The following is a 57,671-nucleotide window of genomic DNA, read 5'->3' on the forward strand; positions in this document are numbered from 1 at the left end:
CCATTCTTTGAGAAAGGCGTGGGCTTATGGCTACATTAACAAAAAACAATTTCACCATTTTGAAATTATTTAATAATCGCTCCACCCATCTCAAAAATACATTACGTCCCTACTTTATCCAAGTTATTGCCGAACTAACAATGCAAGGTTTTTCTATTAAACAGGCGTTACAATTTTTAAAAATTCTCTTACCTAAGCAAGCAGCTATTATACAAGTCGTGCTAGATGATTTACAGAAAGGAGCCACCATTGAACACGGATTAGCCAAAATTGGTTTTTCTCAACAGAACTGTGCCCAAATTTTTTTCTCACAAAAACAAGGACGTTTTAACCAAGCCCTATTTGATATTGCTAAACAACTCAAAACTCTTCAAGATTACCAGTCACGTCTTACTAAATTAATGATTTATCCGATGATACTGATACTATTTCTTTTCTGTTTATTATTTGGAATGCGTGAATTTATGCTACCACAGATTATCTCTTTTATTGAACCAAAGCTTTTTCAAACAAACTTGATGGTAAGAAACCTAATTTTATTTTTCACTTTCTTGCCACAAATTATTTTGGGGATTTTAGCTTTCTGCATCTTCTTATACTTAGTGAGTGATTTTTACTTACTTCGCCTTGAAACAATTGAAAGGTATCGTTTATTAATTAAAATTCCATTTTTAAAAAAGAATATTCGCCACTATTGTTCCTATCGTTTTGCTAAAGAAATTGCTTACTTTCTCGAGGGCGGCTTCTCTATCCAACAAACACTAGACATCCTTATAAAATATCCTCTAGACCCTTTTCTTGAGGCCGTTGCTAAAGAACTTCAAACTAGCTACCTACAAGGGATTCCATTGGAAACAGCTCTTAAGGATCTTGACTTATTTAATACGAGTTTGGTGGTGGTTATCTATCAAGGAGAAATCACCAGCCAAACAGCTCATAAATGTAAAATTTATGCACAAAAAATATTCGACGATTTACTCGAAGATCTGAGTAAAAAAATTCATTTAATACAACCCATTCTATTCATTTTAATCGCTAGCTTAATTATGGCTATGTATTTAATTTTAATGTTACCCATGCTAACCATGGAAATCTAAGGAGGAAAAGATGAACAAGTTTATCACACGACTATCCAGAATCTGTCAGCATAAAAATATCAAAAAAGGATTCACTTTATTAGAAATGACAATTGTGTTGATTGTTGTTGCTATCTTAATGGCTATTATTATCCCTAACGTCGCCGGCCAAAAAGAAAGAATCGATCAACAAGCTACGGAAAATATAACCGAAATTATTTCAACCCAAGCTCACGCCTATTATTTAGTGGAAGGAAACTCAGCAACCGCTAGTTTAGAGACCTTAGTTGCTGAAGGATACCTTACTGAAAGACAAGCCGAAGAAGCTCTTGAGAGAATCGACCCCTCTACGCTTTCAGTGATTTTATCTGATTCATGATGGTTCGCAAACAGCAGCAGGCATTCACACTCATAGAGCTGTTAATAGTACTCACTATTATCAGTTTCATCATGATCATTGCTACCTATCTTCCACCAAACCATCTAGCAGAAAGCTATGAACTAAAAACATTTCAAGATCAACTAAAATCACAATTATATCAAGCTCAAGATCGGTCCATCATCTATCAAGAACCCATTTATGTTCAGTTCCAATTAGGCCAACCTATTAAGTTTGTCTCTGCCAGGTCTAACAAAATTTATCGGTCTCTTGCACCTCCAAAGAATTGGGAAGTAACAAATAACTTTAGTTTCTATTATTATCCTAACGGAAGAACACAGGCTTTCAAAACCATTATTTTCACTCATGTTTCTGGACAACAAATGCTATTAGTTTTCCAATTAGGGAGTGGTCAATTTGAATTCAAGGTATAAACAAGGCTTTACCCTTATTGAATGCCTTATTAGTCTAATCATCCTTACATGGATGCTGTCCTTTTACTTACCAGCCTACTACTTGCAACAACAAAAAATAAAAGTCCACCAAGTAGAAACTCAGGAATGGCATCTTTTCTATCAACTCGCTAAAATCCATCTATCAAAATCACCCAATAAAAAAGAGGCCTTAATTCAAAGAATCGAAAGTTATCAGCTCACTCATCCAGTAACGATGACGGACTTTGCTTGTAACGAAAAAGTTTGCTACATCAACTTTTCAAATGGTGATCATTATGAAATCGAATTACTTGAAGCGATTTAAATCCACTCAAGCTGCATTTACTCTAATAGAGTGCTTGCTAGCACTCACGATCCTTTCATTAATCATGCACGGTTTAATGACCAGCATACAACATTATCAAAAAATAGATCAGGAAATAAGAGATGATCAATATTTAGAATGGCAGCATTTTGTGCTAAGTATAGAAAGCGAATTATCTCAATATAAGATAGAATCTCTTTCAAATCAACAGATTGATATTTCTGATAGCCTTGAAAGACACTATTCAATTATTCTCAAAAATCAAAAGATCTATAAAACACCTGGTCATCATCCTTATTTATATCATGTTAAAGATTGGTATGTAACAGCTAATCCACCTTTTATTGATATCACTTTAGAATTTACAAATGGTCAGATTTTTTCTGCCACTTTAGGAGGAAATTTTGAACATTAGGCAAAAAATAAAAAATCAAATACGAAACAAAGGCTTTATCTTTCCGATGATCATTGTTTTTATGTTTCTTAGCCATTTGATTATGATGGGATTGCTTCACTTAAATACTTTAAATCTACAACGTCTAGAACAATTGAATCAGTATTACCAGTCCGAAATACAAACCGATATGAGCTTTGCCAATCTAGCTGACACATTAAAAATCGATCCTAAATCATTCATTGATCAATTAAAGCAAGATATTCAGGCATATAAAGATATAAACCTTAAAGATTATCACAATCATTTTAAATCTTTTTTAGAACAAGAAAATTCAAATTTGCAATCTGGAATAATGATATCCACTGATAATTCTAAGCTTTATCTTGTTTATGAATGTCAGGTTTTCATCAGGCTGCCAAATGGGCAAAGTTTAGAGTCATTTGAAAACAAAGATATTGAAATCAACGGCATTCTACTTGCCAATGGAAACATACAAAGAAATAACCTTGAAAGGAGTGATAGTTTTTTAAAAAATGCAAGTACCTTGTTAGCAGAAGAGGGTTATGAGTTACTTGATCATGCCCATGGTTCACGTCAATACTCATGGCATCCCGAACTAGTATTTCAAAATTTTACTTTTAATACGGGGCAGACAAATATAGAAAGCGAAGGTGAGCACTATAAAATTTGTACAACAACAAATGATTTCGCTCGCAAGAAAGAAATTCAAAAGCCCATCATTTATTATTTACTCTATTGGCAAACTAAAATTTATCAAGACGTCAGTGGTACATCCATATTAACAACCCCAGCAGTTTATTTTATAGATAAACTGCTGGGGTTTTATATTATGTGTTTTTAATAATTATTTTTTAAAGCTCGATCAATATCTCTTTTTGCCTGTTCTTCTTTTAAAGCATGACGCTTATCATAATGATGCTTCCCACGTCCTAATCCAATTAAAACCTTCGCTCTACCTCTTACAAGGTAGACTTTTAACGGAATCAAAGTCATCCCTTTCTGCTTAACTGATTGCTGTAAGTTCCATATCTCTTTTCGATGTAACAATAACTTTCGATCTCGTAAAGGATCATGATTAAATAAATTTCCATGATCATAGGGACTGATATGCACGTTTTTTAACCAAGCTTCTTGATGATATATCGAAATAAACCCATCTTGAATATTTACTTTTCCTGCTCGAATGGATTTAATTTCTGTGCCTTTCAAAACCAGTCCTGCCTCATAAGTCTCAAGAATTTCATAATCATGTCGAGCTTTTCGATTTTGAGCGAGAGGCTTATCTTTTTTTTGACTTTTTTGTTTTGCCATATTAACTCCTTGCTAACAGCCAGGAGCATTCACTAACGCATACCTTTACCACGATTTTGTTTACCTGACTGTCTATTTCTATTTTTTTTATTTTTTCGTTTAGAAATTGTAAACTTCCCTTTCGCTGCATCACGCATTCTTGGAGCTCGACCCTTTTCTTTTCTACCACGATTATTTGTTTTTTCACTATTTTTTGTTTGCACTTTAATAGCATTTAAATCTACGTCTTCAATAGGTTCCGCATCTAAAATAGCAAAATCAATTTCTCTCTCGGCAATATCCACACCTAATAATTGAACTTTAACCTTTTGCCCTATACGATAGACTTTTCGTGTTCGTTCACCAATTAGCATCATATGTTGGGGATTATATTGGTAATAGTCATCCGTTAAGCTTTGCAAGCTTACTAAACCTTCTACAGTATTAGGTAACGCAACAAAAATACCAAAAGAAGTAACAGAAGCAATCGTACCTTCAAAAATTTCTCCAATTTTATCTTCCATATACTCTGCTTTTTTTAATGCATCTGTCTCACGTTCAGCTTCTACTGCTCGCCGCTCCATTTGAGATGAATGATTAGCAATAGCAGGTAGCTTTTCTTCCCAACGTGAACGTTCCTTCTGGCTTAAACTTTTCTCTAAATAGTTAGATATTAAACGATGAACCATTAGATCTGGATAACGACGAATTGGCGAAGTAAAATGCGTATAGTCTTCAGCTGCTAACCCAAAATGCCCTGCTGGATTTTCAGAATATTTTGCTTGCTGCATTGAGCGTAACATCATAGTAGATACTACCTGTTCATATGGCTCACCCTTCACCGATTTTAAAGCTTCTTGAAGCTGTTTAGGATCTATTTCGGCAGTTTGACCACGTAAAACAATACCAAAACTGGTGATAAATTCAGCAAATCGATCCATTTTAGCCTCATCGGGCTGTTCGTGAATTCGATAGATAAAAGGGAAATCTCTTTGTAAATAAGTCTCTGCTACTGTTTCATTTGCAGCGAGCATAAAGGACTCAATGAGACGTTCACCTGTAAAGCGCTCACGAAGTACAATATCAGTAGGATGCCCACTTTCATCGACTAAAACCTGAGCTTCTGGTGCATCAAAATCAAGAGCACCTCGACCTTTTCTCATCTGATATAAAACTTCATGAAGTTCAGCCATCTCATCAAGCATAGGTGTAATTTCTTGATATTTCTCTCTTAATTCTTCATTTCCTTCTAAAATAGCATTAACATCTGAATAAGTCATCCGATAAGAAGAATGGATAACACTTTTAAAAATCTCATGTTTCACCACTTGTCCCTTACCATCGATTACCATTTCACAAGAGAGCGTCAGACGATCTTCATGAGGGTGCAAAGAACAAATTCCATTTGACAATCGTTGGGGCAACATTGGAACCACTCGATCGGTTAAATAGACTGAGGTGCCTCTCTCGTACGCTTCTTGATCAATGGCCGATCCTTCTTTTACATAATGAGACACATCTGCAATATGAACTCCTAGATGATATTCTCGATCCGAAACCTTTGTCAATGAAATAGCATCATCTAAATCTTTCGCATCTGCACCATCAATCGTAATAATAAGTTCATTTCGCAGATCTACCCGGCCCTTCATATCATCTGGATTGATCGTCTGACCAATATTTTCAGCCTCTGCTATTACCTGTTCAGGAAATTCGTGGGGGATCCCAAATTGAAATAAAATAGCTAAAATATCAACACCAGGTGCATCTTTATGGCCAATCTCTTTTGCCACTATCCCAACCATTTCATTAGGTGACTTATTCGTGGGGTACTCTGAAATCTTTACGATACATATCGTATGGTCTGCAGGATGAATACCATCAGGTCTGATAAAGATTTTTACCAAATCAGAAAATTCTCCCTGAGGTTTTACATATCCTAGATAACCGCTCGTTTCCCGCTCGTTCTGATTATAAGCATAAAATTCCCCAACTAACTGATTCGCTTTTCTTTCCTGAATAGCAACAACTTGAGCTTCCGACCCTTTGCCTGTGTTTGCATCTACTTGCTTAATAATTCTAGCGATGACTGTATCTCCATCCAATGCTCCTCCATTTTTACCTCGAGGCACAAATAGATCGCTTTCTCCCTCTTGATGAGATATAAAACCATATCCTTTATCATTCGCTCGATAAATACCCGTTATTTCCAAACTTTCAGTAAGGGCTTTAAATTGACCTTCAGATGTCAGCTGAATTTCGCCTACTCTTTCTAGAAAAGCAAGCGCTTTTACTAATCGTTTATAATTTTTACTCCCCTTATAATTAAATCGGTGAGCAATCTGATCGACCTTAAAAGATTGATCTTTATTTTCTTGCAAAAAATGCAGCACTTCTCTTTCTAACTTTGACAAACTCAAGCTACACAGCTCCTTTCTCTTTCCTAATAAGGATGGCATACCTGTTGAACAAAATCTAAAACAGATTGATCAAACTCATCTCGGTCACGATTGGTTGGAATAGTATGAGTATTATCAGGAAAGTAGTGGAAATCAATCCGGGCATTTACTAAGTGATTTTGAAGCAGGTAAGCATCTTCTGGATTAATTAGTTCATCCTCTCCTGATTGAGCAATATAGAAAGGAGTTTTAATATTGACCAGCCGTTCTTCAATACTCTTCTTAATCGTCTCTAATTCTTCCATTTGTTTCCAATGGCCTTTTAAAATATCTGAATACTCTGCTTGAAATTGCTCACTCTCTTTACGTAATTTAGCTAACAGTCCACCCAAGTTCATAAATGAGTCAGAAATATCTGTTAATTGCTCAGTGACGATAGGAGAATTAAAGACTCCTCCTCCAGACCCACTAAAGTCCGGTTCAGCCATAATGTCAGTCGCCATGACACCTCCCATGGATAAACCAAATAATAATAAATGATCAAAATCTTGTTCAACCATCCAGTGATAAGCAGCATGCGCTTCTTCTTGCCAAATTTTCGGTGAATATTTCAACACATTCTTTATATCATTCGTATCATGACCACTAAATAGCGGGACGAGTATCGTATACCCTTGACGGTTTAGTTTTCTTGCTAACAAGTTAACATCGCGAGTTGTTCCAGTATATGCATGAAAAAGAATAATCCCAATATTCATTTCCTTCCCAGGCAAATATAATGCATTGTCAAACGGTGGTCTTGACATCAAATCACTCCTCTAAATCTATATACTCTATTGTAGCCTATTCAACAAACGAAAGAAAACATAACAATCAACATTCATAACAAAAAGAACACCTAACAGCACTAATGATCCAAGTCATCATGGTATGCCGTTAGGTGGTTTCCTATATATTTATAATAAATTATTTAGCTGACAAATAGGCTAGAGCAATTGTTAATACAAAAAACAAGATCCCTAAAACGGTCGTTGCTCGTATCAAGAATGCTTCAAAACCACGTGCTTTTTGCTTCACTGTCCCATCATCTCCACCACCGGTTAAAGTAGATGCTGCATTACTTTTCGACGGTTGCATAACAACAAATAAAATAATCATAATGGATACAATTACTAAAGCAACTAACAAGGCATTATACACGTTAAGTCCTCCCCTTACTTTGACTATCTCATTGATTATATCATAATAAATAGAGATATGCGATCCTATTTCCAACTTCGGAAACTTACTATTTAAATACGATTTCTTTTCATAACCGTTTCTTACTTTCATTTACAGCTCTGTAAAAACTTTTATATTCGTTAACCCATAAAGGTGCAACCCCACCCATTTGAAAAGAATACAAGCGGGCGAAACGTCCAACTAACTCTGCTGAACTTGTTTTCTTTGTCGCCTTAAATTAGACGCTTGACGAATCTCTTCTTTGGTACGTGGTCGTCCTTTTTCCCGCTTTTTACGTTCATATTGAGATCGTAACTGACCACAGGCTGCTTCTATATCCGTTCCATGTTCTTTTCTCACTACACAATTCACTTTGTTTTTCATTAGAATATCAAAAAACTTAGCAATATTCTCGGCACTAGATCGTTCAAAGGAGTTTTCTAGCACTGGATTATAGGGGATTAAATTAACATAAGATAATTTTAACATCGGCTTTAATAAAGCTACCAGTTCTTTTGCATGTTGAGGGGTGTCATTCACACCATCAATCATAATGTATTCAAAAGTAACCCGACGGTTAGTTATTTCAATATACTCATAAATAGCTGCAAATAATTCTTCAATAGGATACTCACGATTAATCTTCATAATAGAAGACCGTGTTTCATTATTCGGGGCATGTAAAGAGACTGCAAGGTTAACTTGAATACCTTCCCGTGCAAACTGACGGATTTTAGGCGCTAAGCCTGAAGTTGAAACGGTAATATGTCTCGCTCCAATTGCCAAACCTTTATCTGAATTTACTATTCTCAAGAAATTCATGACATTCTCATAGTTATCAAAAGGTTCTCCTATGCCCATCACAACAATGTGACTAACTTTAGTACCAGGCTCATGTTGGTCTAAGTATCGTTGAATAAACATGATCTGTGCCACAATTTCTCCCGTTTCAAGATCTCTTACTTTAGGGATAAGCCCAGAAGCACAGAATTTACATCCAATATTACAGCCAATCTGCGTAGTGACACAAACTGAAACTCCGTAATGATGGTACATAAGCACGGTCTCAATCATTGCATGGTCATGTAATTCAAATAAAAATTTTGTTGTTTTATCTTGGGCTCTCTGGACGATTTCTGTCTTTAAAGGAGAAAAAACGAAATTTTCAGATAGGGGTTGAAGAATTTTTTTGGGAATATTCGTCATTTCTTCAAAAGATCCTACATGCTGCCGATAAAGCCACTGCCAGATTTGGTCTGCTCGATAGTTTTTTTCTCCTTGAGCAATCATCCAATCTTTCAAATCTTCTTGGGTTAAACTATAGATTGATTTCAAACAAGTCTTCCTTTCTCTCGACCTTGATACTCAATCAGTTTAGCACAAGAAAATTTACTTGTCTGTAATAGATTTTAGTCCATCCCTCTCTAGACACCCTCAGTCTATTGAGATACTCTTCATAGAACTTTCAATACGGCATCCTTCATCCTTTATTCATAAGAATAAACAACTTCTCCTTGATAGATAGTGTGTATAATACGGCTCGTCAATTTCCAACCAATAAAAGGCGTATTTTTTGATTTTGAAAGAAGGTCTGAGGCCTGTATTTTAGATTCCGCCTTAAGATCAATGATAACTAAATCTGCTATTGATCCTATTTCAATTTGACTACTTTCTAAATTAAAAATTCGTGCCGGGAGAATAGTTAGCCAATTAATTAATTGCTCTAAAGTAAAGATTCCTTTTAGAACAAAATGAGTATACAGGAGCGGAAACGCTAATTCCGATCCAATAATTCCAAAAGGTGCCTGTAACATCGTTTGATTTTTTTCTTGCTCCGTGTGGGGAGCATGGTCTGTTGCGATACAGTCAATCGTTCCATCTAATAAGCCCTCAATTAAGGCTTGGCGATCTTTTTCTCCTCTAAGAGGGGGATTCATCTTCCAATTACCATTATCCGAAGGAATATCTTCATCACAAAGTATTAAATGGTGAGGACATACTTCGCACGTTACGTTCACACCTTTTGCCTTAGCCGCTCTAACTACTTCTACACTTTCTTTGGTTGAAACATGACAAACATGGTAATGACAACCTGCCTCATTTGCAAGCGCACAATCACGAGCAATTTGACTGGATTCAGTTACAGATGCAATACCAGGCAAATGGAGTTCCTTTGCTCGTCGTCCTGCATGCATCACTCCACCGTGAAGCAAAGAATTATCCTCAGTATGAGCCACTAAAGGCCGATTTACTTGACGAGCTTCATTCATCGCTTCAAACATTAAGCCCGCAGATTGCACTCCTAAACCATCATTAGTAAAAGCAATAGCTCCTGCTCCTACCATCTCTTCAAAATCTACTAAATCTGTCTCGGAAACCAAACCTTTAGAAATAGGTGAATATTGATGCACTTTAATACATGCCTCATCTTGGTTTAATTCTGACATTGTCTGCATACGCTCTACTGTATCAGGAACAGGATTTAAATTAGGCATGGCACAGACTTGTGTAAAACCACCTTTTGCTGCTGCCAAGCTCCCAGTTTCGATCGTTTCTTTTGCCTCACCTCCCGGTTGTCTAAAATGAACGTGTAAGTCAATAAATCCTGGACTAAGTAATCCCCTCTGACCGTCTATCACCTGAATATCGGCCCCTGCTAGAAACGAACTAAGCGATTCCCCCATCAAGATGATGCGTTCTTTCTCTATTAGCAGTTCAATAGGTTGAAAGGAGCCGGCCCGATTGAGATAGTTAACATTTTTGATTAATAACATTTTTTCACCTACTTCCCATTCATAACAGCTTCTAAAATCGACATCCGCATAAAGACTCCATTTTTCATTTGTTCAGCGATAATCGAGTGTGGTGACATGACCAATTCATCTGCAATCTCAACTCCCCGATTCACGGGAGCAGGATGCATTATAATAGCGTGTTCTTGTAAACGATCGGCTCTCTCAATATTTAATCCATATAAACGATGATAGGTTTCAGCATCAAAGGAATCTACTTGATCATGGCGTTCCAATTGAACACGTAATAACATTAATACATCCACCTGACTCATCAATTCATCTATCGGCAAATATTCGCCATAGCGATCAAAATCTTCCTCATACCATTCACGAGGTCCAGAAAAATATAATTTCGCTCCTAAACGGGCTAAGATTTCGGCATTAGAGTGAGCAACACGAGAATGAATTAAATCTCCAACAATCGCTACTTTTAAACCTATGAATCGATGAAAGCATTCATACATTGACATTAGATCTAGCATAGACTGAGTAGGATGCTGAGCAGCTCCATCCCCTCCATTTATAATCGAGAGGGTAAGGTGTGGCGAAGTGATCAACTCTTCGTAATAATTCTCTTCACAGGTTCGAACTACTACCGTATCCACCCCCAACGCTTCAAGAGTAATCAATGTATCCAAGAGTGTCTCCCCCTTAGATACCGAAGATGATTTAGCATCAAAAGAAAGCACAGGCATTCCTAATTTCTTCTCAGCCATTTCAAAACTTAAATGAGTACGAGTCGAATTCTCAAGAAAAACATTTGACACAAAGTGTCCGGGATATTGCGGTAATAGAGACCGATCCATCTTCTTAAATTCAATAGCTCGATGGATTAATTTCATAACCATTCCTGAATTAAGTTTCTTAGTAGAGACGAAGTGTTTAAAAATTAAATTATGGTTACTCATTTCTTCTACTCCTCAATATATTTTAATTGACCACGAAATGAATGAATAGTATCGTAACCCTTCTCTGCCATAATTTGAGATAATTCTTGTCCCACCCACTCAAAAATTTCGGGACCTTCATAGGCTAAAGCGGTTCCTATTTGCACCATTGAAGCTCCACATAATATATGTTCAAAAGCATCTTGACCGGTCACAATACCACCTGTTCCTATAATCGCAATAGAAGAATTCAGACGTTGATAGAAGGCATGGACATTTGCTAAAGCTGTTGCTTTAATGGCACTTCCTCCAATCCCTCCAAATCCTTGTTTAGGCTTTAAAACAACCGTTTCATCCTTAATCCACAGACCATTCCCAATTGAATTTATTGTATTAACAAATGCTAAAGGATAATCATTCAGAATCATCGCAACTTTGTCAAAATGAACCAGATCAAAATAAGGAGGTAATTTAACCCCTAGAGGCTTTGTAAAAAAAGAATATACTCGGTCTAAGATCTCGCGCATTAATTCAAAATCATAAGCTGTTTGTGGTTTGCCTACCACATTCGGACATGATAAATTCAGTTCGGTTAAGCCCTTAAAGTTGGATTTTTCCACCTTCAATAGAACTTCAAAAATTTCTTCCTTTGATAAACCTGATACAGATAAAAAGACATTCTTTCGTTCCAATAATTCTAAATAATCTAGATAGTAATCGATTCCTTGATTGGGTAATCCCATCGAATTTATCGAAGCGTCCAGATGCGAAACAAAACGAGGTTCAGGATTCCCTTTCCTTTCTTGAGACGTAGCAGTTTTGGTTACAAAACTACCTGCTTTTGAATTGAGTAACCCATCCAATTCTTCTCTAAATTGACAATGAACTCCAGCTGCATTCATTAAACATGTTTCAAATTTATAATCAGCAATTTCAGTTGATAAATTCATCGATATAGCCTCCTTCTATTAACCAGAATATCTACGACACAAAAAAACAGGTCAGCAACCGTCGTTACTGACCCATTTATATATAAAAGAAAGCAAGCCAAAATACAGACTTGTCCATTCATATCTTTCATGCATCTCGTACACGGTTAAAGACATCTAAAATTTAATTCATTCTAGCTTGACTCTGTGACCTTGTCAAGTAAAATTTTATCGAAAATAATTTCCTCCCTTTTAAAAGTCATCAGGTAGGAGTATAATTATCAGTTAAATTGATAAACAAAGGTGATTTAATGAAATATATTATAAATATGGAGGATGCTTACCAGCTGGATAACCCGCTCTTTATTGACGTTAGGACCCCTCAAGAATATCTTGCTGGGAAAATACTCGATGCGATTAACCTCCCTGTCCTTGATGACCTTTCTCATCAAGAAGTCGGCGAATTATACAAACAAACTGGGCCTCAGGCCGCTAAAAAAAGAGGCATTCTTTATATGAGCCAAAATTTACCAGAATATTTCGATAAAGTTCAAGAACTCTGTCAAAGTCATAGTCTTATCTTTTACTGCAAGTCTGGTGGTTATCGTTCTTCATCAATCTTTGGCTTATTAAGGGGATTGGGAGAATCCGTCTACCAGCTAGAAGGGGGTTATAAAGCATATCGACAATGGCTACTTCAAAAATTTAATGTTCTTCCGCAACAATTTAATTTCATCTCTCTCGATGGGATGACCGGTACGGGTAAAACAGAAATCCTACACTATTTAGAAAAATTAGGTGCTCAAGTACTCGACTTAGAAGGCTTAGCGAATCATCGAGGATCACATTTTGGTCAAATTGGACTTGGAGACCAGCCTAGCCAAAAAGATTACGAAGCACGGCTTATTCATAAGTTACTATCTTTTCAACAACCTTTAATATTTGTCGAAGGAGAAAGTGCTTCTATTGGAAAAGTGCACACTCCAAAGAAGCTGTATGATGCCTACAAATCTTCTCCTCACCAAGTCTATATTGATTCACCCCTTCATTTACGAATAAAAAGAATTAAGGAAGACTATATCAATGAAGACAGCTCCCAAAAAACATTAGAAATTTTAACGACTATCCATAATATGAACAAAATCAGTCAGGAAAGACGAGATACCTATATTGAACTCATGCATCATCACAATTACGAAGTGGTGATTAAAGATTTAATTCTCACCTATTATGACCAACATTACACTCTTAAAAATAAAGAATTTGAACACACACTTAACAATTTAGATTCTTTGGATACAGCTCGCCGCCTCATTCGTCTCTATCTTCAATAAAGTCAAAGCAATCCATCCCGATGATTATCCTGCTACTTAGGATCCCATTGATATATAGTACAATTCGTGAACCATTTAAGCTATAATAGTACTATCAAGAATAAGGAGTGGTCGAATGAAGAAGTTGTTTGTTGGTTTACTGTCTCTGACCTTATTTGCATATAGTCCCATTACTAGCCTTCCCTTATCCGCCCAAGAGGAAGATTCAAATCAAGAATTATCCGCTGAAGAAACCCATGACCTCAAAGAAAGTAGTATTTCTGCAGAAGATTTATTAGTCGAAATCGAAGCAGCCAACGCTGATACTCAATCGGTTCAAACCTTCACAGAACTCGATATACGACTTCAAAACCCAGAAGAAACATCTTATTCCTTTGTTTACGCAGATTTTTATATTTTTTATGATAAGGCGAAAAAAGTAACAGAAGGGTACATCTATACAGAATCAGATAACAATGGTCAAACAGAGAATACCGAAGCGCTCTTACTAGAAGGAGATTCAGCTTCTTATTCTCGAACAAAAACTAATAGTGATTGGGAAGACTTCTCTGAAGGAGATTTTGCTGTAAATCCTGATTTTCACCAATTACTAGCGAGTGTTGTCAGTATCGAGGATGAATTAACTGTTTATGAAAATGAAGATTCTTATGTACTAATGAATAGCGATTCAGACATCGATTTATTTAGTCCCTTTCAATCTCATTATAGTCTATCATTCTCCGGAGTAGATGCTAGTCAATATGAACAAACCATTTTTATAGAATTTAATAAAGACGATCTCCGATTTAAACATATTGATTTAGACTTTAATTTCGAAGAAGAGGATAGCCATATTAACCTATCAGTTAACTCAACCTTCGACTTATGGAATAAGATTAATGAGGATTTTGTTGATCAAGTTTACAATGGAGAAATTGAAATTCCATACTAAGGAGATTAAATCCCCCCCTCTTCGAAGCTGTGACATAAGTTATTTGTTTTTGAAAGAATGATCAATCATCCGAACATTTGCCTCGCAAGAGACCGCCCTACAAAAGAGTTAGCCAGTTCTTTAACTGGCTAACTCTTTTTTCAGTATTCATTCGCAAAGATTGAATACTGAAGGAAATAATTATCTTATGTTAAAGCCTCTTTTTTGAATAAAAGAATAGATATTAGTTTTCTTAATTTGTAGTGTCTTATAGGACCTACTATAATAAGAATTAGGAGGCGATTGTATGGGCAAAAGATTACTTCTAGCAGGTGGAGGACATGGTCATGTTTATGTTCTAAAACGCCTTATAAACGAAAAAATGAAAGATATTGAAATCACTCTAGTATCAGACAGTCAAACACACATATACTCAGGTATGATCGCTGGCTATTTAGAAGATATCTATGATGAAACAAAAGTAACTCATCACCTTAAAACCTTATGTCACAAAGCAGGTGTTACTTTTATCGAAGATCATATCACCAAAGTTGATCATCATAAAAAAATAGTAACTGGAAGACATGGTGACTATCCTTATGACTTCTTAGGCATGGACTTAGGTTCAGCGGGACGTCAAAATCCAAACTTTTCTAGCCACCTCATTCATTATGTCAAGCCGGCCAAACAAATCATTAAATTAAAAGAAAAAGTATCAAAACACCATTATCCTACTATCGCTATTGTAGGAGGCGGGGCAAGCGGTATGGAAATCGCGTTCGCACTCCGTCAAACAAGCCCCTCTTCTAAGATACTTTTATTTAATCGCGAAGAAAAAGCCATTACTAATTTTAATATTCATTCACAAACCACTGCTCTTCAACAACTGGGAAAAAGGAAGATTCAATATTACGCCAAAACTTCTATTGACAAAATTGAGGAAGATACACTCTATACTGATAAGGGAAGTTTTACCGCAAATTTAATTATTTGCGCATTGGGTGTGACTGGTGTAGAAGTTGAATTCAAAGGATTTCGCACTGATCAAAACAACTTTATTCAAGCCAACTCTCAACTTTTTATCGCAGATCAAGCTTTAGCTTTAGGTGATATGATTTATATTGACAAATTTCCTTTTATAACTAAGGCTGGTGTTTACGCAGTCCATGCTTCCCCGATCTACTACCATAATTTAATGAATTTAGTTCAATCTCACAACCACTTCCGCCATTTTGATCCTCCAAAAGATTACCTTGCAATTCTTAATACCGGAGGACGAACAGCTATACTCAATCATCGTAATATTTCTCACTATGGACGTATTCCTTTTGAAATAAAAAACTTTATTGATCAAAACTTTATGCAAAGAAAATTCAAATGGCGTAAAGAAACTATCATCTAAAAAAGCCGTCCAGATAAATCTGGACGGCTTTTTTACTAACTATTTAATTATTCAGCTGATTCTGAAGAGTCTTCTTCAGTTTCTTCCTCTGATTCTTCACCAGAATCTGAGTCTTCCTCAGAACTCATACCTTCTTTAACATCTGCCATTAATGCATATTCGACATTATTTAACTTATCATCTTCAACAACACCTACAATTCCCACAACTTCTTCATCAGGAATATCTTCATTACCAATAACTTGCCATGTGTATTCTACTTTTGGAGCTTTTCCATCATAAACATCCGGGAAAACTTCAATCATTTCAGGCTCTCCCACTAATGTTTCTAATTGCTCCACTGCATCATCTGCTTGATAGATATCTAATAATTCATCTTCTAAGATACCCATTTTTTGGAACATTTTAGGAGTTCTATTCTCGCGAGTCATTCTGGAAAGGACCGCTCCATTACCATTTTCGTTATCATATGTTTGTAATTCAATGAAAACTACTTTCTCATCTTCAACTGCCACATAATACATGAACTCTCCGTTTGAAGCTTCTTTTTCAGTATTAGGCTCTCCCGCTACTTCAACAATTTTATCACGATCAAGATGTTCAGAGTCTTCTTCAATAGCATCCATAATATTTTCATATACTTCTTCTATTTCATCAACAGTTAAAACTTTATTCAAATCATATTCTTTTGAAGGCTTGATATACTCTACTAATTCTGCATCAGAATATGGCTGATCATTTTCTTCACGTTTTGATTTTTCACCATCATCGGCACTATCTTCTTCTGAATCAGAAGATTCAGCTTCTTCTTCTGAGCTCTCTTCAGCATCATCACTTTCTTCTGATTCTACTACTTCTTCTTCTGAGTCCACTTCTTCTGTATCATTCGTTACTTGGGCATTCACACTATTGTCCGCCACTAAACCTAATAATAAAAGATTAGAACTAAGCGCAAGGACAAGTAATTTTTTTAAGGACTTTTTCATTTTTTCCCCTCCATTAACTATTTATAATCGTATCATACCAAGTATATTCACCATAATAAAGTAATATCATCAGGATTTTATAAAAACAAAATATTATGATACCTTAAAAATAAAAAGCTTTTAAATCAGCATCCAAATCATGTGTCTATTTAAAAAAAATCATAAAAAAATGGTGACTTAACTATCAATCACCCAGCACTTAAACATCTTATCTTCACTGTTTCCTATTGTTAACGACTATTCGTTTTGTGAACAGTCGAACAAAAAATGGCATAAAATTTCATTATATTTTAAATATTTATAATTTTTTCTACCTTTATAATGTGTCACAATATCCTCCTATAATCTAATTAAAAAACCCTAACTTCAAAAAGCTAGGGCTCAAAAATTATAAATTAATATTCTGTCCACCTGTAATTCCGTATATTTGGCCCGTCACGTAACTAGCCTCTTTGGATGCTAAAAACACATAAACTGGTGCTAACTCAACGGGTTGACCTGCCCTTCCTAGCAAACTCTTTTGTCCAAATTCAGTGACGCCACCAGGTAATTGACCCCCATCTAATTGAAGTGGAGTCCAAATTGGTCCGGGCGCAACACCGTTTACTCGTATACCCTTTTCAGCAAAATAGGTTGACAAACTAACAGTTAAACTAGATACCGCACTATTAGTTGCTGCATAATCCATTAATGTATCACTTGGATCAAAAGATTGTACCGAGGTTGTGGTAATGATACTGGCTCCCGTTGGCAAGCGTTTTTCTGCCGTTTTGACCATTTCAAACATACTAATAACATTCACATTAAAAGTATCCTTTACTTGCTGCATCGATAAACTTTCTAGATCCTTTTGAGCAAATTGCTGAGCAGCATTCAAAACTAATAAGTCAATTTGACCCAATGCTTCATAGGCTTCATCAAAAACCTGACTCGCTACTCCTTCTTTACGGAAATCTCCGGGGATAATCTTTGCTTTTTGTCCAGCTTCTTCAATTAACTGTTTCACTTCTTCTGCGTCTGCTTCTTCACCAGGAAGGTAATGGATCGCAACATTGGCTCCTTCACGGGCATAGGCGATTGCAACTGCCCGACCAATCCCCGAATCTCCTCCGGTGATTAAAGCATTTCGCCCTTCTAGACGCCCCTTCCCCTTATAAGAAGTCTCTCCGCAATCTGGACGAGGAGTCATATCTTTTTGAATAGCTGGCGATTGACTTTCCTGTTCAGGAAATTTTTCCTGATAATACATGTCTCTTGGGTCAAGTAATTTTTCATTTGACATACAATCACTCCTTATTCTTTCCTAGTAAAATCTTTTATAATTTAAACTTAACACACTATAAAATTATTGTATATTGATAACTATTTTATGATAAAGAGAATTGCTTTTAGCAGTACTAATAAGACATACGATCTTTCTTATATTTTAAAACAAATTGAATCATCCCCTGAATGTTATCAGCCTGTAGAAGCACTAAGTCTCCACCCTTAGCCATTTCCAAGCATGTTTTAGCTGCTTGAAGTTCATCTTCAATGATTTCCACTTGATCTTCTTTTAAACCAGCTTGTAAACATCCTTTTTTAATAAGTTGGGCTGTTTCCCCTGGCTTCCTCTTTCGATTATCAGGGTCACTAATGATAACATGATCATAATAGGGTGCATAAGCAGCCCCAAGTTCAATTAAATCTTGTTCACGGCGATTTCCCGCCCCAAATCCATGACGAATCGTCCGACCTGAAGTTAAATTTTTAAGAAAGGGACCTGTTTCACGAATCGCATCGGGGTTGTGCCCATAATCAATCATCACTTTAAAATCTTCAACATCAATAACATTCATTCGACCATGAGACTGAGGAATCGAAGGACTAAAACTTCTAAGCCCTGAACAAATCTGTTCTTCACTAACACCTAATGCTAAACACGCAGCTACAGCAGCTAAGACATTTTTTACATTAAAAATTGCCGATCCGTTATAAGTGATCGGGAGTTCCGTATAATCCAGCAACTCTTGCGTCCCATGTGTCCGTTGAATAAGAATTTGATTTCGCTTAACGGTTATATTCATATTACCTTTTTTAAGATTTTCATTTAATTCTGGATGATTAGAGTCCATCGAAAATAGAATAACATGCCCCTTAGTCTTCTCTACTTGAGTCATGACAACAGGATCGTCTGCATTAAAAATAGCATAGCCAGCTTTTTTGACAGAAGAGGTGACTGACCCTTTCAATCTAGCAAGATCTTCAACAGTCTCTATTCCTCCTATCCCTAAATGGTCATTTGAAATATTTAATAGTATACCTACATCACACCAATCAAAAGCCAAACCTCTTCTTAGTATGCCCCCTCTAGCTACTTCAAGTACCGCATGATCTACCGAGGGATCCGATAAAACACTTTGAGCTCCAGCCGGCCCACTATAATCTCCTTTTAAAATTGGCACACCATCGATTGACACCTCATCTGTTGATGTCAATCCAACTACATTCCCTACTTGCTTTAAAACTTGAGCAATTAAACGAGCTGTTGTGGTCTTACCATTAGTCCCTGTCACAGCGCAAATTGGAATTCTAGATTCTTTGCCTATTGGGAAGAGCATATCCATTACGGCCTTGCCAACATTTCTTGCTTTACCATAAGATGGAGATAAATGCATTCGAAAACCCGGACCAGCATTCACTTCAACCACTGCTCCCTCACCTTTTATCAGTGGCTTTTCAAGAGAAGGTGCGATAACATCAATTCCCATCACGTTTAATCCAACAATTCTCGCAATTCTCTCTGCCAGCGTCTGATTATGGAGATGAACATCATCCGTTACATCGATAGCCGTCCCACCAGAACTCATATTAGCAGTAGATTTCAGAATAATTTCAACTCCTGCATCGGGAATTGATTGAAGACTGTAGCCTTGCTTGCGCAATAATCGCTCTGTTTCTCGATTAATATTGATAAGTGTCATTACATCTTCATGCCCTTCTCCACGGCGAGGATCTAAATTTAATTGATCAACTAACTCTTTAATAGTAGATTCTCCATCTCCTACAACTTGAGCCGGCTTTCTTAAGGCACAAGCGGTGAACTGGCCATTGATTACTAATAAGCGATAATCATTTCCCCTTATATACTTTTCAACAATAACACTTTTACTCACTTCATTTGCTAACTTAAAAGCTTGAACAAGATCCAATTGAGTCTGTATATTTGTCGTAACACCTCTTCCATGATTACCGTCTAATGGTTTTACAACTAAAGGATAACCAATGCGATTTGCTAATTTGATTGCTGAGTCGACAATTGATACCGTCTCGCCTTCAGCCACCGGAATGCCATGTTGATTCAAAATTTCTTTTGTTCGACCTTTATTAGCTGCTATTTCGACACCTAAAGCAGAAGTATCATCTATTAAGGTTGCTTCAATACGGCGTTGATTTTTACCATATCCAAATTGAACATAATTATATTGATTAAGTCTTGTCACAGGTATCTTTCTTTTAATCGCCTCATCTACAATCGATTGAGTGGATGGCCCAAACTTAGATTCTTTTTCAAGGGTTCTTAATTCATGTAAAATCTTTTCAATATCAGACAATTCATTGCGATAAAGTTTTTCAACGATTTGAACCGCCAATTCACCCGCTCGTAATCCCACCTCTTCATTAAGATAGCGATAAACCAGCTGATAAATGCCTTTTTCTTTCATGGTATATGTTTTTCCAAAAGTTACTTTATGCCCCAATAAACATTGCAATTCAATTGCAATATGCTCTACCACATGTCCTGGCCATGTTCCTCTTTCCACCCTTTGGTAAAAGCCACCTACCACTCTCGGGGAACAAGTATGCTCATACAAAGTCGGCATCATTTTATGTAGGGTTTCCTTACAATTAGGAAGAGTATCTGTTGGACGTTCTTCTAGTTCACCTATATCTAATCTCATAAAAACTACAGGTCGTTGATGATAATAATTTGGACCTCGAAGTGCCCGAAGCTCTAAAATTTCCATAAAAAAATCCCTTCTAAATAAAGTAAATATCTCATAATAAAAACAATAAAAAAGAAGCCAGTTTTAATCTCATTCACTATTAAATAGCAACGATTAAATTATACCTCCTAAAGCTTATCTAAGCAATTGAAAGCGCTTGATTTTTTCTCGTTTTGCTTCGTCATATTAATATATGTTGTCGTAAAAATGATGTAAACATTATTAAAAATAATAATATTATAAAAATAGAAAAATTCTTTCCCATTCCTAATTGAATTATCATCTATATCTACCTGTTCCACATAGTAGCAGTAGACTCAAACACCATCTAAGCTCTATTCATAAAAGACCAATTATTTGAACTCACTAGACAATTCTTATACCCTATTAAATAGAGGAGATTATTATTTGATTAAAATTAGGTTAAGGAGGAGACCAATGAAAACTTATAAACTATTTATTGATGGTAAATGGGTCGACAGTGTAGGCACAGAAATTTGTTCCGTTATCAATCCAACTAATGAAGAAATAGTCGCAGAGATTCCAATGGCAATTAATAAAGATGTTGATAAAGCCGTAGAGGCAGCCAAAAATGCTTTTCCTCACTGGAACGCTTTAAATCCGGACGAACGAATTCCTTACCTCCAGAAGGTAGCAGATGGTATTCGAGAACGAAAAGAGGAAATTCTACAATCGATTATTGTTGAATTGGGAGCTGCTCGTTCTTTTGCTGAATACAATCAAGTAGAACGCTCGGCAGATGAGATCGAGGCCAGTATCCAATCTTTATCAAAAATTAATTTTGAAACAGAAATCGAAAACGCCCGAATCATCAAGGAAGGAATTGGGGTGGTAGCCGCCATTAACCCTTGGAACTTTCCACTCAATCAAATCCAAAGAAAAATTACTTCAGCTCTTTTGGCTGGCAATACCGTTGTAGTCAAACCTGCTTCAGAAACGCCAACCGCTGCCATCATTTTAACTGAAATTATAGAAGCAGCTGGTTTTCCTAAAGGAGTCTTTAATTTATTAACAGGATCAGGTAGTCAAATGGGGGCCTATTTAGCTGGTCACCCAGATGTAGGCCTTATTTCTTTTACAGGATCAACAGAAGTTGGCAAAAGTCTATTCGAGAAAGCTAAGACAACCGTTAAACATTTAGTTCTTGAGCTAGGTGGTAAATCTGCCTTAGTTTTACTCGAAGGCGGAGATCCCGAATTAGCAATAAAAACAAGTATCGATACTTTAACTAACAATACTGGACAAATTTGTACAGCCCTATCACGATTAATTGTTCCACAAAATAGACTACAAGAGATTGAAGAAATCGCTACAAAATATGTTCAATCACTGAAAGTAGGAGATCCTAATGAAAAAGATACTATCATGGGGCCTCTAGTATCTATGGCCCAAAAGGAAAAAGTCATGGAGTTCATTGAGAAAGGAAAGAACGAAGGAGCAAAATTGATAGTAGGTGGAAAATCCTTACCAGACAAAGGATATTTTGTAGAACCTACCATTTTCAGCCAAGTTGATAACCAGATGGCCATTGCTCAGGAAGAAATTTTCGGCCCTGTGCTCTCCATTATCCCTTACCAAACAGTTGAGGAAGCTCTAACCATTGCTAACGACACTAAATATGGCTTAAGTGGTGCTGTTGTTGGTCCAGAAGAAGAGGCTTTTGATTTTGCCAAAAAAATGAGAACAGGAATGGTGCTCATTAATGGCGCGGGGCAAAATAACTTTGCTCCATTTGGCGGTTATAAAGAGTCCGGTCTAGGTCATGAGCGCGGACATTATGGTATTGAAGACTATCTCGAAACAAAGTCAATTTTTAAATAGAAACCTATACGTCTTATATGAAGGTTTAAAACACCCACCTAAATTCAAAAATGTTTTAGGTGGGCTATTTTATATCAATATAATGAAATGCTTTAAATTAATATACATCCAAAATAAGAATAACATTTGTTATCTAATGAGCTGAATTATAGTATATAACTCAAAAGATTGAGTTGTACTATATTAAATTTTCAAAAAATCTGATGATTCGTATGCTGGATTGGGATAGTTGTAAAAACCCTTACCATTTGTTCGCCCCATTTTCCCTTGATCAATCATCTCACGTTTAATATAATCCGCAATTTTTTGAGCTTCGGCATCTCCTTTATTCGCTTGATTCATCTCAATATTATAAACAGTCTGTGGGCCTACTATATCAATCGTTTTAAAAGGCGCAAAATCAGTATGGGTAGAAATCATCCATGTTTTATCCACTGAATAGGGATCAGTAACCCCATTGACCACTAACAATAAGGCAGATTTAATAAAGGGCATTAACAAAGAATTTAAAATATAGCCTGGCTGCTCTTTATTTATTGGTATCGGAACCATATTTATACTTTTTGAAAACTCAATAATTGTTTTAAATACATTATCAGAAGTTAAATCATGTTTCATTATTTCGCAAATATTGTGTAACCAAATCTTATTTGCAAAATGCATATGCAAATATCGCTCTGGATACTCAACTTTATCTATTAAATAGCTAGGGATAAAACTCGAAGAATTTGAAGCAATTATCGCTTCTTTTTTGGCTAACTTTGAAATACTTTCAAAAAATTCTTGTTTAATAGATAGGACTTCTGGAATAGCTTCTATAATTAAATCTGCGTTAGGAACTACCTCCATTAAGTCAATTTCAAATTCCATATTTGCAATTGCGGCCGAAACATTTTCTTGTTTAGCATTATTTTCACTAATAAACTCCCTGCCTAATTGATTCATTCGATCTTTTGCCATTAAAATTGCCTCATTATTTATATCGTAAGCGATCACTTTATAACCATAATAGGCGATTTGAAAAGCTATCTGACTCCCTAATACTCCACCTGCTCCTGCCACTAAAACTGTGTTTATTCCCATTCTATTCCACCACTTTTCTATTATTATAATTTTAATACTACGCCTAAAAGAAAACGTTGTCAAACTGTTTTTTAATCTTTTTTTAATCAAAAATTAATCTATGCTCATTTAAATCAAACAATATATTCAACCAATATAATTCATCCCTTTCACTCATCTTCATGACGTTCAAACATCTATAACAATAGATCAAAAATATTAAAAACATATTCGATCAAAAACACATAGAAAAGCGGCTTGTTACCTATTAAAAGAGGTAACAAGCCGCTTAAATATATAATTAAGTTTGTCTCTAAAGTGCTCTTAATTAAAGAGAGCTTATTAATCTTAATGTTGCTCATTCGGATCATTTTCTGCTTCTTCACGAGTTTTATGAACCGTACCTGGTAAATGATCTGTATCTGAATAAAGAGTATACATCTTTAAAGGCTCTGATCCCTTATTAATGATATTATGCCACATATTAGCAGGAACAAAAACTGCTGAAAATTCTGAAATTTCTGTTTCAACTTCAAAGTTATCTTTAGCTGGTCCCACTTGACATGTCCCATTTCCTGATACAATCACATAAAGCTGATCGATTCCTTTATGAACTTCAAGCCCCATCTCATCGTCTGGTTCAATAGTCATTAAAGTCATTTGTAATTTTTCTCCCGTCCAAACAGTTGTACGGAAATTTTCATTAGCTTTTGTCCAGTCTACAATATTCTCAACAACCGGTTTCTTACCACGATCTGAAAAATCAAATGCCATCTTAATCCGCTCCTTTTTATGATAGTTATACCCTCAATATAAAAGAAAACGCTTATCCTATCAAGCAATATACTTATTATTCTTCTTAATAGACCTCTCTTAAAATTTAATTGCTTTTATCGGCCTGCATTGTTTCATGCTCCGTTTGCAGTCTTAAAACTCCATCTTCCATATAATATACTTTGTCACATTGATCAATCAATCGCTGATCATGCGTGACCATGATCGTGGCTTTCTTCTCCTCACGAGTCATTTGCGATAAAATATTTACTACTTCAAAGGCTCTCTCAGTATCCAAAGAAGCTGTCGGCTCATCTGCGAGAATAACAGAGGGTTGATGATAGAGCGCTCTGGCAATTGCTACTCGTTGTCGCTCTCCTCCTGATAAATCGCTAGGATATTTTTTCCTTAACTTTTCAATGTCTAGTCGCTGATAAAGATATTCAGCCCACTCCTTATTAAATGGTTGTTTTTTTATTTTATTCACCAACCTCAATTGATTTTCCACTTCTAGAAATGGGATTAGATTTGAAGCTTGTAAAATAAAGCCTAATTCATTAAATCGAAGCTTCGTTCTTTCACGAGAATTTAAATCAGAGAAAGCTTGTCCATTAATCAAAACCTGCCCAGTAGAAGGTTGCTGCAACCCTCCAATAATCGTTAACAGGGTACTTTTACCTGAGCCAGAGGGCCCGATAATTGCTATAAACTCTCCTTGATCAACCGAAAAATTAGTTTCCTTTAATGCCTCAATCTTTTGCTCTCCATCTTGAAATTCTTTTGTTATATTCTTAACTTCTATTGCTTTCACCATTTTTCTCCTTATCCAATTGCCTCTAAAGGATCGATTTGTGCCACAGAATACACTGAAAATAAAGACCCCAAAACTGAAAAAAGCAAGATTAGCACACTAATAGCACCCATAAATAAAACATTCAGAGAAAATGGAACACTAGAAGGTAAAAAATAGGCTGTCACCAAAGTTAAAAGGAGACCTATAACCAAACCTATAATGGATAATAAGAAAGTTTGATTCACAACATATTTAGCAATATAAAAAGTTGAAATTCCTTGCGCCTTCATTACCCCAAACATACTAATCTTCTGAACCGTTAGGACGTACATGAAAATTCCAATGATAACAGCTGCTATCGTAATCAGAAAAATAATCATCAAACCAAAAGTCAATACTTGAGCCATATAACCAGGCAATTCATTGATAAACGAATCAATCGAAAAAACCTTTAACTCATCATTCTGAACCTCAATATCTTCTAAGCGATGATGACGTAAAATAAATGCACTTATACTTTTATTTTTAGAATCAGTCACTTTTCCAAATCGAATCGCTTGAAAAGTAGGAATCGTTGCATATAAGACTGGTTGAACATTAAATTGAGCCTGCTCAGTAAAGCCAACAATCTTAAAACTTTCTTCCAAATCTCCAAACAAGGCTAATTCGTCGCCTATCTCAACCCCATACTCTTCATGAAGTCGGATATCAGCCACAACTTCAAAGTCCTTACTAAAAGACTCTCCCTCAATAAGATTAGGCATGATAAATTCATTTGAGTTAATCCCAAAAATAGCTACTTCTATTTTATCATCCGCTATATCTTTCACCACTTCCCCTTCCTTTGTATCGGTTTCTCCTTTTTTAGGGGATTGTAGAACAGTAGAGACTACACCTAAACTTGCAATAGAGTCAGCGTTGATTTGATCTTTGTCACTACTCTTTAACACAGATCGATTAATATTTACATTCGCTCCATCTGGTAAAACAATCGCATCTGCATCCCATTTATCAATTGCTGTTCGATTATCTTCTGCTAAGCCATAAGCCAATCCAGTTAGAAAATAAACCAAATAACTTACTAAAATTAAAATTCCAATCACCAAAGCATAACGCATTTTCGCATGCTTTATTTCCTTCCATGCTAAAAACATCTATTCCCTCCTCCATTACCAAACTAATCAATGCGTAAGTATAACAAAAAAAAATAATAGTCGCAATTAATAAACATTTGTGATAGTATGCAGCTTAATATCATTGAGAAGTAGTCAATTTACCACAAAAAAATGGAATCTTCCATAATAAATAGTATAGGAGCTAACCCGCCATGAAGGATATCGGTACCCAAACACTTGAAAGCAAGCGTCTCATTTTACGAAAAATCCGCCAAGAAGATGCTCCTTTTATCTTTAAGAATTGGACTCATGATCCACTAGTAACGAAGTATGTGACCTGGGACCTCCATCCCACTCTACAAACTAGTGAAGAATATGCTCTCTATAAAGTGAAACGTTATTCAGAAAACTTTCGCTTTGATTGGATAGTTGAACTCAAGGATATCCATGAGCCTATTGGAGAGATCGAAGCTTGTAAAGTTAATATCAAAGATCGAACAGTAGAAATGGGCTATTGTTTTGGCTCATCCTTCTGGAATCAAGGCTACGCCACCGAAGCTCTCCAAATTTTTATTCACTACATGCTAAATCAAGTGAAAGTTGACAAAGTCTACGCTCGCTATATGAGTAGTAATCCTGCTTCAGGTCAGGCTATGCGGAAAGCGGGCATGTCTTATGATGCAACGCTAAAAAACTATGCCTATGATGAATATCTTCAAAAAAGAGTCGATCTTATCTATTATTCCATTACCCGTTCATAAATAAAGAGTCGACACAGATTAGTGTCGACTCTTTACTTGCTTCTTTCATTTATCTCGCCTGTATTAATAAAGTCATAATCGTAATTCCTAACCAACAACACAACCCTAATAGAATTGGTTTGCCTCCCTCACGTATGAGTTTAATCACATCTGTTTTATAGCCAATCGCCGCCATAGCCATGATAATTAAAAATTTAGACAATACTTTAAAAGGTAAAAAGAATTGTTCAGAACCTCCTAACAGAAGAACCAGACTTGTCACTAAACTCGCTGCAATAAAACCTAGAATAAACGTTGGGAAGGTTTGCTTTTGAGAAGTCGATTGACTAGAAAATTGGCTCATTCCTAAAAGCATCGTAATCGGTATAATCGCTAAGGTTCTGGTCAATTTCACAGTGACAGCCTTATCGAGTGTTTGATTCCCTAACTGAAACATACTGTCCCACGTTGCAGCAGTGGCAGTGACAGAAGATGTGTCATTCACAGCTGTTCCCACAAAAGTACCAAAACTATCCCCCGAAGTTTGAGGAAAATTTAAAATGACACCCACCATCGGAAAAAGTAAGGCTGCCAAAATATTAAACAAAAAAATAACCGAAATAGCTTGGGCCACTTGATCCTCTTCAGCCTCGATAACAGGCGCAGTAGCTGCAATTGCAGATCCTCCACAAATAGAAGAGCCGACCCCAATCAGAATTGCTGTTTTCTTAGGAATATCTACTATTTTATAAAAGAGATAAGCAATTAACAAGGACGTAGAAATAGTCGTTAAAATAATGGGTAAAGATTCTTTACCGGTCTTCCAAACCACTTGCAAGTTAAGACCAAAACCTAAAAATACCACTGCGTATTGGAGAATGTCCTTAGCAACAAACTGAACTCCTTCTTGCCATTTTGCCTGTTTTCTTAGAAAAGGGGCTACACACATTCCGCTAAGAAGCGCAAACACTGCTCCTCCAACCAAAGGAAATACCTTCCCTAAGAAATAGGCAGGGACTGCCACCAACAAACATAGTAAAATTCCTGGACCTTTTCTTTGCATAACATTCATCTTACCCCTCCAAAACTCCTTCTTTTCTTCTTCATTATAAGCTAGAATAATCATAAATAGTTATGATAGATTGTGATGATCTCATAAAAAATATTTATATCAGATAGAGGGAGGCCCTATGTTAGATTTTAGAACTGAAACTTTCCTAACATTATGTAAAGAGATGAATTTTACTCGAACCAGTCAAAAGCTTAATTTAACGCAACCAGCTGTTTCTCAACACATTAAATATTTAGAGGAAGAATATCAATGTCAACTATTTATTCGACACCAACACAAGCTTAAGCTAACAGAAGCAGGAAAAATGCTTTTAGCAAGTTTAGAAACCATGAAAAGCGACCATTCTTTTTTAAAGAAAAGAATGCAAGCATCTATTTCCCAACAAGAAGAGATTAACTTCGGTGTGACCATGACAATTGGCGAATACTCATTGCTTCCTGCTATTAGTCAATTTATCTATCACCACCCCAATATCAATTTTAATATTCGCTATGCTAATACCGAAACCTTGCTTTCCCTATTAAAAGAGGGGAGTATTCAATTCGCAATTGTTGAGGGACACATTCATTCAGATCATTATCATACCCAGATTATAAAATCAGAAAATTTTATCGCCGTAGCTTCTCAACATTACCCATTTAAACAGCCTATCCATCAACTTGCTGACCTCAAAAAGGAAAGACTCATCATACGTGAACCAGGGTCAGGGACGCTTGCGATTTTCGAACAACTACTAAATATGCAAAATCTATCCTTAGAGGATTTTCCAAATCTTATTCAAATTGAAAATATGCACGCGATTGTTGAATCAGTTCGTCAATCCTGTGGCATCACCTTCCTATACCAATCTGCTGTCTCCAAAGACCTGGAAGACGGAAGCTTAATTAAGCTTAATCTCAATAATATTCAAATTCGACATCCTTTCTCCTTGATCTGGAATAAAAACAGCATTTTTAATGAGAAGTATCAAAACATTTTCAATGAACTTAACTCTTATCTCAATTAAGGATCTGTTCCTCTATCGATACCCTTTATCTTTTTAATTTATTAAAAAACAATCGTATTTATTATTAAACCTATTCAAAATCATATTTATCTATTTTGTTAAAGATTCCTCTCTCTTTTTATACTTTTAAGCATGATAAACTTTAGTTAGTCTCCATTATCATCGTCTCTTTTTTAAATAAAAAATCATTCATGATAAAGAAAATGCTCCACAAGAGCATCTTCTTTTATCGTGGTCATTAAAATATTCCTAACACCGCTAATAATCCTGAGAACAAATTGGCAAATGCATGAATAAACCAACTTGGCAAAATGGAACCCTTCCCCTTAAATTCATTGATATAACCCATCCACCAAGCAATCGCCCCTGTAAACATAATAATAAAAACAGCAGATACAGACTCTACTCTCCCCCAAAACATCCAACCATGAATCAAAGCAAAGACACTTGCTTGTATAATATTCGCCAACTGGAATCCCCATTTATTAGCAAGCCTTTTGAGGAGAAAACCTCTAAAAAATAGCTCTTCGGGGAAAGCTGTATTAAATACCGCATAAATTAAAAGAGATGGTATAGCCCAAACTCCTAACCCCTCAAATTGAGCGGTTGCCATCGGAACATCCCTCAATTTATACAAAATAAACATTGAAATGAACAGAAACGCCCCTGTCGTCACAATAATCCATGTCCATAATGATGAACCTTTCTCATTATTCATTGACTTCAAACCTATCCAGTCTCCAAATGACTGTTTCTTCCTGACACATAGTCCCCACCAAACCAGAGGAATTAATAAAAAAAACATAATTTGGACAACACTATTTACAATCGTCTGAATCAAATGATTCATTCTCTCTCCTCCTCTTAATCTTCAAAATTCACCTATCACTCATCCATCTTCTTCAAATCATTCCAACTTCTGTTAAGTACATCATATCAACGAAGCTTCAATAAAGTTTCAAGCTTTTCTAAATAGTTTCTAAAATAAAAAAGCATCCTAATTAGGATGCTTTTTATTTATTAATGAGTGGTACCTCCCACAAGTTTAATATCTTCTTGATCCTCGAAATCAACAATCGCTTCAATGGCCTTTTCAATACCTGTCACAATGTCCTTTAGCGACATAGACGGTTGCTGAGCTTTATCAACGACTTGTTCTGTCATAAAAGGAATATGCATGAAACCAGCTCGTGTCCCTGGTAATTCTCGTTCCGCTAAATAAAGCGATTGATACATAATATGATTGCAGACAAAAGTTCCTGCTGTATTTGAAACTTGAGCTGGAAGTCCCGCTTGGGCGATGTAATCTGCCATCGCCTTAACAGGAAGTGTCGAGAAATAAGCAGAAGGTCCATCGGCTTGAATAGGCTGATCAATTGGCTGATTTCCATCATTATCCTCAATTCTAGCATCGTCCATATTAATGGCTACCCGCTCAGGAGTCAATGCTGTTCTTCCTCCTGCTTGACCAATGTTTAATATTACATCTGGGCGTACTTGCAGAGCTAGATCACGCATGACATCCGCCGATTTATGAAACACAGTCGGAATCTCTAGTTTAATAATTTCGGCGCCTGCTATTTCATTCGGTAACATTTTAACAGCTTCAATTGCTGGATTTATGGCTTCTCCTCCAAAAGGATCGAACCCAGTTACTAATATTTTCATTTAATCTCTCCTATCTTAGTTTAAAAAGCTAATACATACATCAACACAACGTGAACTACTACCATAATTAAGGCTACTGGAATCTGTTCTTTAATTACCTTATATTCATCTTTCATCTCTAAAAGAGCAGCCGGTAAGGCATTAAAGTTACCAGCCATCGGCGTCATTAAAGTTCCACAAAATCCAGCAGTCATTGCAAGTGCACCTGCAATATAAGGATCAGCCCCCAACGCAAACACAAATGGAACTCCTACTCCTGCCGTAATGACCGTAAAAGCAGCAAATGCATTCCCCATAATCATCGTAAAAATGACCATTCCTAGAACATAGGCCACCACACCAAAAAATCGACTATCTGCAGGAACAAGACCTCCTATAATGGATGAAATCACTTCTCCTACACCTGCCGCTGTAAAAATAGCTCCTAAAGCCGCTAACAATTGTGGCAATATTCCGGTGGTCGAAACTTGTTGAACCATACGACTATTAGATGCTAAAAGATCAGAAGGTTTGGAACGAGTAATCCAAAGTACACAAAGCGTTCCAACAAAAGCCCCCAATCCAACTGATACCGCACTTAAGCTTTCGAAAGTCAATCCTACGATCATCGCCACAAAACCTAACATCAGAACCGGAATAAAAATCTTATTCCCAAACTTCTGAGCATTTTCTTCCGCCTTTTCTTGATCTACTTCTGGTAAATCACCTGTCTTAACCTGTTTAAAAAGAGTTAATAAGCCGATTAAACAAATAAGGATCCCGATATAAAGAGGCGGTATAAACGAACCTCCAATAAACGTTACACCACTTAAGATCCAAAACAAACCTGAACCTAATCGATTCGTATTTGTTTTATCCAACAAAGCAGAAACCCCTGCATGCAATAATTGTAAGCCTATCACCCAATATAGAATCTCTTTGAATAAAGGAACATGAGACTCTACTGCACTATTCCATTCTGCAAAAACTTTTGATATCGGTTCAAACCATCCCATCATTCCACTCAAAAAAATACTAATCATTCCCATTACTATGATCTCCTTTAGCATGACGTCTTTTGACTTGAACATCCAATAATAAATTGTAGACTGTCACTACAACTAAGGCAATAATTCCAATCGGTACTGATGCTCTCGCTATTTGGGCCGTTGTTCCATCATACCCCAGTTCTTGCAAAGTTCCGGCCATTAACAGCACACCCGCAGAGCCTAAAAAGATATTCTGACCATAAAAGTTGCCAAAGTTTTCATTCGCAGCAGCACGTGCTTTAATTGTCTCCACTTCACCTTCTGAGAGATCATCCGTCACTTTTAATTTTGCAGCTGCTTCTCCCATCGGATAGATAAGCGGTCTAACAAATTGCGGATGCCCTCCTAAACGAATTGAGAAAGCACCTGCTATAATTCGAATCAGCATATAAAGAGAATAGAGCCCACCTGTCGTCAGTCCCTTCAACTTTCCTATCAGCCGAATGGCTTGTTGCTTCAAGCCGAATTTCTCAGTCAAACCAATCATAGGCAATGATAAAAAGAATAATGACACAATTCTCTGATCAGCATAGGCTTGGCCTAAAGTAGACAGAAAATCAGGTAAAGAAATTCCCGATACTAACGCTGTTACCAACCCTGCAATAATGACTGTCGCTAAAGTATCAAATTTAAAAACAAACCCTAAAACAATAATGACAATACCAATTAGCTTAATCCATTCCATAAAATCCTCCTATAAATTCAATCGATAATTACAATTAAAAATACTAACACAAACTTGATTCCAAATAAAACATAAAGGTCATCAGCTATTTTCTTCTTTAAGTTCAAATGCATCACCATGTCTTACAAACTTTTCAAATAAAAATATTTGCTTTGTAACGAAAGCTCTTGCTTAACTTTCCTTCTCTCTCAGGCTAAAATCAAAAAAGCGATGCAATCGTATCGCTTTAACGAAAATAATTCCTCTACATTGGCTTATAGTATAATCCCGCCACTTGATCTTCTTGATAGCTAATAGTAAAAGCAGCTGATTTCTTACTAAATTCTATTTGTAAGATTGTGACAATTAACCCCTCTTTTTCTACAGCAATCGACTTCTTGATTTCTCCTATTTCTCCTAGATCTTTAATATCTTTTTGCATGGTCTGCCAAGTTTCCCTATCGATTACTTCCTTAATCTCCTCTGTAGAGGCCTCCATTAAAGCATCATAATCATCAGCAAGAATCCAACCAATTACCTCTTCTGAGTTTGTAATATATTCCTTTGATACTGTCTCATCTAATTTTTTCCCACCAGTACATGCAGTTAAACCAATAATCATGACCGTTAATAATACTAAACTTTTCATCATATGTTTTATTTTATTCATAGATTTTCCTACCTTTTCTTATTAAATACGTTGCATAGATTCCTACTAAAAGGGTCACACAAGTAAAAATAATTTCTGCCCAAACATAGTATCCCCTAGTAGCAACTATCACTGTAATAAAATTGGCCACACAATGTAGACCGATAGTAATCAGCCAAAATCGCTTTTCCTTGTTAAGTACGCCATAATAAACAATCATCGATAACGCAATATGTAATCCTATTGCAACTAATCTTTCCCAACTAATCAACCCATATTCTAATAATTGATTACTAGATATTATTGATGGCAAGCCCGCTAATATCAATGCTTCAATCCCACCATGCCCTAAACCAAACAGAAAACCGGTTTTTAAAATAGACTGTTTATTTGTCCTCTTCAAAAATATCCAACGACTTGTTTCTTCAAATAGGCCCGCTGTAAATGATAAAACAAATAAATAAGACAACCGATTATTTTCTACCCAATGCTTGATGCTATCACTATTAGCAATAATAAACCTAATTAGTGGAAGACGAATTAATAACTGAGAAACCAGAAAAGACAAGACACCAAATAAAAAGATTTTACTCATTTGATATTTCATTGAAAGAAATAACCCTACTATAGGAATCCCTATACAAATTACTAACGTAATAGAATATGCCAAGTAATCCCTCCTTTAGAACAGACTATCATTTCCAATAAGAAAAGATAGATTCTATTCAAACTTGGTCATTTATTTAGCATAAGTGGTTATTATTTCTAGACATTGAACAAAATACCCCTTTTCAAAGTGCGTATCAAGCATGAGATAAGGATATTTAACAATCAACTGTTGTAGATTCACCAGTCCAATTCCCCGATTCTCTCCTTTTGAAGATCGTGCTTCATCATAATAATATGCAAGAGGATATTCAAGATTAGAACAAGTATTTTTCACTATCCAATAAATAGCCTTTTGATCATGAAAACACGAAATAATAACCTTGGAATTTTCAATTAACTCTGCCTCCTCTATTGCATTATCAAGAATAATCGAAATGATACGAATAAAGTCTAATCGTTCAACTTGTTCAATCGTAATCTTGTCAGGAATATCAATCATAACTTTAATGTTTTTTGTAGAAGCTGACATGACTTTACTGAAAAGGACACTTTTCACCTCGATGCTTTGTATATTTTCTATTGCAGGATAATAAATCGATGGTTGATTTAATTGTGCTTTGCTTGGCTTAATAATCCTATTATAAATCTCTTCTACTTGTTCCATATCCTTTGCCTGAATACTCTGCTCTAAAGAAAGCAATACATTCAAATAGTCATGTCGAAACTGTTGAATTTCCTTCTGATTTTCTTCTAGTCCCTTCAAATAGAATTGTAATTGTTCTTGCTGCTGTCTATCAAATTGGCTCACTAAAATTTTCTTCTCTTGAAATGAAAACCAAATAATCAATAAAAGCAGAAGAAAGCTCCCCGCTATAAATACTGACCACAATATATCCCTTAAATTATGATCAAAAATGGACAAAAAAAGCATGTCGGGGGAACTTATCAAAAAAGCAATAGCCAGTAATAAAATCGACAAAAGTAAGATCATTTTACTGACTTTAGCTTGAATAAATAAAATAACTGTTTCTTCTATACGTTGCCTATTAAGAAAAATAAATACTTCTAAAACAAAACAAATCGTTAAATTTAACCAAAAATTAAAACTTAAAATAATCGGTAACGAGGAATTCATATACCAATCTGTTACCACAACCAATAACACATTCCGAAATAAACTCACGAACAATATCGTAAAAATGCTAAGCAATAATACAGATAAGTTACACTTTTGATCTGTATATCTTTTTCCTAATAAAAATAAACATAGCATCGGTATCAAAATCCCCATTTCACTGAGTCTCGTTATTCTAATCCCGACAACTATCCCTAATAAAATGGCAAGACAGCAAATAATTTTATGATAAAAATTAAAAAAATCATACTTCCCTATTAATGCTAAGAAAAAATTGATATGGTTAAAAATGATTAAAAAATAAATCGGATAAAATTCCATTTTGTCATCTTTCCTCTTTCATTAAATGCTTTATATCAGATAAATTGCGTCTTGAAATTTCAACCTTATCTCCTGACATTAATAGAAGCCACCTATTATGTGTGTCTAATTCTCTAACCATTCTCATATTAACTAAACACGACTGATTGCACTTAATAAGGAAAGAATGTTTCGCTTCCATTTCTTTAAGCGTTCCATAAAAAAGAATTTTTCTCAAAGGACCTCTTGCAACCAGGCGGTGGGCCTGAACCGTTTCAATGACTTCAATTTCTTTACTGGGAATTTTTTTAATACTTAATTCATTTTCAATTACGATATACTCTTGGTTACTAGGATCATTGATACGTTTTTGATATTCTTCTAAGCACTTACAAATCATTTTTCGGATATAGATTTCTGTTTGATTTTTTTCAATAAAAGTCAAAGCTGATACCAAATATTGATATGAAATGGGTGCGTATTCTCCATGGCTAGTAATAAAAACAATGAGTCCTTCTTGGTCATATTTCCGAATTTCCTTAGCTACATCTAGACCGTTTAGCTGATTTTCTTTCAATTCAATATCTAAGAAATATAGCGAAAGCTCACTCCTCTCCTCAATCATATCAAATAGTTTTCTATATTTAGTAAAAGTAAATATTTCTCCAAAATTTTGCGTAAACGTTTTTGACTCCTTTTCTACTAACTCTTTTATCTTTTGTCCATAAAATACATCATCATCTAAAATATATATACTCAATAGTAAGACCTCCTGTCACAAAAGAAATTATATCTAACAACTTATAAAAGCCTTTAATTTTTATTATACAACCTAATCCATACACTGTATATTCTGCCTTAAGCCTATTTAGTTTTTAGGCAATAAAAATCTCCCAAATTTTTATCAAAAAAATTCAGGAGATCATTTTTAAATTTATGGAACCTATATATTGAATTAGTACTCTCACTTTGTTACCACTACCGATTAATATAGACATGACTGCAAATTACATTCACTAATTAAAACAAAACCGCTTGATTTCATCCTCTATTCTTTTATTCTTTCTCTTTTAAATACGCCCAGGCATACTGTGCATATAGCTCTGCACCGACTTTTAACGCATCTTCATCAATATTAAAATTACCATTATGATGTGCCCAACAAGTATCTTTCTCCTCATTAGCACAACCAACAGTTGCAAAAGCACCAGGACAATTGGAAAGGTAGAAGCCAAAATCTTCTCCCCCCATGGTTGGGACTAAATTTTTAAAACTTTCTTCCCCAAATGCTTCTTTCGCAATACTTTCTATCAATTTCGCACTTTTCTCTTCATTATTAACAGCATCCGTCATACGATCATATTCAAACGTATAATCAGCGTGATACATTGCTGCAATAGCATTCGCATATTCCTCTAGCTTAGCCTCAATCGTATCACGGGCTTCACTGTCAAACGTCCGAACCGTACCTTCACAGAACGAATCTTCTGCGATGACATTAAAACGTATTCCACTGGACATCTTGCCAACAGTTACTACAGCGGGATGTAAGGGATCTAACTCTCGACTTACAATTGCTTGGATATTATTAACATATTGAGCCATCATAATGGTCGCATCATTCGCTTGTTGAGGCATCGCTCCATGCCCCCCTTTACCTTTAAAGGTCACCTTGAATATATCAGCAGCAGCAAAAGAGGGTCCTACTTGACTCGAAACTTCTCCCGTTGGTGCATTTGACCAAATATGGATACCAAACACATTATCAACACCATGCATTGCCCCTTGATCAATAAGCCATTTCGCTCCTCTTGCTTGTTCTTCTGCAGGTTGAAATAATAGTCGAATATTCCCTTGAAGTTCTTCTTTAACATCATTTAAAGCCCGTACTGCCGTTAGTAACATTGCAGTATGAGCATCGTGGCCACACGCATGCATAATACCATCTTTTTTAGAGCGATACTCTAATTCACGATTTAACTCATAAACCGGTAAAGCATCCATATCTGCTCTTAAAGCAACTGTCTTTCCTGGCTTACCTCCTTTTATTTCTGCAATGACTCCTGTTGGGTTCGTCTTTTTATACGGGATTCCTAATTCGTTTAATTTTTCTACGATCAATTGGGTTGTTTCATATTCTTCAGAAGATAATTCAGGATTCTCATGTAAATATCTCCGCAAAGCGATCAAATCATTTTCATGCTGGCTAATTAATTCTGTTATTTTTTCATTTATCATTTGAATGCCCCCTTTAGTGGATGTTATATTAAAACAAAATGATAAAATTGTCAAATAGGTTGACAATTTTATCATTTTAATTTAATGTAATTTACAATATTCTTAAAGGAGGGATTGCATGGATAGTTTTTCTGCTCTTACATTTGTCTTGGGAAGTTTTGCAATTGGAGATATTATCGCTACTAAGACCAAAAGTGTCGTCTCAATGTTATTTACAGTTTCAGTAATTTTTCTTATTGGTTTTTGGTTCGGCTTACCTGTTACTATCTTTGAAGATTCTCAATTACTAGGGGTTGGTTCCTTAACCATTGTCATGTTGCTAACCCATCTGGGCACTATGCTTGATATTAATGAATTAAAAGTTCAATGGAAAACGGTTATCATTGCAGTCTCATCAATATTTGGGGTGTTTATATTTATGATGCTATTAGTCGGCCCCTTCTTAGGATTTGAATATGCCTTTGTGGCTGCTCCTCCTCTGGCTGGTGGTGTCATCGCTGGTTTACAAATGGGAGAAGCTGCAACTCAAATTGGAAATGAAAATCTCTCAATTTTAGCGACTTTATTAGTTGTCATCCAAGGTTTTGTCGGCTATCCTTTGGCCTCAATTTGCCTAAAAAAAGAAGCCAAGCATATTTTATCAAACAAGCACCAGACAACTATTCAAGAAGGTCTTTCTCCTCTTAATACAAAAGAAGATAAAGAAAAATTACTCGATTTTATACCTGAAAAGTATCATACCAGTAATGTGCACCTTGCTAAAAACGCCCTTGTTTCGATGATCGCTATCGGTTTATCTGCTGCTTTGACTCAATTAGCTGGGACTACTATCATTGATAAGAATATTATGGCTCTTTTAATGGGGGTTGTCTTTTGTGAATTAGGCTTCTTAGAAAAAAACAATTTAAACAAAGGAAATTCTTTTGGTTTCTTAATGGCAGCCATCACTGCTGTGATTATATCTAGCCTTTCTAAAGCAACTCCCACTGTAATCGTAAATTTATTACCTGCTATTATTTTATCTTTATTTGCAGCTACTATAGGTATTCTAATTTTCAGTTCCCTTTCTGCCAAATTTTTAAAAGTCTCGAGATGGATGGCCATGGCAATTGGGATCTCTGCACTCTTTGGTTTCCCAGGAACGTATATTGTTACAAATGAGGTTTCTACTGCCGTTGCCAGAAATTCAGAAGAAAAAGAACTTCTAATGGACACCATGCTACCTCAAATGCTAGTCGCCGGATTCATAACAGTTTCAATCGGTTCTGTCATCCTAGCAGGAATCCTAGCCCCAATTTTGGTCAGTCAATTTAGCTAATCAAAATATCTAGACAACAAATTCCAATTTTACTCTAAAATAAGACCAACAAATTAACGTTGGTCTTATTTACAATAGGATAACTATTATTATGGTTCTTATTTCTCTTCTGCTGGAAATTCATCCGATGATGTTCCTACGATTAGGTTATAAACATTCTCGTAGCCAGCATCTTTAATAATCTGAGAACCTAAGCCGGATCTCACTCCAACATAACAGTAGTTATAGATCGGCGTTGCTTTATCTTCTGGCAATTGTTCTAAAAGTGGATCCATTTTCTCTGGATCGCCTAAAATTGCATCTGAAACGGCACGCTGATTAAAATCTTTCTCAAATTGATAATCGATCACTACTCTTTCACTGTCACTCTCCAATGCTTCTAAGAATTCATCTAATAGAATGTTATCATAGGTCACAAGAGTATATTCAAAATCTTTTACTCCTTCTGCAATCGTTACATCTTTATACCCAGCATCATCTAATAGTTGTTTCGCCTCTTTACTCATATTCTCAGAATTACAATAAACAACTATTGGAAAATCTTTTCCATATGCCTCTTCAATTCTTGCCATTTCCTTCGCTAATTTATCGACAGGAATATTAACGGCATAAGTGATATGACCTTCATCATATTGTTCTTCCGGCCGAACATCAATCACTAATACCTCTTGCATCTTTTCAAAATCCTCTTGAATAGCAGTTAAATCCTCACCAGTCATTTTTTCTTGAGCATACAATGACGGAACATTAACCATCGCAAAAAGACCAATTACTAACATCAAAAATTTAACAGATTTTCTCATACTTTTTCTCCTCTTTCGACTCACATTTAAACTAAAAAAACTCCCCTTTTAATTAATAATAAATATAACCGTTATAACTTCTTTCCTAATTGTCATCCTTTGTTTAGTATATCACTAAGACTCTTTAAAAAATTTAAGTATCATCTTTATTATCATATTCTAGTCATGAAATATAATAATCAATCTACATAAATACTTCATAATACATACTTAAAATTTGATAGCTTGATATTTATTTCTACACATTTTTATTACATAGAACCCCTTTAGCATTGGTTTAGTATTACTCAAAAAAGATTATTTATTCAAACTTATAATGCATTCTATTATTAATATTATTGATAATAAATTCCATATATTATATGCTTCAAAAATTTTATTATAGTGTTTTCAATACTTTTTAGACCCCAAAGATTCATAAATAAGGGTTCACCAACTTAAAAATAAAAATAGAGGACTAAAAAGCCCTCCTTAAGAAAATTTATATTTTATCTCATTTTTAGTAACTAACATTTATTCCTTGAAATCATATACATTTATCAGCTAACAAATTGTTAATATCAAGCAATAAGAGTATTCCCTTTCAAATTTAAATTATTACTTATTTTCAAATTCTTTATCTAAGTATTCTATCGTTTCTGTTATTTTAGGCGCTATCATCACAACTTGTGGCTTTAAATCAGCCATTCCATAACTTTCATCAATACATTCCTCCCAATATTCTAGATGTTTTATATCAATGTATGAGGTAGAATCAGTGACCTCAATCCCTCCAACTCCCTGTACAGAGTACCAATACAAATACTCTTCACCATTTAGTATTTCTCTAAAAATGGTTTCAACATACATCTTTTCATTTTCTAACGTTAATAAAGTATCCTGCATATTCTCATTTAAAAACTTCAACCATTCATCAACTTTTGCAGACTTTCCTTTTTTAACTCTGAAACGATTTAATTCTACTTTATAATCTTTCATACTTGATTTTCCTTTCTCAAATTCCTCAACATAAAATGATTAAAGTGATAAAGAGATTAACTTGCAATAAATTTCCTATGACCAATAAACTAAGATAATTAATTATTGATCATTTGCTCCTCTACATACCTTCTATAATCTGCATGATTAGAAAACAAATCATTATGGTTACCCCTACCTGTTATCGTCCCATTATCAAGAAAGATAATTTCATCAGCATTCACAACCGTTGAAAGGCGATGCGCAATCGTAATGGTAGTTATATTTTTCAACACATTATTTACTAAATCAATAATAATTGATTCATTATCAGCATCTAAATTGGATGTCGCTTCGTCAAAAATAATAATGGAACTCTTTCTTAACAATGCTTGTGCAATCGATAACCTTTGCTTTTGCCCACCTGACAACAGTTTTCCATTCTCACCTACTTCTGTATCCAAACCATTGGTCATATTGCTGATGTCTTCTTCTAAACCCACTAGTTTTATGGCTCTATTTATTTCTTGATCGGTAACAGGATGACTCAACCCTAACTTAAGATTGTCTTTAATCGTCCCGGGTATTAAATAGGTGTCTTGAGAAATATAAGCGATGGATTGCCTTAACTTTAATAAATTTATTTGATTAATATTTGTATCATCTATATTAATTGTACCTTCACTTACGGTATATAAACCTAATAAAAGTTTCGCTATCGTGGATTTCCCTCCTCCAGAGGGACCCACAATCGCTATTTGGGCTCCTTGAGGTAGTGTTAACGAAATATCCTTTAAAATATTTTTATCATTATAAGCAAAAGAAACATGTTTAAAATGAACATCTCCACTAAAAAAATTATATCCTTTCTCAAAATCTTCAATCGGATTATGAAAAATATCTTCAAGAGCAGTTAAGGCTCCCTTCATTGATGCATAATCGGAAATTTGTTGAGAGAGACCTCCAATTGGATTTAAAAGTTGAAAAGTATAGATTAAAAAAGACATTAAAGTACCAATTGTAATCGCTCCTATTGAAACTCGATATCCTCCATAACCAAAAATAATCGCAATAGAACAAAATAAGATCCCTAAGCCAACTGGCTGAGTAAAAGCCTCTACTTTGTATTTGGATTTAGCAATCTCATAATTCTGTTGACTTTCAGTTTCAAATTCTTTTAATAATTGTTCTTCAGCCGTCGCATACTTAACAAACGAAGTATTTCGATACATATTCGTTAAATGCCGTGTTAAAGAGCCCATTGATGCCTGAAATTTCTCTGAATTTTTGAAAGATAACTTTGACATTGGAATTAATATTGTCAACATTAAAGGAAAAATAATGAGCATTGATAAGGTCAATTTCCAATCTAAAGTGAAAAGAAAACATACAGATAAAATAATGGTCAATACTCCAACAACTAAATTGGGTAAGCTCTCTGTTAAAAATTTTCTAATTTGCTGACTATCATTCATAATGCGAGAAACTAGCTCTCCAGAATTTTGTTGATCAAAATATGATTGTGGCATATATATTAAATGGTAGTTTAATTTATATCTCAAAGCTACAATCGATTGTTCACCATGTAATGCAATTAAATAATTCCCTATCCCCGTTAAAATAGCCTGTAAAATAAAACAAGCGATCAATAGTATTACATTTTGTATATTAATTGTTAATTCTTTATCAATTAAACTCTTTAAAATCAATGGAATTATTACGGCTACAAAGGTAGCTAATATGGATAAAAGCATTCCCGCCACTAAATATCTATCATTTTTGATTAATTTCATAATATCCCTCTTTTATTTGTTTAATTGATTAATAAAATCCTTGATATTCTTACTTGCAATAAGTGTTCCTTTATAATCAACTGAATTAATCGTATCTGCAAAAAGTTCTAGGCTAACATCCTCAGAGATTATTAACAAACCAAAATGTTCTAAGTCAATTTTTTCGTTATTTCTTTTTATACGCTCTAATTTATCTTTTTTAAGAGTATATATACCAATTGATGACTCTGAAACTAATATTTTTTTTTCAACAAATTCTTCATGTTGATGAAGTTCTCTCCGAATTCCTGCTCTAATAAAATCAGTTCTATTAGAATAAAAACCTTGTTCTACTAATAAGTCAATTTTAGCTAAATCAATGTGATTAATATTAATAGTTAATTTATCAGTTTGCTGGTTATATCTTTGCATAAAACATCTCCTTACCATCTATGGGGATTGTTTAAATCATATCATACTCTCTCAAATAATTCTAGAGAGGTTTTCCTTCCTCTCATTTCTCCCTATATAAAATATCGTCAAAATATATAATAGTAAATTATATGCGCTCCTTCAGCTTTCACAAAAATACATCTAAAATTGGTCTCCAATACGTTATTCAATAGCGAAAAATTCGAATTTGAACAACACACTAACTCAGTAAGACAATAAACAAAAAAAGATTAGCAATTAGAAAATTGCTAATCTTAAAATTATTATAAGAATAATAAATTATTTAAAATCTTTTAGATTAAAGAAGACTTTTTTACCATTATATTGAGCCAATTCACCTAGCTCATCTTCAATGCGTAGTAATTGATTATATTTCGCAATACGGTCTGTACGAGATAATGATCCTGTCTTGATTTGACCGGCATTAGTGGCAACCGCAATGTCAGCAATCGTAGAATCTTCAGTTTCACCTGAACGATGTGATACTACTGAGGTGTAGCCTGCACGTTTAGCCATTTCAATGGCATCAAAAGTTTCAGTTAAAGTCCCAATTTGGTTAATTTTAATCAAGATTGAGTTTGATACATTATTCTCAATTCCACGTTCTAAAATTTCTGTATTAGTAACAAACAAGTCATCTCCTACTAATTGGACTTTATCGCCCAACTTTTCAGTTAATAACTTCCATCCCTCCCAGTCATTCTCATCCATTCCATCTTCAATTGAAATGATTGGGTATTTATTAACTAATTCTTCTAAGTAAGCTACTTGCTCTTCTGCATTACGCTTAGCACCTGTTTCTCCTTCAAATAGTGTATAATCATAAACACCATTCTCATAAAACTCAGAAGCCGCACAGTCAAACCCCAAGAAAATATCTTCCCCAGGCTTATAACCAGCTGTTTCAATCGCTTTAATAATTGTTTCTACACCATCTTCCGTCGATTCAAAACGGGGCGCGAATCCACCTTCATCCCCCACTGAAGTTTCTAAACCACGTTCTTTAAGAGTAGACTTCAACGCATGGAAAACTTCTGCTCCCCATCGTAACGCTTCTTTAAAAGTTTCTGCTCCTACTGGTAAAATCATAAATTCTTGAAAAGCAATTGGAGCATCAGAGTGAGATCCTCCATTGACAATATTCATCATTGGAACAGGTAACTCTTTAGTGTTAAACCCTCCTAAATACTGATATAATGGAATGTTCAAGAAATCAGCAGCAGCACGTGCAACCGCAATTGAGACACCTAGAATCGCATTGGCTCCTAGTTTTCCTTTATTATCTGTCCCATCTAATTCGATCATCACTTGATCAATGACTTGTTGCTGTAAAACATCAAAGCCAATTAAAGCTTCAGCAATTACACCATTCACATTTTCTACAGCTTTGGTTACACCTTTACCTAAATAACGTGCTTTGTCTCCATCACGTAATTCTACCGCTTCGTGTTCACCCGTTGAAGCTCCTGAAGGAACCATTCCACGGCCAAAAGCACCACTTTCTGTATAAACTTCTACTTCAATAGTTGGATTCCCACGAGAATCTAGTACCTCACGAGCATAAATATCTGTAATATATGGCATCTTTTTATATCTCCTTTTTGATGATCGAAACGTTAGACGTTTCTCTTTCATTGTATTTCTTTGCTAAGTAAATAGCAATCAATTGATTATGAGTGCTTTATTAAGCTTTGACTGGTCATTTCATCTGGTTGATCAATCCCTAGCAAGTCTAACATGGTAGGGGCTAAATCTGATAAAATGCCTCCTTCACGTAACTCAATTCCTTCTTGAGTGACAATAATAGGAACTGGATTAGTGGTATGGGCCGTCATCGGTTGATCGTCCATCGTAATGACCTCATCAGAATTACCATGATCTGCCGTTATAATGGCTGCTCCTCCCTTGGAAAGAATTAAATCGACTATTTCTCCCAAGCATTCATCAACCGCTTCAATAGCTCTAACCGTTGGTTCCATCATACCGGAATGGCCAACCATGTCCGGATTCGCAAAATTTAAAATAATAGCATCTATTGTATCTTCATTAATCTTATCCACGAGAGCTTCTTTCACTTCATAAGCAGACATTTCAGGCTGTAAGTCATAAGTAGCAACTTTTGGCGAAGGGATTAAAATTCTTTCCTCTCCGTCAAACTCATCATGACGCCCACCTGACATAAAGAAAGTAACATGTGGAAATTTTTCTGTTTCTGCAATTCTTAATTGTTTCTTGCCTGCTTTTGAGATCATTTCACCTAGAGTATTAACCAAATCTACTTTTTTAAAAGCAACTTGTCCTAACACATCAGCTGAGTATTGGGTAAATGAAACAAAATAAAGATTCTGAGGTTTATCTGCAACGTTAAAACTATCGAAAGCGGGATTCGTTAATGCTTTGGATAATTGTATTGCCCTATCAGGACGGAAATTATAGAAAACAATCGAATCGCCCTCTTTAATATGCCCTTCCTCATTCACTACAAAGGGAACGACAAACTCATCGACAATGTTTTTATCATAGGAGGTCTGAATCCCTGCTTCAGCACTTGCAAAATGAGGACCCTCTCCTCGAACAATTGCATCATAAGCTTTCTCAATTCGTTCCCAACGATTATCTCGGTCCATCGCATAATAACGCCCAGACACGGTAGCAATTTGTCCCAGTCCTTCTTCCGCTAAAAAGGATTCTGTTTCCGAAACTAATCCTTTCGCTGTTGTTGGTCCAACATCACGCCCATCTAAAAAGGCATGAATATAAACCTTATCAAGGTTTTCACGCTTAGCCAATTGGACCAATGCTTTCATATGATTAATGTGAGAATGGACACCGCCATCAGACATTAAGCCAAGCAAATGCAAAGTTCCTCCATTGTTTTTCGCATGTGCAACTGCATCACGTAATTCAGTTAGCTCATAAAAAGATTCATCTTCAATCGCTTTATTAATTCGAGTCAACGATTGATAAACGATTCTTCCTGCTCCAATATTCATATGTCCCACTTCAGAATTTCCCATTTGCCCATCCGGCAAACCAACATTTTCCCCGTCTGCACGCAATTGTTGATGAGGAAATTGTGCCCAATATCGGTCAAAGTTAGGTTTGTTTGCTGCTTTAACTGCATTGCCTTTTGTTTCCTCACGGATGGCAAACCCATCCAAAATGATTAAAGCTATGGGTGCTTTACTCATAACTTAGAATGCTCCTTCCAATAATGCAATATATGAATCGGCTTCTAAGCTAGCTCCACCAACCAAAGCTCCATCAATATCTGATTGTGCCATAAATTCTTTAATATTTGCCGGCTTAACAGATCCTCCATACAAAATTCGAACTTTATCTGCTACTTCCGAACTAGCCACTTGTGCAATGGTGGCGCGAATTTCTTTAATAGTAGCATTGGCTTCTTCTGCTGAAGATGTTTTACCGGTACCAATAGCCCAAATAGGCTCATAAGCTATCACAGTTTGTGTAATTTCTTCTTCACTTAACCCTTCAAGTGCCTTTCGAACTTGCTCTGCTACCCACTCTTTTGTTTCGCCAGCCTCATACTGTTCTAATGACTCACCACAACAAATAATGGGTAACATTTGATTACGGAAAATAGCTTTTGCTTTTAAATTAATCTCTTCATCGGTTTCTTTAAAGTATTCACGTCGCTCAGAATGACCAATAATAACATAGTCAACTCCAAGATCATGCAGTGCTTTAGGAGAATTTTCTCCTGTAAAAGCTCCTTCATCTTCGTGATAACAATTCTGAGCTGCTAAAGCAATCTGATTTTTTTCAGCTTCTTCCACCAACGAATGAAGGAATAAGGCAGGACTGCCTAAGATTGCTTGAACTCGTTCTGTAGCAGGAACTCTTCCCGCTACTTTCTTCATAAATTCTTCCGCTTCCTTAACTGTTTTATTCATTTTCCAGTTAGCAGCGATAATTGGTTGACGTTCCATGATTCATTGACCTCCTTTTTTTACAAGTTTATTTATCTTTAATGGCTGCAATACCTGGCAACTCAGTTCCTTCGAGATAATTTAACGAAGCGCCGCCGCCTGTTGAAATGTGAGTAAACTTATCTTCATAACCCAATTGAGCGACTGCCGCTGCAGAATCTCCTCCACCTACAATCGTATTAGCATCCTCTAGATTCGCTAAAATTTCTGCTACACCATTTGTTCCTTTAGCAAATTTTTCCATTTCAAAGACACCCATTGGACCATTCCATACCACTGTTTTTGCATCAGATAAAATTTCTTTAAATTTCTCAATCGTTTCAGGACCGCAATCTAGACCTTGCCAATCTGCAGGAATCTGATCCACTGGAACCACTTTTGTATTCGCATCATTTGAAAAATCATCCGCCACCGTAATATCAACCGGCAAAATAATCTTATCTCCTGCTTGATCTAATAATTCTTTGGCTAATTCGATTCTATCCTCTTCTAATAACGATTGACCAATTTCCAACCCTTGTGCTTTAAGGAAAGTAAAGGCCATCCCACCTCCAATAATTACCTTATCAGCTTTAGGTAATAAGTTTTCAATTACTTTAATTTTATCAGAAACTTTAGCACCACCCAGAATGGCTACAAAAGGACGCTCTGGTTCATCTACAGCTTCACCTAAATACTTCAATTCTTTTTCGATTAAGTATCCAACAGCTGAGTCTAAATGAGAAGCAATTCCTACATTAGAAGCGTGAGCACGATGGGCCGTACCAAACGCATCATTGACAAAAACATCACCTAGAGAAGCCCAATATTTACCTAGCTCAGGATCATTACCAGATTCTTTCTTACCTTCTAAGTCTTCATAACGGGTATTTTGAACCAAAAGAACTTGACCTGGACTTAGTTTTTTAACTTTTTCTTCTAGTTCTGGTCCAGATGTTTCAGGAGAAAAAACAACTTCTTGACCGAGTAATTCACCTAAATGAGCTGCAACAGGTTCTAAAGAATTTTTAGCTTTATCTTCTTCTGATTTAATTTTCCCTAAATGTGAGAACAAAACAACTTTTGCATTCTGGTCAGTTAAATATTTAATTGTATCTAAAGCTTGAACAATACGGTTATCATCTGTGATTTTCCCATCTTTCATCGGAACGTTAAAATCTACCCGAACTAAAACCGTCTTATCTTGGACTTGAATATCTTTTATTGTTTGCTTTGCCATAATTTTTCCTCCTAATCAGTGGTGACAGTCAACAAAAAGCGGAGAAGCGCACTTGCTTCCCCGCTTAAGTAACTAAAAATTAGCTTAACTCAACAAAGTGCTCTAACGTAGAGATCATGTTAGCAGTAAATCCATATTCATTATCATACCAAGCAGCAGTCATAACGATTTGGTCATCGCCTTCACCCATCACTTTGGTTAAAGTTGCATCAAAAACTGATCCAGCTGGGTATCCAATAATATCAGCAGAAACGATTTCATCTTCTTCGTAAACAAATGCGTCAGAGGCATATTTCTTCATAGCGGCATTAATTTCTTCAGCAGTCACTTCTTTGTCTAATACTGAATACAATTCAGTAATTGAGCCCGTAATAGTTGGAACACGCATCGCAGCTCCATCAATCTTACCATTTAATTCTGGTATTACTTTACCAATTGCTTTAGCAGCACCTGTTGATGCAGGAATAATACTGAATGCTCCTGCGCGATTTTTGCGTCCACCAGGTGAGTCTTGTAATTTTTGAGTTGCTGTATACGCATGAATGGTTACCATCTGTCCAGATTTCAAACCAAACTCTTTATGTAAAACATTTACCATCGGAGCTAAACAGTTAGTTGTACAAGAAGCTGCAGATACAATGACATCCTCAGCAGTTAAATCTTCGTGGTTAACACCATAAACAATGGTTTTAGTATCTGGAGAATCTTTTGCTGGTGCAGAAATCAACACACGTTTTGCTCCTGCATCAATATGAGCTTGTGCCTTTTCAGCAGAATTATAAAATCCTGTACATTCTAAGACAAACTCAACACCCAATTCACCCCATGGTAATTTCGAAGCATCTTTTTCTTCGAACGCTTTTATTTCTTTTCCATCAACAACAATGACATCTCCTTTTGCTTCTACAGAATATGGGAAGCGTCCTTGAGCTGAATCATATTTTAATAAATAAGCTAAATCTTCATTATCTGTTAAATCATTGATTGCGACAACTTCTAAATCAGTTTCCTTTTCTAAGATACGACGTAAAGCTAAACGTCCGATACGGCCAAAACCGTTAATTGCGATCTTTGTTGACATAATTACCATTTCCCCCTTAAGGTATTTTTTTTAATTGGGTAACCCCATTTAAAACTTGTTTTGCAAGACTTTCATCACAAATCAACCAACCTTTATGGTCGATCATCTTGAAAAAAGCCTGGGTAGCCTGTGCCTTTCTGCAACCAGTCACTACTACTAATAATAACGGAAAAGCGGTCACATCTTCAAGCTGTAAGCCTAAACGTGGAATAGAAAAAACGACCTTTCCCTCTTTGTCATAAAAAACGCCAAACGCTTCTCCTACAGCCTCAAATTTATTTATTAAATTTTGCTGATCTTGTTGAAGATTACGCCTTTGGGCCATCACTTCAGCTTCTCCTACGCTTAGCAGCAAACAATCAGCCGTCTTACTGAGATTAATAGCCTTTTGAATAGTAGGCTCATCCAAAAGAACACGAGACAAATCTTCTGATACATAGTCCGGTATATGTAAAGGAATATATTGACCAGCCATTTCTTGAGCCATCATACCAGCCACAGTGTTAGATTGAATATGAATGGTCCCTTCAGTGCCCCCTCGACTCGGTACAACTGAGACCTGACGATTCCACGTCAACGTTTCAGTAAAGTGACGACTAATATGAGCCAAGGTAGAGCCTCCCGTCACGGTTAGAATCGCTGGATTGGGTAATTCTTTATCCAAAATAGTCTCTAGCGCCTGAGCAATCTTTTTAAATACTTCAGGATCTGTTTCGGCATCACCTGGCATAACCCAACAGGCACTAATCCCTAATGCTTCTTTCAATGCAATTTCTATTTCTGCCAACCTTGCCCGATCATCTTTAAGAAATTTTAACTGTTCATATAACAAGTCACCTTTCTCAGTTAAACAAATTCCTGCTCGATTAATCGAAACAAGTCCTTGCTCACGCATCGTTTGTAAGTTGGTTCTAAGCGATCGCTCTGACATTCCGATTTGTCGTGATAAAAGCTTTCTTCCCACTCGTCTATCATTTACTACTAGCGCCTCTAATATAATCATCCTCAATTGAAACGTTTCATCAACTTCAGGAACGATGGTAGCCAAAAGTTTAATCAGTTCCATACTATCCCTCCGATGGTCGAAAAACGACCTACATTCTCAAATAGAAAAATGCCTGCCATCTTATAAAAAAACTCTTACACAAAGAACAGTATAGCATTATAGCCCTGTTTTATCAATCATTCTATTTGAATTGATCAAGGGCGATCGTTGACCAACAAAAAAAGAGCTGAATGCCAGCTCTTTGTTATTTATTTTTTCTTCTGGTCTTCGCGATTTTCCATCACTTGATCCACCAATCCGTACGCTTTGGCTTCCTCTGCGGTCATAAAATTATCACGATCAGTATCACGTTCAATAACCTCTAGTGGTTGACCCGTACACTCACTTAAAATTTGATTTAAGCGATCACGCGTCTTTAAAATATGCCGCGCCGCAATTTCTATTTCGGTTGCTTGGCCTTGTGCTCCCCCTAAAGGCTGATGAATCATGACTTCTGCATTTGGTAAAGCAAAACGCTTACCCTTAGTTCCCGCTGCTAGAAAAACAGAAGCCATTGAGGCTGCTAAACCAATCACAATCGTTTGAACATCTGCTTTAATAAAATTCATCGTATCAAAGATTGCTAATCCAGCAGTCACACTTCCGCCTGGAGAATTAATGTAAAGATAAATGTCTTTTTCTGGATCCTGCGCATCGAGAAAAAGTAACTGCGCTATCACAGAGTTAGCCATTTGATCATCTACAGGTCCAGACAACATAATAATACGATCTTTTAATAAGCGTGAATAGATATCATAAGCACGTTCCCCGCGTGACGATTGTTCAATAACCGTTGGTATTAAATTCATAGTATATATCCTCCTTGTCGCTAAAAACGATTATAAATGCTACCTAGTAAGTATAAACTTTAGGTCAAGGAAGGTCAAGTTTTAAAACTTTGAGCCATTAATCATAGGCTAATCCTATACTAACACCATTATATGCATAATAATAATAAACCTCTTCTACCGATTCTTCTGCTTGTGAAAACCATCCATAAGTTACAATACCATTCTTAGAATCATAATTAATACTCATTGGAGTTCCCAACTGACCGATGATTTCATTTTTATTGAGCCCAGCCTCATGACTCAAACGATCTAATTGTTTTTTTTCTAGGGAAATAGGCTTTTTCATTAATTCTTTATCATTTTTTGTAAAGTTTAGTGCTGTAACCATCTCATCCACTACTGTCACTGCATATTCCTCTTCTTGACTTTTCCCTTTATAATGATAAATTGTTAAATCAAAAACATAGCTCACCTTAATCGGAGAACCGAACAAACGAGACACTGACTCAAACTGGAGCCATTGATGTTTAGCATATTCTCCACATAATTGTTGCCCTAATTGTTCAAAGAGATCTTTCTCAATCGGCTTTGTTTGCTTTTTTTGTAACTCTATCTCTCCCATCGCTTCAAGATAAGTAGACTCTTTCTCACTATACACTAAACGAAGTTCTGCTTTCTCCTCATTGTTGGTTAGCACATAGGTCTCGCGATTTATTCCCTCTTCCAAAGATTTCTTATGATGCTCGTAACTTTCCAATAGAGTGCCAATATCCTGTTGATTGATTTTTTTGCCGTTCTGCTTATAAGAATAAACGCTTTGAACAATTGCTTGAATTTGCTCATCAACTTCTATTTTTACCCATTCTGTTTGACTAGGTAAGTCTACTAATGCCACTTTCTTTTCAGTCAACCTCTTATCTTGTACAGTCTCGTCCACATTTGTTTCTTCACTAGCCATTACTTTGTGAGGAGAAATAAAGCATAATAGAACCCAAAATAGATAGATTATTTTTTTTATTCGTTTCATCTCTTCCACTTCTTTCTATATAAAACCCCTGCCTTCCATATGAAGGCAGGGGTGCCTAGCAATATTTCGTTCTTACAACTTATCCTTCTGTTGTTGTTTCTTCTTCAGAACTTTCTTCTGCTGCATCCTCTGATGTTTCCTCATTTGTCTCTTCTTCAGAGCTTTCTTCTTCATCAGCCGATGACTCATCACTTGAGCTTTCTTCACTTACTTCTTCTGAAACAGATCCTTCTGCACTTTCACCATCTTTTGTAATCCCGAATTCATAAACTAATTCAATTTTACGTTCTTCTCCAGCTAATACATCTCCAGAAATTTGATAAATTTCAACTTTTAGTGTGTCTCCTTCAACATTGTACACAGCAAAATTTTGAATAGAAGAATCACGCCAGTTAGAATGAGACTCTGCAAAAGCTTCTGATTCTTGTGGTTGTTCCCCAAAGGCGAATAACGTATTGTAATATTCTACATCTTCTTCCGTCATCCACTCTAATTTTGGACGAACAGCATGAACATGCTCAACTCCTTTAGAATAAATATCGTCATAAGTCTTTGTTCCACCCGTATTCGGTAATACAAACACCGTTGCTTCTGGATTTACATAGTGATCGACTCCATCAATTTCTTTTGTTTCAGCCTCAGCTACCACACCATTTGAAAAATTCTCATCAGTAGGAACAAAGTTAAGTGGATAAGTAGCAGATAAAACATGGTCATGACCTTGTAACGCTAAATCAACATCTAAGTCATCGATAATCTCCATAAACTCTTCTCGAACCGCTTGAACATCACTATCTTGAAGTGAGTGGTAAGATTTAGAGAAAATAGGTTTATGATAAGCTAAAATTACCCATTCTGCTCCATTTTGACGAGCTTCTTCAATATCAGCCTTCGCCCAATCTAATTGTTCTTGTCCGAACGCCTTACCTTCTGCGTTATCATCAGATTCCTTATTATCATTAGAATTAAGAACTGTAAAGTGAACATTATTATAATCAAAAGAATAATATGATCCACCTGAGATAGCCTCATTCTCTGCATCGACATTTACATGTTCATTAAATTTAGTAATGACTGGATCAGGATACTCTCCAAACACACCAAGTGCGTATTCATCATGATTACCTGCTGCGGATACAAACGGGAAGTTTAAATGAGTCTCCTTGCTTTGTTCAATAATGTCTATCCACTCATCCTCTACTTCCGCTGTCTCAACAAAGTCTCCAGTATGTAGAATAAAGTCAACCTCATCAGCTCCTACTTCTTCAATTGCGTTTGCAATTGTATCGGCACCAAAAGTGGCTTCATTTCTAACATGTTCGTTCCAATAAGCATTTTGCGTATCTGTATATTGAATAAATGTAAAGGCTTCGTCTTCACCTGCTGCTGTAGTAAACTGACCCACCTCTGACATTTCACCTGACTCAGAACCCACTTGATAGTAATAAGTAGTAGCTGGCTCTAATTCATTTGCTTCAGCTTTATAGGAATATTCAACAACATCTACTAATTCCAATTGACCTACCGCATCACCTGAAGTCCACTCTGGTCCTGAAGCGTTCTCATCTGTATAGTAACCATTAATTTTGGGGTCACCATTTTCATCCTCAACTACAACACCTTCTTCATCATACTCTACATCCGCAAAAATAAAGAAACCATTCTCATCGCGTTCACCATATCGATTCGTGACTTCTGTTACTTCTGCTTCGAACTCAACAGGTTCACTCATATCTTCAGAAGTTGAAACCAACACTTTAGCATCTTCATATTTAGTAGATGTATACCAATTGAAAGCCATTTCCGTAGATGGATCACCTTTTATAGATGTAATTAAACGATTTGGTTTATCGTTTTTGTTGACTTCTGCTACTTCTGGTTTCTCATCTACTAGCTCAATTTCTTGAGCAAAAGATGATACAGGAGCTAATAACTGAGTTCCTAATAATAAAGAAGCAAATAATTTCCCAGCACGACGTGTGAATTGAAAATTCAACAAATTTATTCCTCCTCATTTTTATACTAGAATCGGCCTACATTTAAAGTATATCAATCCAGGGTAAATTTAATGTAAATACATTGTAAAGATCTTGTAAATAAAAAAAAGACCGGTTAACCGGTCTTTGAACTATTCTGCTACTTTTTCTTCTACATCTTTTCCTGCATAGAAACCACATGACCCACATACACGGTGACTTAATTTTAACTCTCCACATTCTGGACAAGCATTCATTCCTGGAACATTCAATTTAAAGTGAGTACGACGCTTTCTTTTAACTGATTTTGATGTTTTTCTTTTTGGTACTGCCATTTTTACACCTCCTGGTTATGGATGACATTATTAGTCATCTTGATCTTTTAATAACGTTTTTAAGGCTGCAAACCTTGAATCCTCAAGATCTTTCTCTCTCTGCTGCAGATAATAGTCTTCTTCGGTAATAACTGCCCAATCTTTGCCAGAAGGAAGAGCTTCCTCTTCTTCTCCACGATCTAATACTTTAATGGGTAAATTCAAAAGAATATTATCTAAGGCAGATGTTTTGAGGTCAATATAATCGTGCTCCAGCACAATCGTGGTTTCCTCATAATCCGAAACATCCGTTTCTAAATCTGTATCTACATAACGTTCCTTTATCATCAGATTAAGAGGAACTTCTACAGCTTTTAGACTTCGAGTCGATGGTAATGTGACACAAGTATCCAATTGGCAATGCAATACAATGTCTTCATCACGTACAACAAAATACCCATTCGTTTGAACTGGCTCTATGTGAATTATTTCCGATTTTCGTTCCTTCAATTCTGCCGTCAAATCTAGGCTTTCTTTAAAATTAAGAATCCCATCATGACAGCTTTCTCGAATTTGGCGAGTAGTCCATTTCATTAATATCACCTCTAAAACGACAAGAGTTATTATACTTAAGTTTTTCTTACTTGTCAATTCTCTAAATTATTCCATATTGCCTGTGTACAGGATGTTTCCCTATAATTTGTTCCTTTATATGACTTTGTGGATTCCCTTGAAATATTCGATCTGCCTTGAGCATTAATTGATAGTGTTCCTCCATATCTTTCGATAAATTACTAAATAAATAAAGCCGATTTGAATTAAAAGCTTTTAGAAATTCACGCCCATTTGAATTAAAGGCTAATATCCTTAGATAATTCAGCTCCTGATTTAGTAGTTGATTTCTTCGCCAGTCTTGATCACTAATATGAAGCAAAATATTCATAAGCATCCTATTAATTGCTGAACGAGTCCATCTTGGAGAAATAAGTTGCTGAGTCAAAGTCTCAAACGTTTGCGTTTGCAAATTCTGTTTAAAAATTGCCTGTTCAAAGCCTTCTACTAAACCATGAATTTCTTTTAAACCACTAGGTCCTAAAGCCATAATAGCATAATTTAATAAACCATAATAATGGTCCCAACGGGTTGTCGCCTTTTCCGACAATTTCTGATAAGTAGTCATTGGTATATCTTTTGCTTCTATTCTGTTTTCCCAATAATTTTGCCTAATTTGACTACCTGATAAAATTTGAGTTGGAAGCATTTCTTGCGGAAGTTTCAAAAGTTGATTCAACTTTTGTACTTCATTCACCCGTGGAAGAGGATGGATATTTACATTTAACTGCCTTTTACGAATTGCTCGCATATATTGAAGCCCTAACAAATGATTAGCAGAAGAAAAATCAAAATTTGAAACAAAATTGGTTTCTTGCGCCACCTGCTTAACTACTTTTTGATGGGCAAATGCATAGGAAACGCCTTTTTGCATCTCAACAGCCATCTGCTGTTGAATAATTAAATCTTTATCTTCTAACCAATCTAAATATTGATTCAACTCATCAAGTTCAGCAGTTTCTGTCCCAAAAGCCAGACTATCAATTTCCAACCGACTTAACACCTCTATCGCTTCATCAGCAAAAAAATCAGCCGATTGAAGACTAGCTGTCAACGGCAATTCTATGACAAGGTCTGCTCCGTTCAGTAAGGCCAATTCGGCTCTTTGCCATTTATCAATTATAGCAAATTCTCCTCGTTGCACGACATTACCGCTCATCAAAATCACCAAACAATCTGCTTTTGTGATTTGACGAACTTGCTTTAATTGATAAGCATGTCCGTAGTGAAAGGGATTATATTCAGCAATAATTCCAACCGTACGCAAATTAGCACTCCTAATCTAAGCTTTCTCACAGATAAAAAACCAACGATCAACTTGTTTATGTTTTTTAGGATCATAGATAATTTTGCCAAAATCAATGGTAACCTGAATCTGATCATTGTCAAAGCCTACTTTATTAAGCATTGCCATATAATCTTCCAAGGGATACGTCCTTTCAGTTAAATCTACCTCTTTACGAGTAAATAAATCTGTTTCAGATTCTCCACGGTAACGGTCATAAACGGTTAATTCATGAACTACCTGATATTGATCTGATTCCATAAAAGACCTCCACAATAGAGCTCCATCATCATCTTCATCATGATATGAAAAATCAGAAAATCCTTCACTTAATTGATAAGGTGTCCAAACATCGAACAAGAGAAGGCCTCCTGTTTTAAGACGACCAGTCATGGAAGCTAGCGCCTTTTCTACTTGATCAGAACTGTCGAGAAAACACAAAGCATCTGCAAAGCAAGTGACCAAATCAAAATCCTCTTCTAAGGCTGAAAGATCCGTCATATCTCCTTCAACAAAGCTAATTTTTGGACTAATCTCCTTATTTGTCTTATCCTGAGCTATTGCGATCATCGCAGGGTCAATATCTACTCCTTTTATCATTTGACAATGAGAAGCTAGAAGTCTCGTAAAATATCCTGTCCCACATGCAACATCTAACGCTTTATGGGTCTGACCCGCTGTTGAATCCAATGTGAACATTAACCATTGATCATAAACCGTTCTGTCATTAAAGCGATCATACACTTCTGCAATTTGCGAAAAAGTCATTATTCATTCACCCATTGGGTCACATCCACTAGTGGAGCATCTACCCACACTTTCTCAATATTATAGTGGCTTCGCTCTTGATAATGGAAAAGATGCACCACAATATCATTTATATCCATCAATACCCATTTCCCGCCATCTTTACCTTCTGTTCCCTTGATCTCAATCCCAGATTTACGACACTGTTCAATAATTTCATCCATAATAGCCACCAATTGACGATCATTACGTGCATGCATCACTAAAAAATATTCCGCTAACGGTGTCAATTGAGACACATCCATTGCAACAATATCTTGAGCCAAGCGATCATCTGCAGCTTTAACAATTATTTCTAATTTTTCATATGCGTTCAGGGTTATTCAACCTCCTATAATCCAATACCTTGATTTATCTTCTCCGTCCAAACATTATATACAGTCAATTGAACAGGATAAATATACATCTGCTTCTTCATTAAATGCTTAATAGATAAGCGGATTTTTTTATAACATGCTTGATCTAAATCTTCTTTCGCTAACTTTCTAAGCTTTTCTATCCCTTTAAAATCTCTAAAAGGTTCAATATAGTCTGCTAAATAAATAATTTTACCTATTTGAGTCATTTCGGTCCATCCCGTCGTATGGCTAGCTATTGCATTAAGCACTTGCGGCTCTTGACACCCCATTTGTGTTCGACAAATTTGTGCAGCCGCAAAACCGTGCCAAATTCCATCATTTGCTTGATCCAAAGTACCATCATCCCAAAATTGTTGGGCTAATTTGAACATTTCTTGATGGTCCATTTCTTTAGCATAATCATGCATCAAAGCGGCAATCGAAACTTGCTCAT

General features: G+C 35.8%; 58 protein-coding genes (2 of these 58 cut by a window edge). 14 read left to right on the forward strand and 44 right to left on the reverse strand.

The window, feature by feature from the left end; genetic code table 11:
* The 7 genes in view from comGA to HZY91_RS07120 are tightly spaced (at most 10 nt apart) and all read left to right on the forward strand, a layout consistent with a single transcriptional unit that may run on beyond the window.
* Nucleotides 1-73 carry the end of a competence type IV pilus ATPase ComGA gene (comGA, locus tag HZY91_RS07090; protein ID WP_197115586.1) on the forward strand. The gene continues 992 nt to the left of window position 1, outside the view, so the window shows 73 of its 1,065 coding nt (coding positions 993-1,065); its start codon lies beyond the left edge, outside the window; it ends in the stop codon at nt 71-73.
* Nucleotides 27-1,097: a competence type IV pilus assembly protein ComGB gene (gene comGB / locus HZY91_RS07095; protein WP_197115587.1), complete on the forward strand. Its 1,071-nt coding sequence runs from the start codon at nt 27-29 to the stop codon at nt 1,095-1,097. The genes comGA and comGB overlap by 47 nt, the downstream gene beginning before the upstream one ends.
* A 10-nt stretch (nt 1,098-1,107) precedes the next feature.
* The gene (gene comGC, locus HZY91_RS07100) at nt 1,108-1,455 is read left to right on the forward strand and encodes a competence type IV pilus major pilin ComGC (protein ID WP_197115588.1); all 348 of its coding nucleotides are present in this window, start codon (nt 1,108-1,110) and stop codon (nt 1,453-1,455) included.
* A complete protein-coding gene (gene comGD, locus HZY91_RS07105) occupies nt 1,455-1,889 on the forward strand; it encodes a competence type IV pilus minor pilin ComGD (protein WP_197115589.1) in 435 nt (144 codons plus the stop codon). Before comGC ends, comGD begins: the two co-directional genes overlap by 1 nt.
* A complete protein-coding gene (locus HZY91_RS07110; RefSeq protein ID WP_197115590.1) occupies nt 1,873-2,214 on the forward strand; it encodes a type II secretion system protein in 342 nt (113 codons plus the stop codon). The genes comGD and HZY91_RS07110 overlap by 17 nt, the downstream gene beginning before the upstream one ends.
* Nucleotides 2,186-2,629 carry a competence type IV pilus minor pilin ComGF gene (comGF, locus tag HZY91_RS07115; protein WP_197115591.1) on the forward strand — a complete coding sequence of 148 codons (444 nt, stop codon included), beginning with the start codon at nt 2,186-2,188 and terminating at the stop codon, nt 2,627-2,629. Before HZY91_RS07110 ends, comGF begins: the two co-directional genes overlap by 29 nt.
* Nucleotides 2,619-3,473, forward strand: coding sequence for a hypothetical protein (locus HZY91_RS07120; protein WP_197115592.1), 855 nt, complete (start codon nt 2,619-2,621; stop codon nt 3,471-3,473). The genes comGF and HZY91_RS07120 overlap by 11 nt, the downstream gene beginning before the upstream one ends.
* Here HZY91_RS07120 and smpB read toward each other — a convergent pair.
* The 8 genes from smpB to HZY91_RS07160 form a co-directional block, all read right to left on the reverse strand.
* Nucleotides 3,470-3,943 carry an SsrA-binding protein SmpB gene (gene smpB / locus HZY91_RS07125; protein ID WP_197115593.1) on the reverse strand — a complete coding sequence of 158 codons (474 nt, stop codon included), beginning with the start codon at nt 3,941-3,943 and terminating at the stop codon, nt 3,470-3,472. The two genes, HZY91_RS07120 and smpB, sit on opposite strands and share 4 nt — an antisense overlap.
* 32 nt (nt 3,944-3,975) lie before the next feature.
* Nucleotides 3,976-6,342, reverse strand: a complete 2,367-nt coding sequence (gene rnr, locus HZY91_RS07130) for a ribonuclease R (RefSeq protein WP_197115594.1) — start codon at nt 6,340-6,342, stop codon at nt 3,976-3,978.
* Nucleotides 6,343-6,365: 23 nt separating this feature from the next.
* Nucleotides 6,366-7,127 (reverse strand): alpha/beta hydrolase, encoded by a 762-nt coding sequence (locus HZY91_RS07135; protein WP_235991527.1) that lies wholly within the window; start codon nt 7,125-7,127, stop codon nt 6,366-6,368.
* A gap of 160 nt (nt 7,128-7,287) precedes the next feature.
* Nucleotides 7,288-7,521 carry a preprotein translocase subunit SecG gene (gene secG, locus HZY91_RS10985; protein WP_197115596.1) on the reverse strand — a complete coding sequence of 78 codons (234 nt, stop codon included), beginning with the start codon at nt 7,519-7,521 and terminating at the stop codon, nt 7,288-7,290.
* Between the two features lie 222 nt (nt 7,522-7,743).
* Nucleotides 7,744-8,877, reverse strand: coding sequence for a dual-specificity RNA methyltransferase RlmN (rlmN, locus tag HZY91_RS07145; RefSeq protein WP_197115597.1), 1,134 nt, complete (start codon nt 8,875-8,877; stop codon nt 7,744-7,746).
* A gap of 152 nt (nt 8,878-9,029) precedes the next feature.
* Nucleotides 9,030-10,316: a dihydroorotase gene (pyrC, locus tag HZY91_RS07150; protein WP_197115598.1), complete on the reverse strand. Its 1,287-nt coding sequence runs from the start codon at nt 10,314-10,316 to the stop codon at nt 9,030-9,032.
* 8 nt (nt 10,317-10,324) lie between these two features.
* Nucleotides 10,325-11,245, reverse strand: coding sequence for an aspartate carbamoyltransferase catalytic subunit (locus HZY91_RS07155; protein WP_197115599.1), 921 nt, complete (start codon nt 11,243-11,245; stop codon nt 10,325-10,327).
* Between the two features lie 5 nt (nt 11,246-11,250).
* Nucleotides 11,251-12,174: a dihydroorotate oxidase gene (locus HZY91_RS07160; protein WP_197115600.1), complete on the reverse strand. Its 924-nt coding sequence runs from the start codon at nt 12,172-12,174 to the stop codon at nt 11,251-11,253.
* 290 nt (nt 12,175-12,464) lie between these two features.
* Here HZY91_RS07160 and mnmH point away from each other — a divergent pair, with 290 nt between their 5' ends.
* The 3 genes from mnmH to HZY91_RS07175 all read left to right on the forward strand — a co-directional run bounded on the left by mnmH (nt 12,465) and on the right by HZY91_RS07175 (nt 15,799).
* Nucleotides 12,465-13,487 carry a tRNA 2-selenouridine(34) synthase MnmH gene (gene mnmH, locus HZY91_RS07165; RefSeq protein ID WP_197115601.1) on the forward strand — a complete coding sequence of 341 codons (1,023 nt, stop codon included), beginning with the start codon at nt 12,465-12,467 and terminating at the stop codon, nt 13,485-13,487.
* Between the two features lie 115 nt (nt 13,488-13,602).
* Nucleotides 13,603-14,418, forward strand: coding sequence for a hypothetical protein (locus tag HZY91_RS07170; protein WP_197115602.1), 816 nt, complete (start codon nt 13,603-13,605; stop codon nt 14,416-14,418).
* Between the two features lie 286 nt (nt 14,419-14,704).
* Nucleotides 14,705-15,799 (forward strand): NAD(P)/FAD-dependent oxidoreductase, encoded by a 1,095-nt coding sequence (locus HZY91_RS07175; RefSeq protein ID WP_197115603.1) that lies wholly within the window; start codon nt 14,705-14,707, stop codon nt 15,797-15,799.
* A 47-nt stretch (nt 15,800-15,846) separates the two neighbouring features.
* Here the strand turns inward: HZY91_RS07175 and HZY91_RS07180 are convergent, their stop codons facing one another.
* The 3 genes from HZY91_RS07180 to cphA form a co-directional block, all read right to left on the reverse strand.
* On the reverse strand, nt 15,847-16,785 hold the full coding sequence (locus HZY91_RS07180; protein ID WP_197115604.1) for a hypothetical protein: 939 nt from the start codon (nt 16,783-16,785) through the stop codon (nt 15,847-15,849).
* Between the two features lie 388 nt (nt 16,786-17,173).
* On the reverse strand, nt 17,174-18,067 hold the full coding sequence (locus HZY91_RS07185; protein ID WP_197115605.1) for an SDR family oxidoreductase: 894 nt from the start codon (nt 18,065-18,067) through the stop codon (nt 17,174-17,176).
* A 115-nt stretch (nt 18,068-18,182) separates the two neighbouring features.
* Nucleotides 18,183-20,792 carry a cyanophycin synthetase gene (gene cphA / locus HZY91_RS07190; protein WP_197115606.1) on the reverse strand — a complete coding sequence of 870 codons (2,610 nt, stop codon included), beginning with the start codon at nt 20,790-20,792 and terminating at the stop codon, nt 18,183-18,185.
* Nucleotides 20,793-21,209: 417 nt separating this feature from the next.
* Here cphA and HZY91_RS07195 point away from each other — a divergent pair, with 417 nt between their 5' ends.
* Nucleotides 21,210-22,613, forward strand: coding sequence for an aldehyde dehydrogenase family protein (locus HZY91_RS07195; protein WP_197115607.1), 1,404 nt, complete (start codon nt 21,210-21,212; stop codon nt 22,611-22,613).
* 183 nt (nt 22,614-22,796) lie between these two features.
* Here HZY91_RS07195 and HZY91_RS07200 read toward each other — a convergent pair whose 3' ends face one another.
* From HZY91_RS07200 to HZY91_RS07215, 4 genes are all read right to left on the reverse strand, one after another.
* Nucleotides 22,797-23,696, reverse strand: coding sequence for a 3-hydroxyacyl-CoA dehydrogenase (locus HZY91_RS07200; protein WP_197115608.1), 900 nt, complete (start codon nt 23,694-23,696; stop codon nt 22,797-22,799).
* Between the two features lie 327 nt (nt 23,697-24,023).
* Nucleotides 24,024-24,449: a cupin domain-containing protein gene (locus HZY91_RS07205; RefSeq protein ID WP_197115609.1), complete on the reverse strand. Its 426-nt coding sequence runs from the start codon at nt 24,447-24,449 to the stop codon at nt 24,024-24,026.
* A gap of 106 nt (nt 24,450-24,555) precedes the next feature.
* On the reverse strand, nt 24,556-25,260 hold the full coding sequence (locus HZY91_RS07210; RefSeq protein WP_197115610.1) for an ABC transporter ATP-binding protein: 705 nt from the start codon (nt 25,258-25,260) through the stop codon (nt 24,556-24,558).
* Between the two features lie 11 nt (nt 25,261-25,271).
* Nucleotides 25,272-26,396, reverse strand: coding sequence for an ABC transporter permease (locus HZY91_RS07215; RefSeq protein WP_197115611.1), 1,125 nt, complete (start codon nt 26,394-26,396; stop codon nt 25,272-25,274).
* Between the two features lie 173 nt (nt 26,397-26,569).
* Here HZY91_RS07215 and HZY91_RS07220 point away from each other — a divergent pair, with 173 nt between their 5' ends.
* A complete protein-coding gene (locus HZY91_RS07220; RefSeq protein WP_197115612.1) occupies nt 26,570-27,118 on the forward strand; it encodes a GNAT family N-acetyltransferase in 549 nt (182 codons plus the stop codon).
* A gap of 49 nt (nt 27,119-27,167) precedes the next feature.
* Here the strand turns inward: HZY91_RS07220 and HZY91_RS07225 are convergent, their stop codons facing one another.
* Nucleotides 27,168-28,169, reverse strand: a complete 1,002-nt coding sequence (locus HZY91_RS07225) for a YeiH family protein (protein ID WP_197115613.1) — start codon at nt 28,167-28,169, stop codon at nt 27,168-27,170.
* A gap of 118 nt (nt 28,170-28,287) precedes the next feature.
* Here HZY91_RS07225 and HZY91_RS07230 point away from each other — a divergent pair, with 118 nt between their 5' ends.
* Entirely contained in the window at nt 28,288-29,175 is an 888-nt protein-coding gene (locus HZY91_RS07230; protein ID WP_197115614.1) for a LysR family transcriptional regulator, read from the forward strand.
* Between the two features lie 238 nt (nt 29,176-29,413).
* On the opposite strand, the gene HZY91_RS07235 is transcribed toward HZY91_RS07230, so the two are convergent.
* From HZY91_RS07235 to HZY91_RS07275, 9 genes are all read right to left on the reverse strand, one after another.
* Complete coding sequence (locus HZY91_RS07235; RefSeq protein WP_197115615.1) at nt 29,414-30,025, reverse strand: CPBP family intramembrane glutamic endopeptidase; 612 nt, start codon at nt 30,023-30,025, stop codon at nt 29,414-29,416.
* A 170-nt stretch (nt 30,026-30,195) separates the two neighbouring features.
* Nucleotides 30,196-30,843 carry a pyroglutamyl-peptidase I gene (gene pcp / locus HZY91_RS07240; RefSeq protein WP_197115616.1) on the reverse strand — a complete coding sequence of 216 codons (648 nt, stop codon included), beginning with the start codon at nt 30,841-30,843 and terminating at the stop codon, nt 30,196-30,198.
* Nucleotides 30,844-30,863: 20 nt separating this feature from the next.
* Nucleotides 30,864-31,871 (reverse strand): DUF979 domain-containing protein, encoded by a 1,008-nt coding sequence (locus HZY91_RS07245; RefSeq protein ID WP_438940307.1) that lies wholly within the window; start codon nt 31,869-31,871, stop codon nt 30,864-30,866.
* Nucleotides 31,858-32,556: a DUF969 domain-containing protein gene (locus HZY91_RS07250; RefSeq protein WP_197115617.1), complete on the reverse strand. Its 699-nt coding sequence runs from the start codon at nt 32,554-32,556 to the stop codon at nt 31,858-31,860. Before HZY91_RS07250 ends, HZY91_RS07245 begins: the two co-directional genes overlap by 14 nt.
* A gap of 244 nt (nt 32,557-32,800) precedes the next feature.
* Nucleotides 32,801-33,205, reverse strand: coding sequence for a DUF3887 domain-containing protein (locus tag HZY91_RS07255; protein ID WP_197115618.1), 405 nt, complete (start codon nt 33,203-33,205; stop codon nt 32,801-32,803).
* Nucleotides 33,198-33,854 (reverse strand): YhfC family glutamic-type intramembrane protease, encoded by a 657-nt coding sequence (locus HZY91_RS07260; RefSeq protein ID WP_197115619.1) that lies wholly within the window; start codon nt 33,852-33,854, stop codon nt 33,198-33,200. Before HZY91_RS07260 ends, HZY91_RS07255 begins: the two co-directional genes overlap by 8 nt.
* A 69-nt stretch (nt 33,855-33,923) precedes the next feature.
* Nucleotides 33,924-35,249: a GHKL domain-containing protein gene (locus tag HZY91_RS07265; protein WP_197115620.1), complete on the reverse strand. Its 1,326-nt coding sequence runs from the start codon at nt 35,247-35,249 to the stop codon at nt 33,924-33,926.
* Between the two features lie 4 nt (nt 35,250-35,253).
* Nucleotides 35,254-35,988 (reverse strand): LytR/AlgR family response regulator transcription factor, encoded by a 735-nt coding sequence (locus tag HZY91_RS07270; RefSeq protein ID WP_197115621.1) that lies wholly within the window; start codon nt 35,986-35,988, stop codon nt 35,254-35,256.
* 296 nt (nt 35,989-36,284) lie between these two features.
* The gene (locus HZY91_RS07275; RefSeq protein WP_197115622.1) at nt 36,285-37,466 is read right to left on the reverse strand and encodes an amidohydrolase; all 1,182 of its coding nucleotides are present in this window, start codon (nt 37,464-37,466) and stop codon (nt 36,285-36,287) included.
* A gap of 118 nt (nt 37,467-37,584) precedes the next feature.
* On the opposite strand from HZY91_RS07275, the gene HZY91_RS07280 reads away from it, so the two are divergent.
* Entirely contained in the window at nt 37,585-38,784 is a 1,200-nt protein-coding gene (locus HZY91_RS07280; protein ID WP_197115623.1) for a hypothetical protein, read from the forward strand.
* 98 nt (nt 38,785-38,882) lie between these two features.
* Here the strand turns inward: HZY91_RS07280 and HZY91_RS07285 are convergent, their stop codons facing one another.
* The 19 genes from HZY91_RS07285 to yqeK form a co-directional block, all read right to left on the reverse strand.
* The gene (locus HZY91_RS07285; protein WP_197115624.1) at nt 38,883-39,587 is read right to left on the reverse strand and encodes a rhodanese-like domain-containing protein; all 705 of its coding nucleotides are present in this window, start codon (nt 39,585-39,587) and stop codon (nt 38,883-38,885) included.
* 597 nt (nt 39,588-40,184) lie between these two features.
* Nucleotides 40,185-40,565, reverse strand: coding sequence for a DUF6176 family protein (locus tag HZY91_RS07290; protein ID WP_197115625.1), 381 nt, complete (start codon nt 40,563-40,565; stop codon nt 40,185-40,187).
* A gap of 98 nt (nt 40,566-40,663) precedes the next feature.
* Nucleotides 40,664-42,337, reverse strand: coding sequence for an ABC transporter ATP-binding protein (locus HZY91_RS07295; RefSeq protein WP_197115626.1), 1,674 nt, complete (start codon nt 42,335-42,337; stop codon nt 40,664-40,666).
* 12 nt (nt 42,338-42,349) lie between these two features.
* The gene (locus tag HZY91_RS07300; protein WP_197115627.1) at nt 42,350-42,748 is read right to left on the reverse strand and encodes a ribbon-helix-helix domain-containing protein; all 399 of its coding nucleotides are present in this window, start codon (nt 42,746-42,748) and stop codon (nt 42,350-42,352) included.
* 300 nt (nt 42,749-43,048) lie between these two features.
* Entirely contained in the window at nt 43,049-44,353 is a 1,305-nt protein-coding gene (gene eno, locus HZY91_RS07305) for a phosphopyruvate hydratase (protein WP_197115628.1), read from the reverse strand.
* 86 nt (nt 44,354-44,439) lie between these two features.
* Nucleotides 44,440-45,960, reverse strand: coding sequence for a 2,3-bisphosphoglycerate-independent phosphoglycerate mutase (gene gpmI, locus HZY91_RS07310; RefSeq protein ID WP_197115629.1), 1,521 nt, complete (start codon nt 45,958-45,960; stop codon nt 44,440-44,442).
* A gap of 3 nt (nt 45,961-45,963) precedes the next feature.
* Entirely contained in the window at nt 45,964-46,722 is a 759-nt protein-coding gene (tpiA, locus tag HZY91_RS07315) for a triose-phosphate isomerase (RefSeq protein ID WP_197115630.1), read from the reverse strand.
* A gap of 28 nt (nt 46,723-46,750) precedes the next feature.
* A complete protein-coding gene (locus HZY91_RS07320) occupies nt 46,751-47,941 on the reverse strand; it encodes a phosphoglycerate kinase (protein ID WP_197115631.1) in 1,191 nt (396 codons plus the stop codon).
* A 79-nt stretch (nt 47,942-48,020) separates the two neighbouring features.
* On the reverse strand, nt 48,021-49,022 hold the full coding sequence (gap, locus tag HZY91_RS07325; RefSeq protein WP_197115632.1) for a type I glyceraldehyde-3-phosphate dehydrogenase: 1,002 nt from the start codon (nt 49,020-49,022) through the stop codon (nt 48,021-48,023).
* 16 nt (nt 49,023-49,038) lie between these two features.
* Complete coding sequence (locus tag HZY91_RS07330; RefSeq protein ID WP_197115633.1) at nt 49,039-50,088, reverse strand: sugar-binding transcriptional regulator; 1,050 nt, start codon at nt 50,086-50,088, stop codon at nt 49,039-49,041.
* Between the two features lie 188 nt (nt 50,089-50,276).
* Nucleotides 50,277-50,876 (reverse strand): ATP-dependent Clp endopeptidase proteolytic subunit ClpP, encoded by a 600-nt coding sequence (clpP, locus tag HZY91_RS07335; RefSeq protein ID WP_197115634.1) that lies wholly within the window; start codon nt 50,874-50,876, stop codon nt 50,277-50,279.
* A gap of 97 nt (nt 50,877-50,973) precedes the next feature.
* Nucleotides 50,974-51,885: a hypothetical protein gene (locus HZY91_RS07340; protein ID WP_197115635.1), complete on the reverse strand. Its 912-nt coding sequence runs from the start codon at nt 51,883-51,885 to the stop codon at nt 50,974-50,976.
* A 79-nt stretch (nt 51,886-51,964) separates the two neighbouring features.
* Nucleotides 51,965-53,884 carry a purple acid phosphatase family protein gene (locus tag HZY91_RS07345; RefSeq protein WP_235991526.1) on the reverse strand — a complete coding sequence of 640 codons (1,920 nt, stop codon included), beginning with the start codon at nt 53,882-53,884 and terminating at the stop codon, nt 51,965-51,967.
* A gap of 129 nt (nt 53,885-54,013) precedes the next feature.
* A complete protein-coding gene (gene rpmF / locus HZY91_RS07350) occupies nt 54,014-54,196 on the reverse strand; it encodes a 50S ribosomal protein L32 (RefSeq protein ID WP_197115636.1) in 183 nt (60 codons plus the stop codon).
* Nucleotides 54,197-54,226: 30 nt separating this feature from the next.
* Complete coding sequence (locus HZY91_RS07355) at nt 54,227-54,769, reverse strand: YceD family protein (protein WP_197115637.1); 543 nt, start codon at nt 54,767-54,769, stop codon at nt 54,227-54,229.
* 61 nt (nt 54,770-54,830) lie between these two features.
* Complete coding sequence (locus HZY91_RS07360; RefSeq protein ID WP_197115638.1) at nt 54,831-56,054, reverse strand: tRNA(Met) cytidine acetate ligase; 1,224 nt, start codon at nt 56,052-56,054, stop codon at nt 54,831-54,833.
* Between the two features lie 15 nt (nt 56,055-56,069).
* Nucleotides 56,070-56,840, reverse strand: coding sequence for a class I SAM-dependent methyltransferase (locus HZY91_RS07365; RefSeq protein WP_197115639.1), 771 nt, complete (start codon nt 56,838-56,840; stop codon nt 56,070-56,072).
* Nucleotides 56,840-57,202, reverse strand: coding sequence for a ribosome silencing factor (rsfS, locus tag HZY91_RS07370; RefSeq protein ID WP_197115760.1), 363 nt, complete (start codon nt 57,200-57,202; stop codon nt 56,840-56,842). Before rsfS ends, HZY91_RS07365 begins: the two co-directional genes overlap by 1 nt.
* Before the next feature lie 8 nt (nt 57,203-57,210).
* Nucleotides 57,211-57,671: the 3' portion of a bis(5'-nucleosyl)-tetraphosphatase (symmetrical) YqeK gene (gene yqeK / locus HZY91_RS07375; RefSeq protein WP_197115640.1), read on the reverse strand. It continues 154 nt past the right edge of the window; the window shows 461 of its 615 coding nt (coding positions 155-615); its start codon lies off the right edge, out of view — the gene reads right to left on this strand; the stop codon is at nt 57,211-57,213.

The organism is Facklamia lactis (genome assembly GCF_015863205.1).
GTDB classification, from domain to species: domain Bacteria; phylum Bacillota; class Bacilli; order Lactobacillales; family Aerococcaceae; genus Facklamia; species Facklamia lactis.

Coding starts and splice junctions, on each gene's coding strand:
- clpP (WP_197115634.1), bottom strand. CDS start 50,876: ATGAATTTAATACCAACGGTTATTGAACAATCGTCACGCGGGGAACGT.
- HZY91_RS07340 (WP_197115635.1), bottom strand. CDS start 51,885: ATGAAACGAATAAAAAAAATAATCTATCTATTTTGGGTTCTATTATGC.
- HZY91_RS07290 (WP_197115625.1), bottom strand. CDS start 40,565: ATGAAAGATTATAAAGTAGAATTAAATCGTTTCAGAGTTAAAAAAGGA.
- HZY91_RS07155 (WP_197115599.1), bottom strand. CDS start 11,245: ATGAGTAACCATAATTTAATTTTTAAACACTTCGTCTCTACTAAGAAA.
- tpiA (WP_197115630.1), bottom strand. CDS start 46,722: ATGGAACGTCAACCAATTATCGCTGCTAACTGGAAAATGAATAAAACA.
- HZY91_RS07175 (WP_197115603.1), top strand. CDS start 14,705: ATGGGCAAAAGATTACTTCTAGCAGGTGGAGGACATGGTCATGTTTAT.
- HZY91_RS07185 (WP_197115605.1), bottom strand. CDS start 18,067: ATGTCAAATGAAAAATTACTTGACCCAAGAGACATGTATTATCAGGAA.
- HZY91_RS07255 (WP_197115618.1), bottom strand. CDS start 33,205: ATGAATAAAATAAAACATATGATGAAAAGTTTAGTATTATTAACGGTC.
- HZY91_RS07300 (WP_197115627.1), bottom strand. CDS start 42,748: ATGCAAAGATATAACCAGCAAACTGATAAATTAACTATTAATATTAAT.
- HZY91_RS07285 (WP_197115624.1), bottom strand. CDS start 39,587: ATGAGAAAATCTGTTAAATTTTTGATGTTAGTAATTGGTCTTTTTGCG.
- HZY91_RS07295 (WP_197115626.1), bottom strand. CDS start 42,337: ATGAAATTAATCAAAAATGATAGATATTTAGTGGCGGGAATGCTTTTA.
- HZY91_RS07205 (WP_197115609.1), bottom strand. CDS start 24,449: ATGGCATTTGATTTTTCAGATCGTGGTAAGAAACCGGTTGTTGAGAAT.
- comGF (WP_197115591.1), top strand. CDS start 2,186: ATGAAATCGAATTACTTGAAGCGATTTAAATCCACTCAAGCTGCATTT.
- comGD (WP_197115589.1), top strand. CDS start 1,455: ATGGTTCGCAAACAGCAGCAGGCATTCACACTCATAGAGCTGTTAATA.
- HZY91_RS07355 (WP_197115637.1), bottom strand. CDS start 54,769: ATGAAATGGACTACTCGCCAAATTCGAGAAAGCTGTCATGATGGGATT.
- HZY91_RS07235 (WP_197115615.1), bottom strand. CDS start 30,025: ATGAATCATTTGATTCAGACGATTGTAAATAGTGTTGTCCAAATTATG.
- HZY91_RS07200 (WP_197115608.1), bottom strand. CDS start 23,696: ATGGGAATAAACACAGTTTTAGTGGCAGGAGCAGGTGGAGTATTAGGG.
- comGB (WP_197115587.1), top strand. CDS start 27: ATGGCTACATTAACAAAAAACAATTTCACCATTTTGAAATTATTTAAT.
- HZY91_RS07280 (WP_197115623.1), top strand. CDS start 37,585: ATGGATAGTTTTTCTGCTCTTACATTTGTCTTGGGAAGTTTTGCAATT.
- HZY91_RS07215 (WP_197115611.1), bottom strand. CDS start 26,396: ATGTTTTTAGCATGGAAGGAAATAAAGCATGCGAAAATGCGTTATGCT.
- HZY91_RS07250 (WP_197115617.1), bottom strand. CDS start 32,556: ATGGAATGGATTAAGCTAATTGGTATTGTCATTATTGTTTTAGGGTTT.
- HZY91_RS07245 (WP_438940307.1), bottom strand. CDS start 31,871: ATGGGAATGATTAGTATTTTTTTGAGTGGAATGATGGGATGGTTTGAA.
- HZY91_RS07180 (WP_197115604.1), bottom strand. CDS start 16,785: ATGAAAAAGTCCTTAAAAAAATTACTTGTCCTTGCGCTTAGTTCTAAT.
- HZY91_RS07195 (WP_197115607.1), top strand. CDS start 21,210: ATGAAAACTTATAAACTATTTATTGATGGTAAATGGGTCGACAGTGTA.
- HZY91_RS07135 (WP_235991527.1), bottom strand. CDS start 7,127: ATGTCAAGACCACCGTTTGACAATGCATTATATTTGCCTGGGAAGGAA.
- HZY91_RS07220 (WP_197115612.1), top strand. CDS start 26,570: ATGAAGGATATCGGTACCCAAACACTTGAAAGCAAGCGTCTCATTTTA.
- HZY91_RS07225 (WP_197115613.1), bottom strand. CDS start 28,169: ATGAATGTTATGCAAAGAAAAGGTCCAGGAATTTTACTATGTTTGTTG.
- rpmF (WP_197115636.1), bottom strand. CDS start 54,196: ATGGCAGTACCAAAAAGAAAAACATCAAAATCAGTTAAAAGAAAGCGT.
- HZY91_RS07170 (WP_197115602.1), top strand. CDS start 13,603: ATGAAGAAGTTGTTTGTTGGTTTACTGTCTCTGACCTTATTTGCATAT.
- cphA (WP_197115606.1), bottom strand. CDS start 20,792: ATGGAAATTTTAGAGCTTCGGGCACTTCGAGGTCCAAATTATTATCAT.
- HZY91_RS07160 (WP_197115600.1), bottom strand. CDS start 12,174: ATGAATTTATCAACTGAAATTGCTGATTATAAATTTGAAACATGTTTA.
- eno (WP_197115628.1), bottom strand. CDS start 44,353: ATGCCATATATTACAGATATTTATGCTCGTGAGGTACTAGATTCTCGT.
- HZY91_RS07320 (WP_197115631.1), bottom strand. CDS start 47,941: ATGGCAAAGCAAACAATAAAAGATATTCAAGTCCAAGATAAGACGGTT.
- pcp (WP_197115616.1), bottom strand. CDS start 30,843: ATGAAAATATTAGTAACTGGGTTCGATCCTTTTGGAGGAGAAGCCATA.
- gpmI (WP_197115629.1), bottom strand. CDS start 45,960: ATGAGTAAAGCACCCATAGCTTTAATCATTTTGGATGGGTTTGCCATC.
- HZY91_RS07365 (WP_197115639.1), bottom strand. CDS start 56,840: ATGACTTTTTCGCAAATTGCAGAAGTGTATGATCGCTTTAATGACAGA.
- pyrC (WP_197115598.1), bottom strand. CDS start 10,316: ATGTTATTAATCAAAAATGTTAACTATCTCAATCGGGCCGGCTCCTTT.
- comGC (WP_197115588.1), top strand. CDS start 1,108: ATGAACAAGTTTATCACACGACTATCCAGAATCTGTCAGCATAAAAAT.
- HZY91_RS07265 (WP_197115620.1), bottom strand. CDS start 35,249: ATGGAATTTTATCCGATTTATTTTTTAATCATTTTTAACCATATCAAT.
- HZY91_RS07230 (WP_197115614.1), top strand. CDS start 28,288: ATGTTAGATTTTAGAACTGAAACTTTCCTAACATTATGTAAAGAGATG.
- smpB (WP_197115593.1), bottom strand. CDS start 3,943: ATGGCAAAACAAAAAAGTCAAAAAAAAGATAAGCCTCTCGCTCAAAAT.
- HZY91_RS07330 (WP_197115633.1), bottom strand. CDS start 50,088: ATGGAACTGATTAAACTTTTGGCTACCATCGTTCCTGAAGTTGATGAA.
- mnmH (WP_197115601.1), top strand. CDS start 12,465: ATGAAATATATTATAAATATGGAGGATGCTTACCAGCTGGATAACCCG.
- gap (WP_197115632.1), bottom strand. CDS start 49,022: ATGTCAACAAAGATCGCAATTAACGGTTTTGGCCGTATCGGACGTTTA.
- HZY91_RS07275 (WP_197115622.1), bottom strand. CDS start 37,466: ATGATAAATGAAAAAATAACAGAATTAATTAGCCAGCATGAAAATGAT.